Source organism: Calditrichia bacterium (assembly GCA_020634975.1).
Taxonomy (GTDB): Bacteria; Calditrichota; Calditrichia; order RBG-13-44-9; family J075; genus JACKAQ01.
The window spans coordinates 1,175,686-1,233,356 of the sequence record JACKAQ010000001.1 but is presented as its reverse complement, the minus strand read 5'-3'; the positions used below and the strand labels follow the sequence as shown (position 1 = coordinate 1,233,356).

47 protein-coding genes (2 of these 47 only partly in view) are annotated in these 57,671 nt (G+C 47.8%); 31 read left to right on the top strand and 16 right to left on the bottom strand.

Going from position 1 to position 57,671, the window contains the following annotated elements; all coding sequences use genetic code 11:
• Nucleotides 1–1,067: the 5' portion of a replication-associated recombination protein A gene (locus tag H6629_04920; GenBank protein ID MCB9067133.1), read on the bottom strand. 292 nt of this gene lie to the left of the window's left edge; 1,067 of the gene's 1,359 nt are visible here — the first part of the coding sequence; the start codon lies at nt 1,065–1,067; the stop codon falls past the left edge of the window.
• A gap of 1,937 nt (nt 1,068–3,004) precedes the next feature.
• Between H6629_04920 and H6629_04915 the strand changes: the two genes are divergently transcribed.
• Together H6629_04915 and H6629_04910 are read left to right on the top strand one after the other, a co-directional pair.
• Entirely contained in the window at nt 3,005–3,457 is a 453-nt protein-coding gene (locus tag H6629_04915) for a T9SS type A sorting domain-containing protein (GenBank protein ID MCB9067132.1), read from the top strand.
• A gap of 259 nt (nt 3,458–3,716) precedes the next feature.
• Nucleotides 3,717–5,450, top strand: coding sequence for an NAD+ synthase (locus H6629_04910; protein ID MCB9067131.1), 1,734 nt, complete (start codon nt 3,717–3,719; stop codon nt 5,448–5,450).
• A 144-nt stretch (nt 5,451–5,594) separates the two neighbouring features.
• Here the strand turns inward: H6629_04910 and H6629_04905 are convergent, their stop codons facing one another.
• Nucleotides 5,595–6,146: a hypothetical protein gene (locus H6629_04905; GenBank protein MCB9067130.1), complete on the bottom strand. Its 552-nt coding sequence runs from the start codon at nt 6,144–6,146 to the stop codon at nt 5,595–5,597.
• 194 nt (nt 6,147–6,340) lie between these two features.
• On the opposite strand from H6629_04905, the gene H6629_04900 reads away from it, so the two are divergent.
• From H6629_04900 to H6629_04885, 4 genes are all read left to right on the top strand, one after another.
• Nucleotides 6,341–7,171, top strand: a complete 831-nt coding sequence (locus H6629_04900; GenBank protein ID MCB9067129.1) for a dienelactone hydrolase family protein — start codon at nt 6,341–6,343, stop codon at nt 7,169–7,171.
• Between the two features lie 224 nt (nt 7,172–7,395).
• The gene (locus H6629_04895) at nt 7,396–9,639 is read left to right on the top strand and encodes a hypothetical protein (protein MCB9067128.1); all 2,244 of its coding nucleotides are present in this window, start codon (nt 7,396–7,398) and stop codon (nt 9,637–9,639) included.
• A 54-nt stretch (nt 9,640–9,693) separates the two neighbouring features.
• Nucleotides 9,694–10,260, top strand: a complete 567-nt coding sequence (locus H6629_04890) for a hypothetical protein (GenBank protein MCB9067127.1) — start codon at nt 9,694–9,696, stop codon at nt 10,258–10,260.
• Between the two features lie 24 nt (nt 10,261–10,284).
• Nucleotides 10,285–11,430: a choice-of-anchor J domain-containing protein gene (locus H6629_04885; GenBank protein MCB9067126.1), complete on the top strand. Its 1,146-nt coding sequence runs from the start codon at nt 10,285–10,287 to the stop codon at nt 11,428–11,430.
• A gap of 74 nt (nt 11,431–11,504) precedes the next feature.
• Here the strand turns inward: H6629_04885 and H6629_04880 are convergent, their stop codons facing one another.
• The 8 genes from H6629_04880 to yaeI all read right to left on the bottom strand — a co-directional run bounded on the left by H6629_04880 (nt 11,505) and on the right by yaeI (nt 18,224).
• Nucleotides 11,505–11,774 (bottom strand): PqqD family protein, encoded by a 270-nt coding sequence (locus H6629_04880; protein MCB9067125.1) that lies wholly within the window; start codon nt 11,772–11,774, stop codon nt 11,505–11,507.
• A 21-nt stretch (nt 11,775–11,795) separates the two neighbouring features.
• Entirely contained in the window at nt 11,796–12,809 is a 1,014-nt protein-coding gene (locus tag H6629_04875; protein MCB9067124.1) for a T9SS type A sorting domain-containing protein, read from the bottom strand.
• The gene (locus tag H6629_04870; protein MCB9067123.1) at nt 12,806–12,970 is read right to left on the bottom strand and encodes a hypothetical protein; all 165 of its coding nucleotides are present in this window, start codon (nt 12,968–12,970) and stop codon (nt 12,806–12,808) included. The genes H6629_04875 and H6629_04870 overlap by 4 nt, the downstream gene beginning before the upstream one ends.
• A gap of 283 nt (nt 12,971–13,253) precedes the next feature.
• A complete protein-coding gene (locus tag H6629_04865) occupies nt 13,254–14,303 on the bottom strand; it encodes a radical SAM protein (protein ID MCB9067122.1) in 1,050 nt (349 codons plus the stop codon).
• Nucleotides 14,300–15,316 (bottom strand): hypothetical protein, encoded by a 1,017-nt coding sequence (locus H6629_04860; GenBank protein ID MCB9067121.1) that lies wholly within the window; start codon nt 15,314–15,316, stop codon nt 14,300–14,302. Before H6629_04860 ends, H6629_04865 begins: the two co-directional genes overlap by 4 nt.
• Nucleotides 15,317–15,468: 152 nt before the next feature.
• Entirely contained in the window at nt 15,469–16,635 is a 1,167-nt protein-coding gene (locus tag H6629_04855) for an aminopeptidase (protein ID MCB9067120.1), read from the bottom strand.
• Between the two features lie 151 nt (nt 16,636–16,786).
• The gene (locus H6629_04850; protein ID MCB9067119.1) at nt 16,787–17,179 is read right to left on the bottom strand and encodes a high-potential iron-sulfur protein; all 393 of its coding nucleotides are present in this window, start codon (nt 17,177–17,179) and stop codon (nt 16,787–16,789) included.
• A gap of 187 nt (nt 17,180–17,366) precedes the next feature.
• Nucleotides 17,367–18,224 carry a phosphodiesterase YaeI gene (gene yaeI / locus H6629_04845; protein ID MCB9067118.1) on the bottom strand — a complete coding sequence of 286 codons (858 nt, stop codon included), beginning with the start codon at nt 18,222–18,224 and terminating at the stop codon, nt 17,367–17,369.
• A 429-nt stretch (nt 18,225–18,653) separates the two neighbouring features.
• Between yaeI and H6629_04840 the strand changes: the two genes are divergently transcribed.
• Both H6629_04840 and H6629_04835 read left to right on the top strand, forming a co-directional pair.
• Nucleotides 18,654–19,556, top strand: coding sequence for a cytochrome c (locus tag H6629_04840; GenBank protein ID MCB9067117.1), 903 nt, complete (start codon nt 18,654–18,656; stop codon nt 19,554–19,556).
• A gap of 40 nt (nt 19,557–19,596) precedes the next feature.
• Nucleotides 19,597–21,144: a PD40 domain-containing protein gene (locus H6629_04835; protein ID MCB9067116.1), complete on the top strand. Its 1,548-nt coding sequence runs from the start codon at nt 19,597–19,599 to the stop codon at nt 21,142–21,144.
• Nucleotides 21,145–21,204: 60 nt separating this feature from the next.
• Here the strand turns inward: H6629_04835 and H6629_04830 are convergent, their stop codons facing one another.
• Both H6629_04830 and H6629_04825 read right to left on the bottom strand, forming a co-directional pair.
• A complete protein-coding gene (locus H6629_04830; protein ID MCB9067115.1) occupies nt 21,205–22,074 on the bottom strand; it encodes a hypothetical protein in 870 nt (289 codons plus the stop codon).
• Between the two features lie 12 nt (nt 22,075–22,086).
• Complete coding sequence (locus tag H6629_04825) at nt 22,087–24,183, bottom strand: M1 family metallopeptidase (protein ID MCB9067114.1); 2,097 nt, start codon at nt 24,181–24,183, stop codon at nt 22,087–22,089.
• A gap of 173 nt (nt 24,184–24,356) precedes the next feature.
• Between H6629_04825 and H6629_04820 the strand changes: the two genes are divergently transcribed.
• The 3 genes from H6629_04820 (at nt 24,357) to H6629_04810 (ending at nt 27,645) form a co-directional block, all read left to right on the top strand.
• Nucleotides 24,357–26,465 carry a S9 family peptidase gene (locus H6629_04820; GenBank protein ID MCB9067113.1) on the top strand — a complete coding sequence of 703 codons (2,109 nt, stop codon included), beginning with the start codon at nt 24,357–24,359 and terminating at the stop codon, nt 26,463–26,465.
• A gap of 51 nt (nt 26,466–26,516) precedes the next feature.
• The gene (locus H6629_04815; protein MCB9067112.1) at nt 26,517–27,260 is read left to right on the top strand and encodes a hypothetical protein; all 744 of its coding nucleotides are present in this window, start codon (nt 26,517–26,519) and stop codon (nt 27,258–27,260) included.
• A gap of 106 nt (nt 27,261–27,366) precedes the next feature.
• A complete protein-coding gene (locus H6629_04810; GenBank protein MCB9067111.1) occupies nt 27,367–27,645 on the top strand; it encodes a hypothetical protein in 279 nt (92 codons plus the stop codon).
• On the opposite strand, the gene H6629_04805 is transcribed toward H6629_04810, so the two are convergent.
• Nucleotides 27,642–30,260: an LPS-assembly protein LptD gene (locus H6629_04805; GenBank protein ID MCB9067110.1), complete on the bottom strand. Its 2,619-nt coding sequence runs from the start codon at nt 30,258–30,260 to the stop codon at nt 27,642–27,644. The genes H6629_04810 and H6629_04805 overlap by 4 nt on opposite strands.
• A gap of 227 nt (nt 30,261–30,487) precedes the next feature.
• Here H6629_04805 and rlmB point away from each other — a divergent pair, with 227 nt between their 5' ends.
• The 8 genes from rlmB to H6629_04765 all read left to right on the top strand — a co-directional run bounded on the left by rlmB (nt 30,488) and on the right by H6629_04765 (nt 40,786).
• Entirely contained in the window at nt 30,488–31,219 is a 732-nt protein-coding gene (gene rlmB / locus H6629_04800) for a 23S rRNA (guanosine(2251)-2'-O)-methyltransferase RlmB (protein ID MCB9067109.1), read from the top strand.
• A gap of 48 nt (nt 31,220–31,267) precedes the next feature.
• A complete protein-coding gene (locus H6629_04795; protein MCB9067108.1) occupies nt 31,268–31,504 on the top strand; it encodes a hypothetical protein in 237 nt (78 codons plus the stop codon).
• Between the two features lie 649 nt (nt 31,505–32,153).
• On the top strand, nt 32,154–32,429 hold the full coding sequence (locus tag H6629_04790; protein MCB9067107.1) for a hypothetical protein: 276 nt from the start codon (nt 32,154–32,156) through the stop codon (nt 32,427–32,429).
• 89 nt (nt 32,430–32,518) lie between these two features.
• Nucleotides 32,519–33,274, top strand: a complete 756-nt coding sequence (gene mazG, locus H6629_04785; protein MCB9067106.1) for a nucleoside triphosphate pyrophosphohydrolase — start codon at nt 32,519–32,521, stop codon at nt 33,272–33,274.
• A gap of 21 nt (nt 33,275–33,295) precedes the next feature.
• A complete protein-coding gene (locus H6629_04780; GenBank protein ID MCB9067105.1) occupies nt 33,296–35,392 on the top strand; it encodes a hypothetical protein in 2,097 nt (698 codons plus the stop codon).
• Between the two features lie 769 nt (nt 35,393–36,161).
• Nucleotides 36,162–39,203, top strand: a complete 3,042-nt coding sequence (locus tag H6629_04775) for a T9SS type A sorting domain-containing protein (GenBank protein MCB9067104.1) — start codon at nt 36,162–36,164, stop codon at nt 39,201–39,203.
• Nucleotides 39,204–39,220: 17 nt separating this feature from the next.
• On the top strand, nt 39,221–39,838 hold the full coding sequence (locus tag H6629_04770) for a tetratricopeptide repeat protein (GenBank protein MCB9067103.1): 618 nt from the start codon (nt 39,221–39,223) through the stop codon (nt 39,836–39,838).
• A 21-nt stretch (nt 39,839–39,859) separates the two neighbouring features.
• The gene (locus H6629_04765; protein MCB9067102.1) at nt 39,860–40,786 is read left to right on the top strand and encodes a P1 family peptidase; all 927 of its coding nucleotides are present in this window, start codon (nt 39,860–39,862) and stop codon (nt 40,784–40,786) included.
• Nucleotides 40,787–40,821: 35 nt separating this feature from the next.
• Here the strand turns inward: H6629_04765 and H6629_04760 are convergent, their stop codons facing one another.
• Nucleotides 40,822–41,238: a MerC domain-containing protein gene (locus H6629_04760; GenBank protein MCB9067101.1), complete on the bottom strand. Its 417-nt coding sequence runs from the start codon at nt 41,236–41,238 to the stop codon at nt 40,822–40,824.
• Between the two features lie 223 nt (nt 41,239–41,461).
• Between H6629_04760 and H6629_04755 the strand changes: the two genes are divergently transcribed.
• A complete protein-coding gene (locus H6629_04755) occupies nt 41,462–41,896 on the top strand; it encodes a transcriptional repressor (protein MCB9067100.1) in 435 nt (144 codons plus the stop codon).
• A gap of 3 nt (nt 41,897–41,899) precedes the next feature.
• On the opposite strand, the gene glgX is transcribed toward H6629_04755, so the two are convergent.
• Complete coding sequence (gene glgX, locus H6629_04750) at nt 41,900–44,029, bottom strand: glycogen debranching protein GlgX (GenBank protein ID MCB9067099.1); 2,130 nt, start codon at nt 44,027–44,029, stop codon at nt 41,900–41,902.
• An 81-nt stretch (nt 44,030–44,110) separates the two neighbouring features.
• Nucleotides 44,111–45,130, bottom strand: coding sequence for a glycosyltransferase (locus H6629_04745; GenBank protein ID MCB9067098.1), 1,020 nt, complete (start codon nt 45,128–45,130; stop codon nt 44,111–44,113).
• 200 nt (nt 45,131–45,330) lie between these two features.
• On the opposite strand from H6629_04745, the gene H6629_04740 reads away from it, so the two are divergent.
• From H6629_04740 to H6629_04690, 11 genes are all read left to right on the top strand, one after another.
• Nucleotides 45,331–46,392 (top strand): NAD-dependent epimerase/dehydratase family protein, encoded by a 1,062-nt coding sequence (locus tag H6629_04740; GenBank protein MCB9067097.1) that lies wholly within the window; start codon nt 45,331–45,333, stop codon nt 46,390–46,392.
• An 85-nt stretch (nt 46,393–46,477) separates the two neighbouring features.
• Nucleotides 46,478–46,762: a DUF2442 domain-containing protein gene (locus tag H6629_04735; protein MCB9067096.1), complete on the top strand. Its 285-nt coding sequence runs from the start codon at nt 46,478–46,480 to the stop codon at nt 46,760–46,762.
• Nucleotides 46,755–47,015, top strand: a complete 261-nt coding sequence (locus H6629_04730) for a DUF4160 domain-containing protein (protein ID MCB9067095.1) — start codon at nt 46,755–46,757, stop codon at nt 47,013–47,015. The genes H6629_04735 and H6629_04730 overlap by 8 nt, the downstream gene beginning before the upstream one ends.
• Complete coding sequence (locus tag H6629_04725) at nt 46,925–47,821, top strand: glycosyltransferase family 2 protein (protein MCB9067094.1); 897 nt, start codon at nt 46,925–46,927, stop codon at nt 47,819–47,821. Before H6629_04730 ends, H6629_04725 begins: the two co-directional genes overlap by 91 nt.
• A gap of 109 nt (nt 47,822–47,930) precedes the next feature.
• A complete protein-coding gene (gene accC / locus H6629_04720) occupies nt 47,931–49,439 on the top strand; it encodes an acetyl-CoA carboxylase biotin carboxylase subunit (GenBank protein ID MCB9067093.1) in 1,509 nt (502 codons plus the stop codon).
• A gap of 201 nt (nt 49,440–49,640) precedes the next feature.
• Nucleotides 49,641–50,159: a biotin/lipoyl-binding protein gene (locus tag H6629_04715; protein MCB9067092.1), complete on the top strand. Its 519-nt coding sequence runs from the start codon at nt 49,641–49,643 to the stop codon at nt 50,157–50,159.
• A gap of 36 nt (nt 50,160–50,195) precedes the next feature.
• On the top strand, nt 50,196–51,353 hold the full coding sequence (locus tag H6629_04710; GenBank protein MCB9067091.1) for a hypothetical protein: 1,158 nt from the start codon (nt 50,196–50,198) through the stop codon (nt 51,351–51,353).
• 65 nt (nt 51,354–51,418) lie between these two features.
• Entirely contained in the window at nt 51,419–52,123 is a 705-nt protein-coding gene (locus H6629_04705) for a FecR domain-containing protein (GenBank protein MCB9067090.1), read from the top strand.
• 1 nt (nt 52,124) lies between these two features.
• Nucleotides 52,125–54,518, top strand: coding sequence for a hypothetical protein (locus tag H6629_04700; protein MCB9067089.1), 2,394 nt, complete (start codon nt 52,125–52,127; stop codon nt 54,516–54,518).
• Between the two features lie 77 nt (nt 54,519–54,595).
• Complete coding sequence (locus H6629_04695) at nt 54,596–56,695, top strand: adenylate/guanylate cyclase domain-containing protein (GenBank protein ID MCB9067088.1); 2,100 nt, start codon at nt 54,596–54,598, stop codon at nt 56,693–56,695.
• A gap of 80 nt (nt 56,696–56,775) precedes the next feature.
• Nucleotides 56,776–57,671, top strand: the 5' portion of a protein-coding gene (locus tag H6629_04690; GenBank protein ID MCB9067087.1) for a peptidoglycan DD-metalloendopeptidase family protein. The gene runs 292 nt beyond the window's last position; the window shows 896 of its 1,188 coding nt (coding positions 1–896); the start codon lies at nt 56,776–56,778; its stop codon lies off the right edge, out of view.

Sequence of the window (57,671 nt, the reverse complement as noted above, 5' to 3'; positions counted from 1 at the left end):
TTGCGGATTGCCATATAGCTGGCGTTGCTTTTCGGTGCTGCCGCCAGATATGTTGCCGCCTGACTCATGATAATCTGGCATTCCGGCATGCCAATGTAAGTGACGGCGGTAAAACAACTTGTGGCGATTGTCAACGCTGCCGGATCGGCATTTCCCACATCTTCCGATGCCAGAATAATCATTCGCCGGGCGATAAATTTGGGATCTTCGCCGGCTTCCAGCATTCGTGCCATCCAGTATACTGCCGCATCCGGATCGCTGCCGCGCACACTTTTGATGAACGCAGAAATCAGGTCGTAATGATACTCGCCGCCTTTGTCGTACTTCAGCACTTTCTGCTGTGCCGCTTTTTCGAAAATGGCTTTGGTGAGCACCAGCGGCGGCTGGCTGTCGCCGAGCAAATCCACGGCGTGTTCGATGGTGTTCAGCGCGCGCCGTGCATCGCCATCCGCCAAAATATACACCGTTTCCCAATCATCAATTTTGACCTGCTTCTCACGAAGCACAGAATCTTTTTCGAGCGCCAGCTCAACAATTTTTCGAATATGATCGTTATTCAGCGATTTTAGCACCAGCACCTGGCACCGGGAAAGCAGGGGCGAGATTACTTCAAACGACGGATTTTCGGTAGTTGCGCCGATGAGCGTGATGGTGCCGTCCTCCACCACATGCAGCAGCGCATCCTGCTGGGCTTTGTTGAACCGGTGAATTTCATCGATAAACAGAATGGTGGATTTGCCGAAATAATCGCGGTTGCTGCGGGCTTTTTCGATGGTTTTGCGAATGTCCGCAACGCCAGCGGTAACCGCGCTCATGCTGATAAATTCGCTGTTAACTGTGTTGGCAATCGCCCGCGCCAATGTGGTTTTGCCAACGCCGGGCGGTCCCCAAAATATCAGCGATTTCAATCGGTTGTGTTTCAGCGATTCGCGCAGCGCCGTGCCTTCGCCGATAATGGCTTCGTGACCCACAAAACCATCCAGCCCGGCGGGACGGGAGCGTTCCGCCAGTGGAATTGCCGCGGCATCTTGCGGCTGCTGTTGCTGTTGTTGCGAAAATAAATCCATAGTGATTTAATTTAATATCTCGTTACTGAAATCAAAATAGCAAATTCAATCCATGAAATTTGGGTTTTTCAATTTCAAAAGTGTGCAATTTTTTCCCGCAGATTCCGGCAAAAGCAGTTCAGCCGGGTTTCCGGAAAAATTTCTGGTTAAAATTGAGAAAATTTATCCCGGATGTGCTCTAAAATGATTAACAAAAGCGGATTTTTCGACGAAAATAACGAGGATATGTCAATAGAAATCAACATCCGTTTTAGTTCGGTCATTTTTGTCGAACAAAAGCAACATGTTTTTTGGAGAAATCTTATTTACCATGTGAATTTAAAGTGTTTAAAAATAGATATTTATGGTGGCTCGAAAAACCATTCTGCAAATGGCATCCTTTTTGTTTTGAATCGTAGCAATTCGCAAAACTGGCGATGCTGTTATCGTGACCAAATTGACCCAGGTCAATGTTAAGGCAACAGAATTATCTATATAATCAGGGATTCTTTTTTAATAATCGGTGAATGCGTTAATGGAATAGACGCGTTTAGCACAATCACGAAGGAGGCATTTTGATGAAAAAAATGTTGACCGTTTTAAGTATAGCTGTATTTTTGGGGAATATGCTTTGGGCACAGGAACGGGATGTTCGGCGCGACCAGCATGTTCAGGCAACAAAATGGGAAATTTCCAATTTAGATTACAATATTTTGGACGGATGCGAACTGCAATTGCTCGACCAAAGCAGCGATTTACGCATTGCCGCACCCGAACAATTCCAAATGGGCGTGCAAACCGCCACATTTATTGTTGATTACGATGGTTTTACGCCGCAAGCCCAAGCCGCATTTCAATATGCGGTGGATATATGGTCATCTATTTTAGTGTCTGATGTCCCGATCCGGGTGAGCGCCAAATGGGCGCCGTTGGCTTCGGGCGTGCTCGGCTCTGCCGGCCCGGGCGATTTTGCAAATAACGGCACCAACTGGTATCCGGTGGCTCTGGCAGAAGCCTCGAACGGGTCTGCTTTAAACCATCCGGACAGTGCAGATATTGTTGCAACGTTCAGTAGTGTTTTCAGCAATTGGTATTTGGGAACAGACGGCAATCCGCCGTCCAATAATTTTGATTTTGTGTCTGTTGTGCTGCACGAACTGGGGCACGGTTTGGGATTCCTCGGTTCGATGGGATATGACAACGGCACCGGCAGCTGGGGATTGGGAACGGCGTTTCCGTTTATTTACGATCAATATTCCCAAAATGGCAACGGACAGCAATTAATTGACATTAATAATTTCCCCAATTCCTCAACGGCGTTGGGTGCACAATTAGTGAGCAATAATTTGTTTTACGCGGGAACTAAAACCGTTCAGGCGAACGGTGGAACGCCCGCACCGATTTATGCACCGAATCCCTGGGAGCAGGGTTCGAGCTATTCGCATTTCGATGAATCATCCTACAACGGCACGCCGCATGCGCTGATGACACCGGCAATTGCGCCCGGCGAAGCCATCCATTCACCCGGCGCGTTGATGCTGGCATTGTTTGAAGATAACGGCTGGCAAGTTAGCGGTGGTGGTGGCGGTATCGTTACCAAACTGGAGCAAACCTTCAGTGGTGCAACTTTACCGGCAGGCTGGCAAATTGTGGATGTGGACGGCAGCGGCACAACCTGGGAATTGCGCACGCAGGTAAATTTTGATGGTACGCTGGTTAATCCGCAAATCGGAACGCATTTTCTCTTCAGCAGCTTCAATAGTGCAAACGGCACATTCATCAGCGATTGGTTGATTACCCCGCAAATGCAAAATGTTCAAAACGGGGATAAGATCAGCTTTTACGCCGGAGCGATCGGCGGTGCCTTCAACGACTCGTTGCGGGTTGTCGTTTCCACAACCAATGCCAATCCGGCAAGTTTTACGAATCAGGTTGCATATTTCAAAGTTGCCGGACCGATTAGCAGTTGGAACCCGTACGAGTTTGATATTTCGGCATTCGCCGGGCAAAATATCTATGTTGCACTTGTCTATTTGCACCAGAATGGCGGACCAAACGGGGAACATTCCGACAACCTGTGGCTCGACCATTTTTCGTGGACAGGCACAGGCATTGTTGCCATCGACGACGATCAACCAGCGGTTGCGAAAGCATTTAGCCTGGAGCAAAACTACCCGAATCCGTTCAACCCGGAAACCCGCATACGCTACAGCGTTCCCAAATCTGCGAATGTAACGTTGTCGGTTTACAATCTGGTTGGTCAAAAAGTAGCTGTTCTGGTCAACGAAACGCAGGCATCCGGCACTTACGAAATTTCGTTTGATGCCAGCCATCTCAGCAGCGGCGTGTATTTTTATCAATTGCAGGCCGGCGAATTTTCAAACGTTCGCAAAATGCTGTTAACCCGATAAAACTCCTCGATAGACCCCTCGCTAAAACTTCGGATTAACGGATTTTGGCACCGAAGCGTCAATATAAAAGAAGCCCGGAATAATTGCCGGGCTTCTTTTTTTCAATAAAACATTCAGCTGATTTTTATTCCCCCCGCCGCAGTCTCTCTATGAGATATTGCGAATCCAGTTTTGATTCGTTATAATTCATTCAAAATAAAAATGGATTCAAAAGCAATCTGCCGGTTTTGCATTTTCAACCGGGAAAGGAAGTAAATACATGAGAACACTGCGTTTAGCAATGGCGCAAATGAACGCTACCGTTGGCGATTTAAAAGGAAATTTTGCAAAAATCGTAAATTTTGTGGAACAGGCCAAAGCGCAACATGCGCACATCGTTGCGTTTCCGGAGCTGACACTGACGGGGTATCCGGCGGAAGATTTGCTGCTTCGCCCGGAGTTTATCGAGGATAATCTGGAGTATCTCCAGAAGCTGATTCCGTACAGCAAAGATATTTCTATCGTTGTCGGTTTTGTGGATCGCCGGGACGATATTTTTAACGCGGCGGCGTTTTTGCATCGCGGCGAAATGGTGGATATTTATCACAAACAGTTTTTGCCAAACTACGGCGTTTTCGATGAAAACCGCTATTTTCAGGAAGGCAAACGGCTGCCGGTTTACAAATTTAATGATATCAACATCGGCGTAAATATTTGCGAAGATATTTGGTATCCCGGCGGACCGTTGCACGATCAGGCGTTATATGGCAACGCGGAAGTGATTATCAACATTTCGGCATCGCCGTACGCAATGGAAAAAGTGCAGGATCGCACCAACATGCTGAAAGTCCGGGCGCAGGATAGCGAGGTAATCTTGGCGTATGTCAACCTCGTTGGTGGGCAGGATGATATCATTTTTGACGGCACCAGCGTGCTCATTTCCGAAGACGGCGATTTGATCGCCCGGGCGCCCAGTTTTGAAGAAGCGCTGATTGTCGCGGATGTACATCCGGATAATGTGTTTGCCAAACGGCTGCACGATCCGCGACGCCGGAAAGAAAAATTGTTTGTTCCGCCCAACAAAAATATTCAAATGATTACGCTGGAACCGTCGGTGGCGTTGCCGCTTAACGATATTCCGGCACCGGAAATTTTGCCGGATTTATCGACGGACGCAGAGGTGTATCACGCCCTAACCCTCGGGTTGCGCGATTATGTGCACAAAAACGGGTTCAGCAAAGTGCTGATGGGGCTTTCCGGCGGGATCGATTCCGCGTTGGTTTGCGCCATTGCGGTAGATGCGCTCGGGAAAGAAAATGTGACCGGTGTTTCCATGCCCAGCAAATTTACCAGTACGCTCAGCAAAACAGACGCGCAGCAGCTTGCGGAAAATTTCGGGATCGACTATCACGAGGTACCGATCGGACGGTTGCACGATTTGTATCTGGACGAACTGAAACCGTTGTTCAAAGAAACCGAATCCGGCATTGCGGAAGAAAATATCCAGGCGCGGATTCGCGGAAATATATTGATGGCGCTGTCCAATAAATTTGGTGCGCTGGTGCTCACCACCGGTAACAAAAGCGAGTACGGAACGGGCTATTGCACGTTATACGGCGATATGTGTGGCGCGTTTGCCGTAATAAAAGATGTGCCGAAAATGCTGGCTTACGCCCTCAGCCGCTATCGCAACGCAGTTGCGAAATTTGATATTATTCCCGAATCGATCATCACAAAAGCGCCGAGTGCCGAGCTTCGTCCCGATCAAAAAGACAGCGATTCGCTTCCGCCATACGAGGTGCTCGATCCAATTCTGAAAGCGTATGTCGAAGATGATCTGGCGTTTGAGGAAATTGTCCGGCTCGGTTTTGATGAGGATTTGGTGAAAAATATTCTGCGACTGGTGGATCTGAACGAATATAAACGTCGCCAAAGTGCGCCGGGCATCAAAATTACGCCGCGAGCCTACGGCAAAGATCGCAGATTTCCGATTACCAATGGCTATCGGCGCTGACGCGCAAAGATCAAAAGTAAGGATAAAGGATAAAAGATAAAGGATAAAAGATAAAGGATAAAAGATAAAGGATAAAAGTAAATAGGTATATGTGGCGCAGAATGGCATTTTGTCTTTATCCTTCTCGGATTTATCCTTTATCACTTATCCTTTATCCTTTCCCAATTTATCCTTCAATTGGGATTGCAGCGTGGCGAGAATTTCCGACAATTGCTCCGGGTTCATTTCAGTGACGGCAAAATGGCGCATTAATTGTTGTTGGCGATTAAAAATCAGGATGTTGCTTTTCCCTTTAACGAAATGATAGTCCTCCGCGAATCGACCTTTCCAATCCAGCAGAATCCACAGCTTCCGGTTTTCTTTCGGGAAAAAACCTTTTACCAATCCTTTCAGAAAAAAGGGAACACCGCGTAAATCTGCCACCGCAACGTATCGAACCTTGTCAAATCCCGGCTCATTTTTCAACGAATCCTGAATGGCTTCGCCCCAAATGCGGTTGAATTCGCTGCCATCGCGGTCGCTGCCAAACACAACTATGATGCTGTCTCCCCAGCTTTCGTGGGTGTATTCGCGGTTGAATTGGTCTTTCATCTCAAATTCGATCAACGCTGTTGCGGATGAATCGGAATTCGATTGGGAAAACAATGGAAGAAAACCTAATAAAATGGTAAAAATCAAAGTAAATTGGCGCGTCATTGTTATTTTTTCGTAAATTATGGAATATTTGACAATAGAACCGAATTCATGATAAAAATACTTATGTTTATTTTACAGGATGAAAATTACAGATACCCGTTTTCCACCGCAAGAAATTTGGACAAAACTTAACCACTATTCAACGCCGTGTTGGCACGGCATAATCATATAAACATTGATGGAGGCTATTGAAGATGAGAAAATTATTATTTTTGGCGCTGATGAGCATGTTGCTTTGGCAATGTGGCGGCAATCCTCAGCCGGAAGCAAAACAGGAAATGCCCGCCGAAACCGGGTTGCAGGGCAAGCCGGTCGATTACACAGTGGATGGCATGACCATGAAAGGTTACCTCGCCTACGACGCGGACAAAACCGGCAAACGTCCCGGAATTTTGGTTGTGCATGAGTGGTGGGGCGCAACGGAATACGTTCGCGAACGTGCGGATATGCTCGCGAAACTCGGATACACCGCATTGGCAGTGGATATGTATGGCGAAGGCAAAATTGCCGATCACCCGGATGACGCCATGAAATTTGCCACCGAAGTAATGCAAAATATTCCCGCCGGGGAACAGCGTTTTCGCGAAGCAATGAAATTGCTCAAATCGCAAGCGACGGTGGATACCAGCAAAATTGGTGCAATCGGCTACTGTTTTGGCGGCGGCGTTGTGTTGCACATGGCCCGGGCAGGTATGCCGCTGGATGCCGTTGTAAGTTTTCACGGGAGCATCGCAACCCAAAATCCGGCTAAAGAAGGTGATGTAAAAGCCGCAATTCTGGTGTGCAACGGCGCGGATGATCCGTTCGTAACCGACGAACAAATTGATGCGTTCAAAGCGGAAATGGAAGCCGCCGGTGCAGATTTCAAATTTGTGAATTATCCCGGTGCGGTGCACAGTTTCACCAATCCGGATGCAGATGCAAACGGTCAAAAATTTGAGATGCCGCTGGCATATAACAAAGCGGCGGATGAGCAATCCTGGCAGGATATGCAAGATTTGTTCAATCGCGTTTTTGCGGAATAAATGAGAGATCATATTCAAAAAATCCGGTGTCGGCACTTGCCTGCACCGGATTTTTTTTGCGCAGACATCAGAATTGATTTGCCCGAAACAGCCGCTATGGTTATCTTTGTTTTCTACAAAATATCTTCGAAATGTGCTCTTTAACATCAGATTTTCCACGAAATAACATATCTTTCAGGATATTAATCATATTTCTCGTAACCGCCGAAATACGGAGTTTTCGCATGGCGCATAAAATCAAATTGTTCAAAATATTTGCTGTATTTTTGTTGTTGCAATCCACAATCATAGCGCAGGATTTTCTCCTGCAGGGTTGGTATTGGGATTATCCCAAAACCACGGATAACAATCTGTGGGCGGACACACTGCGGCTGAAAGCGCAGGAACTGGCTGACGCCGGATTCACTCACGTTTGGCTGCCGCCGCTTTCCCGCGCAAGTTTCGGTAACAGCAGCAACGGATACGATCCGAAAGATTTGTTTGATTTGGGATTGCCGGCAGGTGGCGGCGCAACCGGTTTCGGTTCGGTGACGGATTTGCAAAACCTGATCGCGGAATTTAACGCTGTCGGCATCAAAGCGGTGGCGGATGTGGTTTACAACCACCGCGACGGCGGGAAACCGGAGAATAATCCTGCGGTCGAAGGCTGGATCGAAGGCATGACGGACACAAAAATCAATTCAGGTGACCAGCCGTTTCCATCAGATCGCTTTCGGATTGTGTTGCCGATTGGCGGTGCAACCGGTTATGGCAGCGGAACGTACTATTTTAAAATTCGCTCAAAATCGTTGCATTCAAATTTTCACAACTTTGGGTACAAACTGTATATTCAAACAAATAGAGTCGGTTACCGAAACTTGTCTGAGCTGAGTGAGGATGAATTTAACAATGGCGCATTCAATGGTGGTGGTGATTGCGGGCAAGGTAACAATGCTACAGAGTTAGGACGAGATATGCTAGCAACCATCGACAACGCCGGTTGCGGTATCGACGAATTCGCCCTCACCGTAACCACAGATGATTTTTTTGCGGCAGGTGATACACTCTTTATTTTCCTGAACAACACCGGCGGCAGCTATTCTGACCACACCGTGCATGGTCTCTGGTATGACAACGGTTCCTTCGGGCAGGATATTGTAAATTCACTGATTTATCAAACATATACCAATTTTTTCGGATTACCCAGTCAAATGGGCGGAATGAATTACCTGAATTTCAAACCGAATGGCAATTCTACCCAGCTTTCCGGCGATTTTGATTTTATGTGGTTTTTTTACGATTACGACCAAAATGTGCAGAATACCAAAGATGTGTTGTTCGACTGGAGCAAATGGCTGTGGACGGATAATGGCATCCGGGGATACCGGATGGATGCGGTGAAACATTTCGATTACGCTTTTGCCGGCGATTTGCTGGATTATTTGTATGACCAGGGCATCGCGCCGGATCTCGTTGTCGGCGAATTTTTTGATGGCAATCCCGGCACGTTAAAAAACTGGGTGGACGTCGTCTCGGCGAATATGGATGCAGACACCAAAACGGCTATCACGCCGCGAATTTTTGATTTTTCCCTCCGCAGCAAACTTGAAGCCGCAGACGTTCCGGCAATTGATGTGCGGGAAGTTTTCACCAGCAGCATGGTGGATGCCGTTGGCGCCAGCGGATTTAATGTGGTTACGTTTGTCAACAATCACGATTTCCGGCACGGTGGCGAACCGGTGGAAAACGATCCGATTTTGAGTTATGCTTATATTCTCACGAACAACCAGATCGGTTTACCGACGGTATTTTACACGGATTACTACCATCGCGGCATCAAAGATGAAATTGACGAATTGATCAGCATTCACAAAGCGCATATTGCCGGCGCAACCCAGCGGGATTATTTGAGCAATAATGGCGGCTATTATCGCTATTATGACTCCGGATACGAAACCAATACACTTTTATATCAACTCTATGGAACACCTTCCGGTAAAGATGTAATGGTAGCCATCAATTTTGCCAACATTGCACTGCGCGTCACGCACGGCGTGAACACGTTTGAACTGCCCGTCGGTTCAAAACTGTTCGATTTAACCGGCAACGCCACCAGCAATTTTATGGAGGTGGACGGTAACTCTCGGGTTAGTTTCGAAATTCCCGCGAGGAGCTATACGGTTTGGCTGGAAACCGATGGCATCGAATCGACCCCGCCCACTGCCACAATCAGCGAATTTAGCGGCACAACCGCAAGCGGCACCATTTCTGATGGCGGCTCCGGCATCGTTTCCATCGAGGTGAAAACGCTGGAAGGCGCGACCATCACTATCGGCGGCAACGATTTTGCGCAAGGTCAGCGATTCAATACTTCGCCGGTGAGTTCCGTAAGCATTACTGCGACAAAAACCGGTACATCGCCAAAAGCACGATTGCTGATTACCGACGCTGCCGGGAACCAGCGTGTCTGGTTTGTGGATTTTCTGTGATCGATTAAACGAATATTTTCAATAGCTTATAAACAATACCAGGGTGGAGATTGAATGATGATACTCAACCGAAAACACATGCTGCAGACGCTCATTTTGGCCGGTTTACTGCTCTCAGGTTTTTTAAGTTGCGATAAAATCCCGTTGGATGTGATCCGCGATCAGGTTCGGGATCAGCGCGAACCTGTCAAAATTCTCAAAAAATTCGGTGTAAAAGTGAACGAGCAAACCGGCGAAATTGAAGTTTTTTACGGCGGTCGGCAAATTCCCATCCAAAAAGCCGGGATGAATTATGTTTCCAACACCATCATCAACAATCAGGTAACGCTGGCACAAATCCGTTACACGCCGCTCGGCTGCAACGATTTTGATACTGCGAACGGTAAAAATCTGCGTACGTTTGCGGTCGATTTCAGGAACACCAGTGGCAACACCTTTCAATATGTGGTGCCGACCAACGTTACCGGCAGCAATGTTTTTGGCATCAGCGGCAGCGTTAGTACAAATATCGCTCCGTCAACCGGTCCGTTGGATGTGTTCACAATTGCGTTTGTTCCGGCGCTGAAAACCTGCAATACGTTCAGTTTCTATTTCGATTTGTCCGACGGATTTACCGATTAAACGCGACGGCACGGAGTGAATCGTATGTTCAAATCGATCGGTAAATTGGTGATAGTTTTGGGTGTCTTTTCGATCATTTCAACTGTCGGGGTTTCGCAAAATCGCGAAATTCCACACCAAAATAACCAATTGGACCGGCAAATGTTGCCGCCGGATCGTCACATTTCCAACACCGCAATTATTAAATACGAAACGACTTTTGCCAACGAATCAGCACTCGCTGAGTGGACGATCATCAACCAGGATGGCAGTGCCAATGGCAGTGGAGCAACCGTTGGCAAATTTGTGACCGGACTGGTTTTCCCCGGTGGGGGATCGGTTGCACCGAAGGTGGCGGGCACATATTTTTGGGCGAGTAATTTTGATAATGCTAACGGCACCCTGATGGACGAATGGCTGATTTCCCCGCAATTGCCGGTGGTTTTACCGGGTGACACGCTGTCATTTTATGGCGGTGCGCCGGAAGTGCTGTTCAAAGATTCCATCGAAGTGCGGCTGGCAACCAGCGATCCGCAGGGCGGCACGGCAGCTTTCACACACAAGTTGGCGCGATACAAAATGGACGGTCCGCGCGGCAGTTGGACGGAATATCGCGTCCCGCTGGATTCGAGCATTTTTATTGGATCGAACATCTGGATTGCGTTGCGATACTGGCACACGAACGGCGGCGTATTTGGTAACAGCACGGACAATGTTTGGCTGGATCATGTGACGATCACCGGGAACAATCTGGTGTTCAGCCAAAATATTTCCGCCGGTTGGCGATTGGTCGGGCTTCCGGTAGCTGCCAGCGATTCATCGGTAAACACACTGTTTCCGAATCACACCAGCGGAACGCTATTCGGTTTCGACGGCGGCTATTTCAGCGAAACACACCTCACTCGTTTTGCGGGATACTGGCTTAATTTTCCCGGAGCGGAAACGGTTGAAATTACCGGCGCACCGTTTTCCGAATGCATCATTAACCTCGTTAACGGCTGGAATCTAATTTCCGGACCAACCTGCACAGTGCCGGTCAGCGCGATAGATGATCCGGATGGCATCATCATCTCCGGCACAATTTACGGCTATGAAAACGGCTATTTCAGCGCGGATTCGCTAAAAGCCGGGCAAGGCTATTGGGTGCGCACGCGCGGCGCCGGGCAGATCAGCATTAGTTGTGATTTTTAAAATGGAAATTTTGGGTTGGCATCAATGAAAATAAAAAACAGAAGGCGACCGTATCAGATCGCCTTTTGTTGTCCTCATCCGTGTGTCAGCAATCCTTCCCTGCGCAATATCTCAAGAAATTCTGCAACATAGTTTTTGGCATCTGCAATTTCATATTCCGATTCCAGCGCGTCACTGATGGTTTCCGGAGGGATTCCGGCTTGCAGATGCTGCCAGATTTTGCTCCCCGTTTCGTTGAGGGAGTAGTAGCGTTTGGTGTTCAGATGAAGCAAAACGCTTTCGTTTTCGTCCAACGTTGTGTGTATAATATTTGGATCAATCCGGTATTTTTGTGCGACAGCCATTGAACCTCCGTGTTATGTTTTTTATTTCAGCAAAATCATTTTGCGGGTTTGGTCGGCATTTTCAACTGAAAGTTGGTAGAAATACACGCCGTTAGCCACCGTCCGGCGTTGATCGTTCTGCCCGTTCCAGCGCACAGAATGTTCTCCGGCGGGCAAGGTTTTGTTCACTAAAGTCGCCACAATTTTTCCGTCGATATCGAATACCGTCAATTTAACACTTGCGGATTTCTCCAGCCGGAACGGAATGGTTGTGGACGGATTGAACGGGTTTGGATAATTTTGGTGCAGCTCAAACGTTTCCGCCACATTTTTTTCCGGTTGAATACCGGTGGAAGGGTTGTTCACCAAAATGATGTGATCGAGCCACACATTATCCGAATGTGCACCGGTTGCACCGCCGTTGCTATGCCAATACCGCAACGCAATCCAAACCGGCTGACCCCGCCACAGCGCGGAATCCAGCGGCACAGCGTATCGCGTCCAGTTGCCGAGTGGACCTGCCATTTTGTAACGACCTAATGAATGGACAAACGCAGAAATATTCCCCTGCGGATTTTCGGTTGCGAGGCGAACTTGCACAGAATCGTCGTATCCGCCGCCGATGGCACCGCCCCAAAAATAGAGCGTGTCGCCCGTTTCCAATGCCGGTAGTTGCGGCGAAACCAGCCATTCGTCGAGTAAATTGCCGTTGGCATTCGAAAAATTGCTCGCCCAAAAATAGGTGCCCGGCACTTGCGGTTTGATGCTGTCGCCGTTGCTGTAAATCAGATATGTGGTAAAGCCGCCAACGGAATTGTTGAAACTGCCGTCCGCGTTGATGATCGTCCATTGCTGCATTGCGGTGGAATCTGCAAAGCTTTCTTCAAATTTTATCTGTCCGGAAATGGCTTCCGGCGATGCGGGTATTTGGTATTCAGTCGGCGATAATTGACGCGATTGCAGGATTTCCCGTTCAGGCATGTGTTGTGCAAATCCGGGTGCACCGAAAATAGCACAAACCCAACAAATCACCAAATAGCGCAAAAAAACGATCACGGTTGAAATGTTCCTACAAAAGCGGTGGTCACATCCGGCAGCGATTCGTGCCGGCGAATTTCGGGTTTTACAAATGCCTTTTTTGCGGGCGATGGGTTGTTTTTGGTTCCATCCTGATTGAAAATTTGAGCCGCATTTTCCGCAGTAGTGTGAGCTTTCATCGATTGTCCTTATGTTCAGCAGTTACAGGATTTTAAATAAATGTATTCGAACAAGACTCCGGATTCCGGAAATCAGAAAAAAAATGGGACATTTTGAATTGAATTTGAAAAAAAGAAAAATGGAGTCCGTCGGATGTCAAAGGTCTTTGGTCGTTCAATTAACCTACAAAAATGTATTGGCAGTGTGAAATAGATCACGCGATTGCTATTTCAAAAAATTGACGACGGTCACATGCAAATATGTTATTTCACCGATTTGAGATCCTGAAATCCACTCCAAAAATTAACGATATTGTTTTTGCGAAACCTCCGGCAATAAAACGGATTTCAAATCCGGCACTTTTTGGTAATGGAGCAGGCAATGCGTGCAGATAAATTTATCTGCGGCATCCATTTTTCCGGCAGCGATGTGATGTATCTTTTCGGCGTTCACTTCGTTGATTTTCGTCATCAGTCGCAGGTGCGCTTCGTAAAAACTGACTTCGTTTAAATCAGCAACGATGTCGCTGTCTGTCAGTCCGCCGCGATAATTGGAAAGCACACAGCACGCGGACAAATAACCACGATGATCGATGTTGAATTCGCGCATCTGCAATTGTGCGCACTGGAAAAACGGCGATTCGTTGTGATGATCACCCGCGAGATACACCGGAAGCTGATACATCTGCTGCAACCGGGCGATTTCTGATTCCACCTGCCGGCGTTCGGCGATGTTCATTACCATATTTGCGGCGACGGCATCGGGTGTTGGCTGGCAATGGGCAAAACCCACAGCGGCACAACCCAATTGTGTCGCCAGCCGAACCATCGCTTCCATTTCGTCAACATTCGTTTTTGTGATAACCATGTTGATGTGAACCGGAATTCCGTTGATTTTATACAGCGAAATCGCTTCCATCAATTTGCGGAACGAGCCGCTCCGTTTGCGGATGGAATCGTGCGTTTCAGCAGTTGCGCCATCAATACTGAAATTGACAAAACCGATCGCCGATTTCACAGGACGCAACTGCTCAAACGTCTTTTGATATTGCCATGCATTGGTCACAAAAGAGAACGAATAGCCGAAATCCGCCACCAGTCGGGCGATTTCGCCAAATTTCGGGTGGATGGTCGGCTCGCCGCCGGTAAAAGAAACCAGGCTTACGCTGTGATACGCTTGCGATTCCCGCAGCACTTTTTCGATGATTTCCGGTGATAAATAATGCGTTAGCCCGCCTTCATGGCGAATGCAATGGATGCAGCTGAAATTACATAAATTGGTCAGTTCGAAAATAATTTTGATGGGCTGATATCGGGAAGAATCACCGCGTTGCGAAGTGTTGCCGTTGTTCATGAACCTACCTGCTGTTGCTCATTTAAGGCCATTTCAGACAGTAGTTTACGCGAGACATCCGCTGGCGAAAGCAGCACATCTTTTCCGGCGATAAACCGGTAGCAACGCGATTGCTGCACCAGATTTTTGAGCAAATCCATGTGCGCAGGCGTTTGAACCGTGTCGTATGCATTGAGCGAGCTTTGCCGCAATAAGTGATACAGCGCATCCGATTTATTGATTGGTACCAACTGGCTTTCCGGCTGATCGACAATTTTGGGGAACAGCAGCAATTGCGGGGTCGATTCCTCTGAGACAGGAAATCCGTTAATCCGTTGCGGATCGACCGATGTTTTGGCATCGTTCAGGTGAAGTTTGGTTTTGGCGAAATGCGCCAGCACGTCCGGAAAAACCAGCAATTTCCGCCGGAGCGGATGCGCCACAATCTGCTGCAACGGGTTGTATCGCAGCAAAATGGAATCGTCTGAAACCGATTGCCAACCCTGCGAAAGCAGCGCCAACACCAGCGTCGATTTACCGCAACCGCTTTCGCCAATTACCATGCATGCCCGGTTTCCGGTGGTGACACAGCCGGCATGCAGCGCAAAAACATTGTGATGGCGCAGCAGCGACATCAGCGCCAGCAGCAGCAAATCCTGATAAACGATGGTTTCCGTTTGTGCGCCGTTTGCAAGCACATTTCCTTCGATGGTGTTTTCCTGCAAATTGACAAAGAATAGCGCATCCGGGTGATAAATGAAAATCTGATTGGCAAATCGCCAGATATCGATATCGTCAAAACGGGCATCCGGAAACGTTTCGGACGGAGGTTTTATGGGTGTAAGTTGTGAATTTATAAGAATTTGCAACGGCACACTGCAACCTGTCGGAAGTACAATTGGGAGCCCCAATGCATCGATAATCGACCGGAACTTTCCGAGAATTTCGGATGAATCAGCCGAGATACGAATTGAAAAATTTAGCAGTTGGAAATATTTTTCGGAATTCAGCTCAACACTCCAATGTTGTTTCATATGCGAAAAATCCGTTTTCCCGCGAAAAAGTCGGAGAAGAAAATACGTTAGCTGAAAAATTTTAGTGTGAATCGCGTCACGAAATGGCAGGTTAAAAAAAACGCGCGCTCAAAAAAGAACGCGCGTTGAAAAAATACTATCGGTAAAGGGGATCAGCGCATCGCCAGCTTTTTGCCGATTGATTTTGGCAGCGCATCGTGATGCATCAGTATCGAAATGGTTTTGGCGCGAACATACGATTCTGACATATACACATAACCCTCGTGCCCGCGGTCTTTGGTTCCCCAGGAATTTTTGGTGATGTAATATTTGGTCCCGTTCTGATCTTTTGTGATACCGGTGATATGCATCAAATGGTCGTCGGTGGTTGCGTAATTTTCGAAATATTCCTGCCGCAAAGCCTGGGTCACATCTTTTTCCGGCGATGGCGCGTCGAACAACGATTTTTGCTCTTTTTCGGTCATATCGCTCCAGTCGATCAGCGGCAAAATGGCAATGCCTTTTTTATTGTTGAATGTTTTTTCGCTGACATCGCCATCCCATCCGACGGTGTAACCGTTTTCCAGCGCGTTGTCCATCGCTTCCATCAGCTCATCCAGCGGCACGTTGAAATAGAGATTGTTTGCCCAGTTGTCGGGAATTTCTACGGCAAATTTGCTGTAAAACGGGTGATGTGAAAAAGAGGTAAGCTCAATATAATCAGTAGTTTTAAAGCCCAGTTCAGCCGCGAAGGATTTGGGTGTGTAGGTTTTTCCGCGATAGTCGAATGTTTCCGGAATTTCACCGAGATATGCATCCAGCACCGCTGCAACCGCTTTTTTCCATACCTTGCTCAGCTGTTTGCCTTTGTTCGCCACAATCGCGTCCAGCATGCTGTTCAACACCGCATCCATTTCCTGATGATTGTGTTCGGAGTAGCCCGCCAGTTTGCCGTTATACACCGCTTCCGGCACAACGCCGTATTCTGCGGCGATACGCATCATATCGCCGGAAAGGCTGCCTGCCCCAAGCTGTGCGCTACCGTGGCGCTGGACATAATTCAGTGCTTTCTGCGGATAAATATTGCGAACAACAAACATTTCGGACAAATCGTGTTCGCCTTTGCCCATGCGCAACAGCTCCGATTCCAGAAAAGAGCTGGTTGCAAAACTCCAGCAGGTGCCGGTTTTGGATTGGTTTTTGATGGGCGTCGCATCCAGATGGGTTGCGGTGGTGAAAACGAATCCGGCAGAATCAGCCTGTGCAGCCAATTGTGACAACGGAATGCCGAGCAGCGCAATTATCACCGCAATGAATGTACGAAAATTTTTGACGGACATATGTTGACTCCTTTTTAGTTCAGTGAAATATCAGGAAATCAATTTAAGCCAATCTGTTAAAATGGAAAATCAAAAATTTGGATTTTTGGGCATAAAAAAACGCCTTCCGGTTGCGAAAGGCGTTCTGAAAACCACATCTGTTCAAATGTAATTACGACGGTTGTTTGGCAACCCACTGCATGCACCAGCCATCCGGATTGATGGGGCCTTTGATAATCTGGCAACCACCACAGGTTGCGCCATCTTTGGGTTCCACATACAATGCGCAATTGTGACACCATTTTTCAGCTTCTTTGGATTGGGAAGTATACTGGAACGTTCCGCGCATATTTACTTCTGCCTCGGTTAATCCCGACAAATCGCCACAGGGGTCTTCTGCCGGAGCGGCCTGCGCTGCGGGTGCCGGTTCTGGTTTTGCTGCCGGTTTGGATGCAGTTTCATTTCCACCACCACCGCACGAATTTAACAGGCTTCCTGCGCCTAAAACACCAATACCAAATAATCCCAGACGCTGTAAAAATTCTTTACGAGTCAACTTGTCCATAGCGTCTATACTCCTTTTGTTGATGGGTCTGATTTAGAATTAAAAAGCACGATTGCTTTATTATTTCGATGTAAATGACTATCTGAAAAAATCAATAATCATTCTTAAATAAGAATTATTACTGCAAATATAGGCGATCGGGCAATTAATGTCAACGGCAAGTTGCGGATTTCACAAAAAAGAACGGTTAGGAATTAGGGGTTGGAATCAGTGATAAATGGCTGATTTCCGGGCGGCAGTTGATGCGAATACCCCGCACATTTCCGATGCCCCGGGTGATGTGCAGCCAGCGATTTTCCCAGCGATGCAACCCTTCGACAAACCGTTTGTCCCGCACCGGCGCAAACGGTGCACCGATCAGCGGAAAGCGGATTTGCCCACCGTGAGTATGTCCGCAGAGCAGCAAATCCCATTCAAACGGCTGGATGTGCGTTTTGGTATCCGGATTATGCGAGAGCACAATTTTGGGTGCGGAATGGCTTTCCGGCGACAACTGTGCAAAAGCTTTTGGCGGATCAATTTCACCTGCCCACCAGTCAGATAATCCGATAAAAAACAATTGGTTATCGTTGAGGATTTTGGAGTTGTGCGCGTTTTCCAACACCGTAATTCCGGCGTTGTTGAGCACATTCCTCACCGGTTCCGGTGTTGCATATCCGCCCCGCCGGATTGCCCACTTGCCGCCATCGTGATTGCCGAAGCAGGCAAAAACCGGTGCAGCATCGCTCAGTTTTCGCAGAATCCGGCTGTATTCCCGTTCATTGGAAATATAGGTGGAAGTGAAATCGCCGGTGATGCAAACAACGTCCGGTTGTTGTGCCAGCACCATCTCAATCGCGCTTTCCAGATAAGACAGCAAAACAACCAGCGAATAGTGCAAATCGGAAATATGCAACAATTGAACCGGACGGCTGATGTGCGGTAACGGCACTTCGCGCCGGGTGATCTCGATCCAGCGCGGCTCAACCAGCGTACTGTATCCGGTTGCGCTAACGCCTGTGGCGAAAATGCTCGTCAAAAATTGTCTACGGGAAATGGATTTCATTGGGCGGCGGTTTCCGGTGTTAATACTGCGGTTATAAGTTCAGTCCATTCAATGATATATCGCGTTTTTCTTTTGCGGTTTATCTTCAAAGAATATACAGCTATCCCTAAAAAATGTTCGAAAAACAGCGTATTTTTTTCAAAAATTTATTGCGGCACGCTCGACGAAAACGTCGCAATTTGGCACAGCTTTCCGAAAGTTAACAATTTTAACGTAGCTAAGTTCAATAAAAACAATGCTTGCATTTTCACACCCCATTTGGTCGAGCCTTCGCCGCGCAGTTTGCCATTTTTTTACACCCATCGAAAAAACACTCAAGCTCATGTAAAACAATAGTTTAATGGCTTTTTTACGTGGCTTCGACAAATTTGGCATCCGTTTTGATTCATTGACCAGCAACGGAAAAACGATCAAAAAAGGAGATCAACAATGAAAAAGATATTGAAATGGACCGGGATTGGATTGGGTAGTTTGCTGGCGCTGGTGCTCATTGCTGCGGCGGTTTTGTACGCAATTGGCTCATCAAAATTTAATAAATCGCACCAAATAAATGTTGAAACCATCGCTATTCCCACGGACTCGGCTGCCGTTGCCAGAGGCGAGCATCTGGTGATGACAATGGGTTGTGTGGAATGCCACGGCAACAACCTCGCCGGTAATTTATTTATCGATGAAGCGCCGATGGGTAAAATTTCTGCATCGAACCTCACGAGTGGCGCTGGCGGCATTGGCAACAGTTATTCGGACGCGGATTGGGTGCGCGCCATTCGCCACGGCGTAAAGCGCAACGGTCAGGCGATTGTGATTATGCCCTCCAATTTTTATCTGGAAATGAACGCGAAAGAACTGGGCGATTTGATCGCATACCTGAAACAGACGCCGCCGGTGGATAATGTTTTGCCCGAACGGGAAATGGGTCCCATCGCGCGGCTCATCAGCGGGCTGTCCGATGAATTGCTGCCGGCAAATACCATCGATCATTCTGTTGCCATTCCCAAAGAAATTCAGCCGGAAGTAACGGCGGTATACGGTGAATATAAAGCTATCATTTGCCGCGCCTGTCACGGTGAAAATCTCGCAGGCGGATTGGTTCACGGCCCGCCCGGAACGCCGGCGTCCAAAAATATCACGCCGGATGCGGAAAGCGGCATCGGTAAATGGAGCGAGGCAGATTTTTTCAGTGCGGTTCGCGATGGCGTGCGTCCCAACGGAGAAGAAATCAATCCGGCAATGCCGCGTTGGGTGGGTAATATGACGGATGATGAATTGCGGGCGATTTGGCTGTATTTGCAAAGCGTGCCGCCGGTGTACACGGATTTGGCGAAACAATAAATTTGGCAATCGCAAATTTAATTAAAACAAAGGATTAGTGATGAAACTGTTTGTTATCGATTGTAAAGCGAAAATACTATTTTTCTGTTCCGGAATGGTCTTTTTGATAACAGCCGCATTTGCACAGGTACCTGGAATTCCCGGAAATATAGCCTATTTCAAATATCAAACCGAGCTGCATATCACGGAAGCGGATGGCAGCGACGATCACGTGATCTGGACAAACCCGGTGCCATTCTCGCCCTTTTTGTCCGGGATTATCGATTGGCGACCGGACGGACAGGAGCTGGCATTCAACAGCGGTCACGAGTTGATGAGCTCGGTGTATTTCAATGATATCTGGGCGATCAAACCGGACGGCAGCGACTTGCGACGAGTGACCAACGCACCGAAACAATCAGATTTATTCAATATGCCCAAAGGCAGTGTGATGGTAACGGTTTCAAATTCCGTACTCAATACCAGCAACATCTTTTTTCTTTACATTGACGGTGCGGATTCTGCCTATCAATTTGTCCTGAATCCCGGATTTCAGGTGGATATCACTCTGGCAAATGTTTCCGATTTTGGCAATGTTCAACAGCGGATTGTGGTGTTTAATGCATCCAAAGCCTGGCTGCACGCATCCGGTGTGGATGTGCAGGCCGGGCAAAATGTTGCAGCTTCGGCGTCCGTAAACATAACGGCAACCGGTGGTGTCTATTTTTCCGGTGAAAATCCGCAATGGCGCCACGATGGCTCCCAAATTGCCTACATTTTGGGTGGCAGCATTCCGCAGGTGATCGATGCGAACCCGCCGCTGTTGAGCGTCGGCGGCGATCTTTTCCCGCCGAATTATGTTTATGTCAGCCAATGGGACTGGTCGCCGGTTTCCGACGATTTTTTGGCAAAAGATTTTTTTGGCTCCGGCATCTGGAAAATAGATGGAGGATCCTATGCCACAACCCAACTGGTTCCGGCGGATACCGGTGATATTTACCGTCTGGAATGGATGCGCGACGGCTCCGGGTTTGTGTTCAGCATGTCCAATTCGCTGAATACGTATTCGAATATTTTTCACTATCGTTTTAGCGATGGACAGGTTACACAACTCACTGATTTTACAGATGTTTACGCCACAGATCCGACCGTTTCGCCGGATGGTCAATGGATTGCATTCACCAAAGAAATTCCCGGGGATACCGTTAAATTGGAAATTTGGGTGCAAAAAATGGACGGCAGCGAAGCCTGGCGACTGGCTACGGACGCGGCTTTCCCTGCGTGGGGTCCGGCGATTACTACAGGCATGGGCGAAACGGCGCCCGTAGGGCTGCCGGAAAAATTTGCGTTGGAACAAAACTATCCGAACCCCTTTAACCCGTCCACAACGATTGCGTTTTCACTGGTGGAGAATGCGATGGTTATTTTGAAAATTTACAATAGTTTAGGTGAGACTGTTCGCACATTGGCAGCCGGGAATTTTTCTGCGGGCACACATACTGTTAACTGGGACACTCGTGACGATGGCGGGAAACGGTCAGCGCAGGCGTTTACATTTACACCCTGCAAAGCGGCGAGCAGCGCATCAGCCGGAAAATGTTGTTGGTGAAGTGAGCGAGGTCTGTCGGTTATTCGGAAACGCCGGGAGTTTTTTATATTTCCGGCGTTTTTACTTACTAAAAAACAACGCGTTAAACAAGCTGACTTCCCCGGCGAAAAGGGTCAGTTTCAGCGCCATTCGGGTGAGCATAAATAGCTGTTGCATCAAAAATAAAATGGTAATGGTAATTGTACCAGGATCGCTCAGCCAGTTGGAAAAGGGGTTGTAAAACAGCAGCAAAATGATGCCGATCAGCCACACCGCAAACGTCAGTGTGATGGTGCGCCGCAAATTGCCAAAAACAAACCCAAAGCTGCGCGAAAGCGCCACCCGTGTGCTGCGTTCGCCGGTTTGCACAATGTAAATCCGGGCGTAATCGAACAGCAGATAGCACAACACAATTCCCAAAAATCGCAGCAACAGCCGCAGCCAGGAGCCCCAATACAGCACCGATTCGTAAGCGTCATCCCCAAAAATGAGATCCTGCAACCCGCTGAGTCCCGCGGTAGGCGCAACCACCAGCAGCAAAAATACCGGAATCATCCATAAAAATAACCGCAGAAATCGCCCGAAATTATTGGCGGCGCTGCCCCAAAAATTGATCGGTGCATATTGGGTGTGGTGCACAAAAATGTGAAACGCACCGCCGGAGAGAAACAAGCTGCCCACCCAATAAATAATCCCGGCGACGACAAATGTGCTCATCAAAATATCGCTGAGTGCGGAATTGTTGCTAAAAAATTCGATCAGAAAATGCGGGTCCAGCTTACCCGCCAGCGATCCGCCCATCAGGCTGCTGCCGATAAAATCTTTCAGCGTGCCGCGCCACGGAATGGTCAGCAGCACACCTGCCAGCAGGTTGAATAAATAATAAATGAGCAGCACCCGCCGGTGTCGCCACATTTGCCGTAAGCCTGTCCGTAAAAACGCGAATACCATTAATGTTCTCTGTTATTGTGCAAAAATTGTCATCAGGTTGAGCAATTCCGGCTGATCCAGCAAAAACTGCATCCAGAACAGCCAGCGTGCAGAAAGCTTGTTCGCACCGCTGTTGTGCGGTTCGATTGCCCGGCTGTTGTTTGTAAAATTGACGTCCATTACCAAATGGTGATCGGGATCGACCGTTGCGGAAACAATTTCGGCAGATTTGATATAGCTGAATTTCTGCCAATCTGCTTCCCCGTCCCAATTTTCCCGGATGGTTTCGCCGTCGGAAAAAACCACTTCGATGGTTACCGGAAAAATAAAATCGCCGAGCCGGCGCACGGTAAAACCGCTCTCAAACAGTTCGGCGACGGTGGTATCTGCATCGCCGGAATCTGCGACAGCCACGTTTGCGGTATCCACCGGTGCGGTTGCCGTCGGAAAATCGTAATCAAAACCCATGTTGCTGCGGTGTCGCCGGGTGAATATCCGCTCGATGCTGTAATCCATTATCCGGGTGGTGTACAGCGCCTGATCAAAAAACGGCTGCAGGTTTTTGCCGCTGATTTCGTTGACGATATCCACAAAATCCTGCGATTTCGGATGCCGGAATTTCCAGCGCTCAAAATAGGTTCGCAGAATGTTCCGCATAACGTCTTCGCCGAGCATGTTATGTAATGACTGAAGATAAAGCCCGGGTTTCTGATACGAATTGATTGTGTAGCTGCCGCCGGAAGCATACTGCCAACTGTTTTTTACAATGGGATCGTTGTCCGGAACGAGCAGAAACTGTAATCGTGAAAAATGTTCATCGCTGATTTGCACATCGAGATAATCCACAAAATTGCTGCGCGGACCATACAAATGATTCATTATTTGCAGCTCGGTGTAGGTGTTGATGCCTTCATCCAGCCAACTTTCCTCAAACTCGTTGCTGGCAACCATTCCCTGCCAGTAATTATGTCCGAATTCGTGGATGATCACCAACTCGGGCAACCGGATGCCCTCGGGCATGCCGTAATGCGTGCCCACTGTGAACAGCGTCGGATATTCCATGCCGTCCACCGCGCTCGCGCCGCGTCGCGGATCCACCACGGTGATGTTGGGATACGGGTAATCGCCATACCAGTTCTGGAATGTTTCCACAGCGGATTTTGCGGCTTCGATGTGCCGCGCGCCCTGCGAAACGTGATCTTTCTGGATGAGCGCCCGAATTTCCACATCTTGCGCCGTGCCTTTGAATTCCACAAATTCCGGGCTGGCGGTCCATGCGAAATCGTGAACGTCCTCCGCGTGATAAAAATAGGTGATCGTCCCATTTTCATTTTCAGCCGGAGTGCCGACTTGCACGCCGGTTGCGCCGAGCAAATAGCCGGAGGGCACCGTCATCCAGACATTGTATTCGCCGAAATCAGCAAAAAATTCGCTATGATAATGAAATTGATGACAGTTCCAGCCGTTTTCCGTCCAAACACCGATTTTCGGAAACCACTGTGCAACGAAATAAAATTCATCGAGCGCACCGGTTCTGTCAGCCGGCGGATCGGGCAATTTCACCAGAAAATCGAAAAACAGCGATATCGTTTCGCCGGGCAAAACCGGACGCGGCAGGGTTACGCTGAGCACGGTTTTATCTTCGGTGTGTTCGGGAATATCGGGCTGGATAAATTGCATCGTTGCGGTGACATCCAATCCCGGCAGCGCGTTCAGCGGGCGCTCGGCCAGCCGTTGCAGCAGTTGCCGGTCAGTGGCGGATTTGGGGGAGGGGAGCATCGCAATTTTATTGATATCGATATAGCCCCAGCCAGACTCGTTTTCCGTGTCGGGTAACCGCCGCCCTTTTTCGATCATAAACGTCGATTCGCTGTTGCGAAATGCGTTCATATATAAATGAAAGCGCAGTTCCTGCACGGTTGTCCTGCCGGGGTTTGTCCACGTAAGTATTTGTTTTCCCGTAAGTTGATCGGTTTCGGTATCCAGATCGGCAATGATATCGTAATTGGCAATGCGCTGGCTCAACGGCGGGTTGAACAATACCGGCGGGTTTGCCGGCTGCCCGAATAATTGAAAAATGCTCCCCGAAAACAACCAAAAAAGGGAAGCAAAAAAGGTGCGGTTTCGCAAAATGATTCTCCGTTATCCCCAAATGTTGGCCAAAAAATACGCAATTCGGGCAATCTTTGCAAGTGCCGTTGAATTAGAGTTGAGGGATCGTGCCAATATCCTAAGTCTGTTGCAGAATTGGTGGAAACGTGTTAATTTTCAAATTCAACATCGCAACAACGGAGGAGAAAAACATGCGACTGTATTGGAGACAGAGACATTTTCAACCGGCTTGGGCTGCAAAATGGATGACGATTGCAGCTACGATGCTATTTTTATTGGGATGGAATGCAGTAATGGCAGAAGAAATGTTCAAACCCGAAGATTTATTGCGCATGAAAAGCGTGCGCACCGCGGAAATCAGCCCTGACGGGCAATGGATTGCCTACACCGTCAGCGTGCCGCGCGAACCCGGTGACGCGCCCGGCGGTGCATATGACGAACTGTATGTGGCGTCCACCGCAACCGGCGAAAGCCGCCCGTTTATCGTTGGCAAAGTGGATGTGCTGAAACCGCAATGGCACCCGTCCGGAAAAGGCATTTCCTTTTTGATGCGCCGCGATGGCAAAACCACCCAGGTCTGGCAAATTCCGCTGAACGGTGGCGAAGCGCAGCAAATCACCGATTCGCCGACCAGCGTGGAAGAGTATCGCTGGCAGGAAAACGGCAAAGTGCTCGGCTATATTGCCGAAACTTCCGCAACCGCGCGGGAAAAAGCCCTCAAATCCGCGGGCTATGATTTTGTTTTTTATGAAGAAGAGTGGAAATTCCAGAACATTTATCTGGTGGATGTGGATGAAAACGGCACCGCCGGCGAACCGCGCCAGATCACCAAAAACATCAACGTGTGGGACTTTGAATTCGCGCCGGACGGCAAAACCATCGCAGCGTCGATGTCGCCGAAAAATTTGATCGACCATCGCTACGCTTTCCGCAAAATTTATCTCACCGATGTTAACGGCAGCGCCCCGAAATTGTTTGTGGATAATCCCGGCAAACTGGGCAATTATGTGTTCAGCCCGGACAGTAAACATCTGGCGTATGCCGCGGCAGTCAGCCAGAAAGACCACGCCGTAAGCCAGGCGTTTGTAAAACCGCTCGCCGGCGGCGACAGCAAAAACCTGACGCCGACAAACTTCCGCGGACACGCCGAATGGGTGGGCTGGAAAGATAACAGCACACTCTATTTCCGGTCGAATGAAGGTGTGGAAACCACCCTTAGCGAAATCAAAATCAGCGCGGCAAACGGCGATTCGCGCACGGTTGTGCTCAATTCCGCAACCACCGGCGTGATTTTCAACGATCCCTCGATGAGCAGCAAAGGCATGGCGTTTGTCGGTGAATCGCCGGAATTTCCCGGTGAAGTTTTTTACGTTGCTGCCAAACAATCGAAAATGAAGCGGCTGACCACCCAAAATCCCTGGCTGGCGGAACGCACCCTCGGCAAACAGGTTGCCATCCGCTTTAACGCCCGCGACGGGTTGGAAGTGGAAGGCTTGCTGATGTATCCGGTCGGTTACGAAGCCGGGAAATCGTATCCGTTGTCCGTTCAGGTGCACGGCGGACCGGAATCCAACTACTCCAACGGCTGGATCAGCCGATACGCCAATCCCGGTCAGGTGATGACAAATATGGGTTATGTGGTGTATTATCCCAACTATCGCGCAAGCACCGGCTACGGCGTCGAGTTTGCCGCTTACGGCTACGGCGATGCGGCAGGCAAGGAATTTGATGATATCGCCGATGCGATCGATCATCTTGTAAATATTGGACTTGCAGACAAAAATCGTGTCGGGCTGGGCGGCGGATCGTATGGCGGATTCGCCTCCGCGTGGTTCGCAACCTATTACACCGAAAAAGTGCGTGCGGTGTGCATGTTCGTAGGCATCAGTGACCTGATCAGCAAACGCGGCACCACCGATATTCCCTACGAAGAGTTGTTCGTGCACTCCGGCAAAAAACTGGAAGACATGTGGCAGCAAAGTCTGGAACGCAGCCCGATTTATCATGCGCACAAAAGCAAAACTGCCACGCTCATTTTTGGCGGAACTGACGATACCCGCGTTCACCCGTCGCAAAGCCAAGAGCTGTATCGCCGCATGAAAATGAACGATCACCCGGCGGTTCGGCTGGTGCAATATCCCGGCGAACGCCACGGCAACGCCAAACAAACCGGGCAGATCGATGTGCTTTATCGCATTCTGGATTGGTATAATTGGTATGTCCGCGACCTGAAACCGCTGGGCGGTGCGATGCCGCCGCTGGATATCAGCGATAAATATGGCATTAAATTGCCGGAATAAAATTGATCGGGGCGAGCTGCGGTTCGCCCCGTTTTTTATTGGAATGAATCGATGAAAAAATCCTTAAAATTTTTATTTCCGGTAATCATTTTATTGTTGGCCGGCTGCGCAAAAACGGAACCGGATGCCCGGCAAATTGTCGATGCAGCGATTGCAGCACACGGCGGTGACGGCTATGCCAACGCCACAATCGATTTCGATTTTCGTGGAAGACATTACCAATCTGTGCGCAACGGCGGCGAATTTCGCTATTCACGCGCGTTTGCGGATTCCACCGGCGAAGTGCTGGATGTGCTTGATAATTCAGGATTTACACGGTCTGTAAATGGTGAAATAATCGCGCTCAGCGCGACAGATTCCAGCCGTTTTGCCAACGCGCTGAACTCGGTGATTTATTTCGCGCTGCTGCCGTTTCCGCTGCAGGATGCTGCGGTTCAGCCGAAAAAACTGGCGGACGAAACCATCAACGGACAACCGTATCACACAATTGAGGTGACATTTCAACAATCGGGCGGCGGCAAGGATTTTGAAGATGTGTTTATCTACTGGTTTCATCGCGAGCGCAACACGATGGATTATCTGGCATACAAATTTTACACGGACGGCGGCGGCATCCGCTTTCGCGAGGCATTCAATTCGCGGGTGGTTGGCGGCATTCGTATCGCAGATTTTCACAATTTCAAACCGCAAAATTCCGATTTGCCGGTGCAGGAAACCGCAGCCGCATTTCAAAAAAATGAGCTGACCAAATTATCCGAAATCGTGCTGGAAAATTTGTCCGTTTCAAAAAATTAATCCAATTATGATTTTAAGGCGCTTCGTGAAGCGCCTCTACGTTTTCCTTAATCCTTTAACCTATATCCTAAAAATTATGAACTGTCCAAACTGCCAAAAACCACCAATGACATTCCGCCAATTTGCCATGCGGCTGGTGCCGGTAAAAGCGATTTGCCAACACTGCGAAACAAAGTTGCAAGGTGATTTTTTCATCAAAACCGCATATTACGGCGCGCTGATTTTTGCCGTTTTGTTCGGTTTGCGCATCATGAATTTAAAGGAAATGTTGGGATGGGATTACAGCACGGTTGTGCTGGCGGTTGTCGGATTTGTGGTGGGCACCGTGCTGATCATCGGCGGATTCGCCTGGAAATTTGGCAACTACCAAAAAGATGACGGCTAAAATACCGGGCGTCCACCGGCGGTTTTGGTCAATTTCAAATCCCGCAACATGCTTTCTTTCACCCGGATTTCCAATCGATAATAGCTGAAATTTTTGCCCGGTGACCACGTGAAATCGAGTTGCCAGCAGTGTAAATCCCTGGAAATATTGAAGTTCTGGGTGATGATTTCCCGCTCTTTTATGTTGATCCGATTGCTGTAGCGTATTTGCCAGCCTTTGGTAATTTGCAATTGCCCGTTCATACTTGTATCAAATCTGCGGGTGATGCTCCTGTCATTTTCCGCATACGAAAAACTGAAATTCATACCGATACGCCAGGGAATATCCAGCGGTTCAAAATCCTGATAGCGCGGATCGCCGGGCAATCGCTGGTTGCCGTAAATGTCGGGGGTATTGATTGCCGCCAGCGAATCTGCATCTGCATCTGCATCTGCATCGGCTGACTTGTCCCCTTTTTGCGGCGGCGTGATGTTGAGCTGGTATGTCACCGATGTGCGCCAGTCCAGCAAATGCGGCAGCGAAAAACCGTCTGCCCACACAAAATCATTCCGGCGACCCAAACCGTCGAAATCTTCTTTGTAAAAACTGTGGTTGGCGTTTGCGGTTATGTTCAAATTTTTCAACGGTTTGGATTGAAAAGATGTGGTGATGTTACTCCATTTTAGGCTGTCGCGGGCAAAATTATAGGATGTCCCAAAATTTACCCTGAACAAATCAATTTTCTTCTCTTCGCCATCGCGGATAATTTTCCCCTGAAAAAAGTTGTTGACGCTGATGTTCAAATTGCGCTGTTCGCCGCCACCCGGTGTGCCGCCGAATGCGTTGTTGGCAAATTTATCGCGTTTCGCGACCAGATTACCATTGCCGTCGCGCACTTCCTGAAAATAGCCAAATGCTTCGTCTGTGTAATCCGGCGCATAGCTGAACCCGATGCTCGGGTCCATTTTGTGGCGAACCACTTTCATCGGCGAAAACGGGATTTCGAACAGCCCGTACATCGTGGTGCTTACATTCGCGCCGATGCCCGTCATCAAATGCCGCGCCTGAAATCCGCTGACTGTATCGATTTTTGTGGTTTTGGTGGAATCGTCGTACGTGTATTTGAGATAGTCTGGCACCCACAATTCCTCAAACCCGATGCTGGGCGCAAAGTTGAAATATTTCAATACTTTAGTGGAAAAAGACGGGCGAATTAAATGTTGCCAGCCGGATCGATTGGTGCGGTTAAAACCGGTGCGATTGTCCAAAGTATCGCGGATTGCCGTTCGGCTGACCGAGTTGCGCAAATTGCTCGAATAGGTGTAGCGAATGTTGTGATACCAGCTTTTTTCGCTGCCACTACTGTTGAACAGGTATTTGGACGGCTGGCTGTACGACAGATCCGGAAAGGTGTAATCGAGCTGCTCGGTTTGCAGATTTTCGGTTCTCCGGAAATTCATTGACAACGATCGCGAACCCGGCAAAATCTTGCGAACGCTGACGTTAGTGGTCAGGGTTTGGTTGGTGCGCTGCTCAAAATCGGAGTAATTCTGCAAAAAACTTTTGCTGCTGACAAACCGCCCGTTGCCATTGATGGTAAGGGTTTGCCCGATTTTTTGATTGTGGTTAAACGCCACCTGCCATGCTTTGGTGCTGGCACCGGTTGACAAATCCTTCGGTTGATAGGTGCCGTTAATTTTGCCCGTCATATCGTAACGTCTTTTGTAATTCAGCTCGCCGGAAAACAGGAACCCACGGCGTTCGTAATACGAATTGAGATAGGTAAAATCCCAATATTGGCTGGGCGCCCAATAATATCCGAATCGCTCCAGCGCCCGTCCGCCGGCGCTGGTTTCTGCGTAAGTCGGCAAAATGATGCCGGAACGCCGCCCGCGCTGGAGCGCGAAAATGGCAAATGGCACGCCGATAATCGGCACATCGGCGATATACAGCGTCACCGGTTTGGCGACCGCCACTTTTTTCAGCCGGACGCGCATTTGTTTGCTGCGGAAATAAAAATGGGGATGTTCCTCGTTATCGCAGGTGGTGAAATAACCGTCTTCGATGAGCAGCGTTTCCTGTCCGATTTTGCGAATATCCTCACCTTTGTAATATCCCGGCGACATTTCTGTGCGCCCTTCCAACACTTTTCCGCGATTGTTTTTGAAATCATATTCCAGTTGAACACCGCGAATCGGGTCTTCGCCTTTTTCGGTGAGCACCGGAAAATCGGTGAACACCGCGTTGCCCAGCGAATCCGTAGAATCCGCCACACCTTTGGCGAGCATCCGGTTGTGCTTCCAGTCGATATCGACCGATCCGGCGGTGAGCGTCGTATTTTGATATTCGATGCGCACTTTTCCGCGCAAATAAGTGGTCTGTTCGGGGATCGAAAAAGAGATGTCATCCGCCCAATATTTGACCGGACCTTCCACATTGCCGCGCCGTGCATCCGGTTTTGCTTTCAGCGAATCTGCGGGTTGGGTTTGGCGAGCCGTTGTGGAATCAACCGGTGCAATCGGCACCAGATCCTGGGCAATCGACGATGTCGAAATCACCAGCAACGCGAGCAGCCCTAACACCCATTTATGCACCAAACCTGATTGGGAAACCGGATTCAAACGAAAATCACCCATTTTTTAGCTTGCAATTTCACGATATTTGCAACATTTTTCTGCCTGTAAAAAGCCAAAATTAAACTGAGTAACTTAAGATACCAACCAAAATTAAAGGAAGTTTCCGGGAATCGGGATATTGTGAAAATAGGTGTAATTTGCGAAAATAAATCCGGTAGCAAATCCGGATGTTTATCCTTTACCCTTCACCTTTTTTGTCCTTTCCGATCCCCAAAAAACTTGAGCACATGTCCTATATTTACGGCAGAAATCCGGTGCTGGAAGCGCTCAGCCAACCCGGCACCATTCAAAAAATTTATATTCAGCACGGCAGCCAGCCCGGCAAAGTGAGCCAGATTTACAGCATCGCCCGGAAAAATTCGATTGCTATTGTGAATGCCGATCCCGGCAAACTGCGCCAGATGGTTGGCGATGTGAATCATCAGGGAATTGTTGCGCTGATCGCTCCGGTGCAAGTGTTTGATTTATTGGAACTTGACTTGCCCGTAACCGCTGTTGCGCCGATGTGCCTGGTCATCGCCGATCGCATTCAGGACCCGCACAATATGGGCGCAATTATCCGCAGCGCGGAAATTTTTGGCGCGAACGGCGTCATTTTTTCCACCCGCGAAAACGTGCCGATCACCGAAGTAGTGGTGAAAGCATCCGCCGGCGCTGCGCTGCATTGCCCGCTGTATCGCGCGGATAACCTCGTGAAAGCGGCGCAATGGCTCAAAGAAAATAACGTGTGGATTTACGGCACCGCCGTCGACGCCGGCGATACGCTTTGGGATGTCGATTTCCGGCGGCATTGCGCCATCGTCGTTGGCAGCGAGGAAAAAGGGATTCGTACGCTGCTGGAAAAACAGTGCGATCAAACCTTCCGCATTCCGCAAATCGGCAAAACGCAATCGCTGAACGCATCGGTTGCAGCCGGCGTTGTGCTCGCGGAAATGGTCCGGCAAAGGTCACAATCATAAATTCAATAAGTTCTTAATTTATTATTCTATTGAAGGTGCTACTAGATAATGAAAGACTATTATGATATACATACATGGACTGAGAAACCAAACAAGTTCTTTAAATACATTTCAAATAAAGATAAATCAAAAATCAAATTAGAATGGCAATCTCCTTTAAATATTGATACAGTTAAAATTTTTGCTCTTTTGAAAGATACTATTTCTCAAAAACCAAACGGCTTTTACTCTTTTGTTCAGCAAGGTTTACCTCTTGACAATATAATATGGTGGGATTATATCTAGAGTCAGATAAAGGTTTTATTCATATTTGGCGCACAGCATCCGTTTTAGAAGCAATGTACCATTTTGAGGATGGCAATTTTGATTTAAATAAGTTTTTACATTCCAACATTAATAAATACAGTAAAAATATAAACGATACAATCTCAAAATTTGAAAACATACAGTTTATATTAATCACTATCGTAGTTATAAAGATTGTGTTGAGTTTCTGTGGAAAGAGATTGAAACTCTAAATCTCACTCCTCCACTCAGCCCTGAAAGACATGTAATCGATGAAGCTATTTACAATCCTTATAAAGATAATATTAAGCGTTTCATTGACAACAGTGTTAAATTCCACACCCTTGGCAAATCTCTTGTTCTCAATGCTGCGTTTCAGATAGAATCATTTTGAACTTAGTTATTCGCTTAGGGGCATCTCCGAGACTTAAAGAATACCCGACGTACTAAAAACATCTGAACTCATCCTTCAACGATAGGCTGAAAAACCTCAAATTCTACTCGGAAATTCTAAATAATGATATCGATCTGGAAAACAATGCAATTAAGCAAACCAAAGAGCTTATGACACTACGAAATAAATATAGCATTTTGACGAAAGTTCTGTTTATAATAAAATAGGAGAAGTATTTTTGACGGTGACTATCCATTGCATCCAATAGCTGAAGAAACACCTGCAGTTGACTTAATAATAAAAATTTTTCATCGACCTGATTTTAATACAGTCAAAAAATTGTACGAAACATCCAAAGAATTCAACGATTATATTCAAAATTTATTTGTTCCTGAGTTTAAGGAATCAATTATTTATTTGGTTGGGAACAATCCAATTGGTTACAATGAAACTAGAAAAGTTTACTCAGCAATATATAATCAACTTGCTGTTGATTTTTATATACCCTTTAGTGAAGAACAAAAACAATAAAGTGAAGTAGGGAAATAAGAAGAATGGTTTCAACAAGATGATGCATATTTAAAAATATGTTTTGTCAACTAACTAAGGAATTGAAATTAATGTATTTAAAGGAATTTGAACGACTGGTAAACATCATGACGCGATTGCGCAAGGAGTGCCCGTGGGATCGCGCCCAAACGCCGGAAACGCTCCGGCAATATATTCTCGAAGAGGCGTACGAAACCATCGAAGCGATTGATGCGCAAAACTGGGACGAGCTGCGAAAAGAGCTGGGCGATTTGTTGCTGCAAATCGTTTTTCAGGCTGAAATAGCGCAGGAAAACGGTCGGTTCGAGCTGTCGCAAGTGATTGAAAATATTAACAATAAGTTGGTCGAACGCCATCCGCATGTTTTCGGCGATGTAAAAGTGCGCAACGCCGCAGATGTCGCCACAAATTGGGAACAAATTAAGGTAAAAAGCGAGAATCGCACATCCATTTTGCAGGGTGTGCCCAAACAGCTTTCCGCATTATTGCGGGCGCAGCGGCTGCAGGATAAAGCTTCGCAAGTCGGTTTCGATTGGGATAATTCCGCCGATGTGCTGGCAAAAATCCGCGAAGAAATTGACGAAATTGAAGCCACCGAAACGCCGGAAGAATTGGAAGATGAACTGGGCGATCTGCTGTTTGCGCTGGTAAATTACTGCCGTTTTCGAAAAGTGAGCGCGGAAGATGCGCTGCGCAGCACCACCAATAAATTTGTGACCCGCTTTCAATATATCGAATCGCAGTTGGCGGCAAAAGGCGTTAAGCCCGCCGATGCCACGCTGGATGAAATGGAAGCGCTTTGGCAAGCCGCCAAGTCGCTGAAATAACTGAACTTAGTGAAATTAATTATGTTGGAAAACCTGGTCAATTTTTCGCTGATTTTTTCGATCAGCTGCAATGTGATGTTGCTCTGGCTGCTGTTCCGGCAAAAAGAGCGACTGCCCATTTTGCAACTGACATCGCTGTTTGCGGTGCTGCTGATGATCGATCAGTTGCTGGTTTTGCTGCTGCTGAACCGCGTTTTCCCGGAATTCCAGACGGTGCTCAGCCGGGGACATCTCGCGTTGACATTTGCCATTTTGGGCGGCGCGCACGATTTGTCATCGCGATTTACAACCGCCAAATCGCTGCCAGCCTGGCGTCGCCGGGAATTTTTACTCGGGGTTATTGCTGCTGTTTTTGCGTTGCTGAGCCTCAGCGGTGTGTTGCCGGAACAATCCGGTTCGGCTATTTTGCCGGTTTCGGAAGTAATTGTTGCGTTGCTAACTATTTATTTTATAACGGTTTCCGGATTTGTTTTTTGGGAAATTCGCCGACGGTTCCAACGGGCGCGCGATCCGGTTACCCGTGTCCAGATCGAACGGATTTTATTCGGCTTGCTGCCGTTGGGCATTTTTATGATGGCCGGTTTTTTTGTGATTCCGTTGCTCAGCTTCGGACACATTTTTTTCTTTTCTACCGCAATGCCAATTATGCTGTTGCTGCTCATCAGTCTGGTGCGGTTTCAGTTGCTGGAAGTTGAGCAAAAACAGGAGCTTGTCATCCCTGTTTTTCTGTTTTCTTCGTTGCTGGTCGGGTTGTTTTTTCTGCAACAGCATCCCATTCGATCCATATTGATTATCGCCTCGGCAATTCCCTTTATTTTGACCGCAACAGCTGTCGGGCATTTGATGATTGAATATTTGCAACGGCTGTTCCAAACCGCGCCGGTGGGACATGAGGAAGTGTTCGATCAAAATGTCGAAAATTTTTCCGACGATTTGGGAAAACTGGTTACCCAACAGCAGTTGTGGGCGTTTCTGGCTGAATTTTACAAAGAAAACCTGCATACGGATAACGTGGCGGTTTTGGTTGCAAAGGATGATATTACGCCATTTGAAATATCACACATCGAAGGTTTTTCCCCGGAATCCATTGAACAATTGATTCAGCCCGGCAGGTCGCTGGTGATTGACCGGTTGGAGCACGAACGTCAAATTATCGTTCGTTCCGAGCTGCCGCTGGATACTGCGCTGAATAAAGTGCTCGGCGATGCGGGTGTGCTGCTGACGATCCCGATGTTGGCAAAAGCGGAGCTGATCGGATTCATTTTTGTGGGCGGATTTTCGGACAACGCGCTGCCGCCGGTATCCCGGCGAAATTTGCGGGTTTTCCGGATGATCAGCGCGCAGGCTGCGGTTGCGCTGGAAAAAATTCGCACACTGGAAAGCATGTTTCAGGCCCAAAAAATGGCCGGATTGGGCATGTTTGCATCGCAACTTGCGCACGATTTCCGCTCGTTCATCACGCTAACGCGTATGCAAATGAAGAAAAATCCCAATCCACGATTGGAAAAACACGCCATTTACATGGAAAAAATGGTCAACGATTTGTTGAATTACGCCCGACCGCAGGAGCTTTCCCAAAAACATGTGGATATCAATCAGGTCATCGAAATGAGCCTGGATATGGTTGATATTCCCGAACATATCACCGTTGAAAAAAATTTCGATCGGAATTTGCCAAAGTTGATGCTGGACGTTGGGCAGTTGCGGCGCGTGTTCACCAATTTGTTCGAGAACAGCGTTCGCGCCATGCGCGTGAATACGGCGGGACGGATTAAAATTACCACCAAACCGTTGCGCTCCATTTCCCGGCGACACCCGAATCCCTGGGTGCATGTGGAAATTCTCGATGACGGCGTGGGCATCGAAAATGAATATCTCGAGCGCATTTTCGACCCGTTTTTTACCACGCGGAAAGACGAGGGCGGCAGCGGTTTCGGGCTGGCGATCGTGAAGCAGATCATCAACCGGCACAACGGACACATCGATGCCACCAGCCGTTTGGGACGTGGCACTGTGTTCAATATCCGGCTGCCGTTTCAGCCGGAATCCGGCAACGGGCAGGTGACCGCGGATGAATCCCCGATTAATAAACCCTCCGAAATTTCCGGTGACGGATAAAATATCCGTTAATTGTTTACAAATATTAATTCCGCATATTTTACTATAATCCACGAATACATTACTTAAGCTTGCTTCGACGATTATTTCCCCCCAAAAAGTATTGTTAGAAAAAGACTTTTTACTCCTGATTAATCTTTGGAGTTTTTGGTATTGTTTTTTTTAATTCCATTCGATAATATTTTCATGAGAAAAATAGTGCAACACCTTAAAGAGCACCCGGAAATTTTTTTTATCTAGAATTGTGGAGAATCTAAAATGAAGCGCGAGTTAATTGCCGATCTGCTACTTTGTTTTATTCTTTTAATTTTTAGCGGACAGCTTGTTCGGACAAACAGCCGAGTTGCAATGGGAACACGTGTACGGCTCCGGGCAATTTGGGAATACTCCGCTAACGCCAATTGATTATCAGGCAGATTCAAACGGAAATATTTATATACTTTCGCGAGCAGAAAACCCGAATGGGGTTTTGGTTATTCTCGTTTCTAAATTCAATTCGGGGGGTGCTCAAATATGGCAAAAATTTATTGAAGTTGAACCAAACACAGTTCATACTTTAAAAGGAATGGCGTTCGATGCAGATCAAAATGTGTTGATTTTCGGCTCTGTCCAGCTCTATCCAACACAATCAGAATCGGACATACCTTTTCTAATCAGGTTAAATCCGGCAGGCGAAATAACCGACCGAAAATTATTTGCGGATATTATCCAGTCATTAGCGCTGAGCACATTGAAATTTGTTGTTGATTCACAGAACAATATTTTTTTGATGAAACTTGCTCAAAGCGGCACTGCTTTCGAAAGTGAAATTATCATCAAAAAGCTATCGGCTGATTTTACGGAGATCGATTCCATTGTGATTAACGATAGCCAGGCTTTTCTGGATTGTTCACTTCAGCTGGATTCTGATGAAAATATCATTTTAAATTATTTTCTACCCGGCTATTCCCAACCTGATCCGGATCATCTTAAAACCACCAAAATCAGCAATAATCTTGAAATTCTATGGTCGAATCTTGATGAAATTGCCTTGTCAGGTTTTGATAGTGTTATTGATTCGGAGAATTCAATTTACACGATTACAACAGACTTAAATCCGGATAGCAGCATGACCGGCGGTGGAATCTCAATCGGCAAACTTACGGCTGATGGGGTGTATTCGAACGTCGGATTTTACCCGGAAATTGTTGTCCGACAGAAGCCGCAAATAGAACTGGGCAACGAAGGTGGATTATTTATTGGTGCGTTAGCCAGCAATCTCGCAACATCCGAAATTATTGGTTTCCTTAAAAAAATTGCGCCAAATGGCGATGTTGAATGGAATTATCAATTCGTGATCGAAGATGCAGCAGGTTTGCTCCATTTCATCGTTGATGCAAACAATAACACTTATCTTGGTGTAACTCATGATTCTTCCAATATAATTTCCCGGGAATTGCATAAAATTGATGCAAACGGATCGCGCGAATGGAAATTGTCTGTCGATCGCCCGGATGGCATCGGTCTTGTAAATGTCTCAAAAAAATTGATTTTAACACCGGATGGGTTAATACACGAATGTTCAATTTTCCCGGCAATAAATGTCACTGACGCGAATAATTACATCAAAACATTCGACAGCAGCGGGAATGTCATTTGGGAAGCATTCGAAGATGTGCGAGTATCCAGCGATTTCGGGGAAAAACTGTTGCGATTATCCAACGGGCAGTTTGTTGCCGGTGGCATTTCGAAACGGGAAAAAGGGCTGTATGAAGACATATTGATAAATAAAGTCGATACCAACGGACAATTGCTGTGGCAATATATAGAGCAGGCGGATAGTTCCGAAAAATTAAACCTGATCGATTTCGAAACAGACGATGACGGAAATATTTATATTGCAGTCATCGAAGACTACTTCAATAATCTGTTTTCGATAACAAAGCTAAACAATAGCGGACAAGTGATTTGGCATCAAAAATATCCGGGATTCTCCGGCACCGCCACAATTTTTACCGATATGGTAATTGCACCCAATGGTTCAATATATTTATGCGGCTACACAGAAACGAGTTCAGATGTTGATTTTATTACAGTTAGCATTGCCGCCAATGGAACTGAAAACTGGGTGCGCTATTTCGACAGTAACAGCGGAACTTTAAAAAATGACTATGCTCAAAAAATACTGTTTCTGGAAACCGGCCGAATTATCGTTACGGGGTTTACAAAATACCAAAATCTTGATCATTTAATTTCAACAATCGCGTATGACACAAACGGGACTTTACAATGGGATGAGCTTTATAATTTTCCGGGCGACACCAGATTCGACAACATCCGGTTATCAAACGATTTGGAAAATAATATCTACGTCAGTGCTTATCCAGATGGTAATTATAATGATCGGAAAGACGCATTTGTGTTAAAATATGCGGCCGGTTTTCAGCCCGGCGATTCGATAAGCTGGGTGTTTCCGGAGGTTGATTATGGCGCTTCACCGGAATTCACGATAAGAGATTTGAAAATTTTTGATAACAAAATATTTATAACCGGAAAGGTTGGACGGGAATGTTATCTGGAAGCCATTGATAGTTTGGGCAACAGAATCTGGAAAACAACCGTACCGGAAGTTCGTGAAGGGCTGAATATTGGATTTGATAATTTGGGAAATATGGTGGTACTCGGCGATGCGCCTTCAACCAGGCTTTTGGTTTTTGCCCAAAATGGCACATTGCTTGAGGTGATAGATCCTGAATTTTATGAGGAATTTAACGTTTTTAGTTTTCCACCAGTTGGATTGGTTGTTCAGGATTCGCTGATAACAGCGTTGTCAAACCGGGGATTTGGTGCTTCCCCGCAATCGTATATGAATGTGTATCGATATCGGCTGAATGGATTGGCGGACCCGCCAAATCTGAACCTGTCGATATTTGCCAATCCGGCAAATAACAGATTTGTGGATCTGGTATTAACCACCGACAGGGAATTATCCGAGCAGCCATTCGGAAATGTGGCATTTGCCGGTGATACCAATCAGGTTACGCTGCAAGCATTGGATGAGCCGGAACGGGTATTCAGCGGCGCTTTTGAATTTGCGATGAAGGGCGTGCATGTAATATCCGTCGGTGGGACGGCAATAAATGGCGTCGAAAATATGGTGACACGAACAGTGAATATCCAATACGCGATCCCCGAATTGCCAATGGTGTTACCGACCCCGGACAATGCGGTAGTGTTCGAAATCCCCGGAAAAACCATCGAAGCTGAACAATTATTTTTTGCCGAAAGCCGGTTGGAAAACGATGGTTATATCGCCAGAACTTCGCTAACACCGACTATCGCAACAAATGCGACGCTGAAAATTTATCCAAAAAAGCTAACTTTTTCGGATGCAAAAACATTTGAAATTATGCGTAATGAATCCGGTGAATGGGTTTCGACCGGCGTTCGTTTCGAAAGTGATGATGCATTGGTTCAGCTTTCAGAATTTGCCGGCAATGAAATAAAAATCGTTGCCAAAAAGAATTTGAATGACCTCGAAGCCAGTGTCAGCAACGGATTTGAGCTTTTCCAGAATTATCCCAATCCGTTTAATCCAACAACGAATATCAGTTTTTCTCTGCCGCAAGCAACCGATGTTTCCATTCGTATTTTTGACCTGCAGGGGCGGCTCATCCGCGAATATAACGTTGCCGGAAATTCCGCCGGGATGTATAAAATTCAGTGGGACGGCAAAAACAACCACGCCCGGAATGTGGGCAGTGGTTTCTATTTTTACCAGCTTTCTTCGGAAAACACAACGCTGGTTCGAAAAATGCTTTTGATCAAATAGCAACGGGAATATGAATCATGAAAAAATTTGTTTTATTATTCAGTATGTTGATCATTTTTTGGGGAATTGTGGGATGTTCCGGTAAAAATCCGGTAAAGCCGCCCGAAGAAAAAAGTTATGCAGAATTTGTCGAAGACGGTTGGAACGCTTTCCAGGCAAAGGATTATGATGCCGCAATTGCGCATTTTCTGGATGCACGGGATAAAGCAAACCAGATTGAGGCAATCGCAGGCTTGGGGTGGTGTTATCTGGTAAAAGGGAATCTTGCAAATGCCAATTCTGTTTTGAACGAAGGCTTGAGCATGTCCGGCAACCGCGAGGAAATCTTCTCCGGGTTGGCGTTCACGCGAAACGGGATGAAAAATTTTACGGTATCCAACCAATTTGCGGATTCGTTGTTGAGCGCCAAGCCTAATTGGTCATTTTCCAATGGTTTACCGCTGACAGTTTTATCTGTTTACACCCTGAAATCGATCAATTATTTTTTGCTTGGGAATTTCACGGATAGTTTGATTTGGATCCAAAAAGTTGACGGATCGTTCAATCCGGATATCAGCACCACCGAAGGGATGACTACCTTGGCTCAAAAAATTGAATCGGAATCATTTGTGTTAACCGGAATTTTTGCACAATAAACAATTGAAAATAATAAAATTATGAAAATAACCGACATCCCCGGCATCGAAGTCGGGCACAGCACGCACGACACGGAAGCAACCGGCTGCACCATGATTTTGTGCCGCGAAGGCGCAATCGCCGGTGTGGATGTGCGCGGTTCCGCACCCGGCACCCGCGAAACGGAATTGCTTCGCCCCACATTTATGGTGCGTAAAATTCATGGCATTATGCTCAGCGGCGGCAGCGCATTCGGATTGCGAACGGCAGATGGCGCCATGCAGTGGTGTGCGGAAAACGCGATCGGATACGACGCTCGCGGAATTATCGTACCGATTATTCCCGCAGCGATTATTTTCGATTTAACGAATGAACGCAACACTGATTTTCCCAGCGTTCAAATGGGCTACGATGCATGTGCCAATGCCGGGAAAAATTTTGCAGAAGGGCAGACCGGCGTTGGGCGTGGCGCGATGGTCGGGAAAATTATGGGACGAGAATTTGCGATGAACGGCGGCGTCGCCAGTGCTGCGACGGAGTTACCCGGCGGTATTCGTGTCGGTGCGATTGCCGTGGCGAACGCACTCGGCGATGTGATCGATCCGGCAAACGGGCAAATTGTCGCCGGTGTGCGAAATCCCGATGGCAGCGGTTTTGCCAACACGCTGCACACAGTGATTCGCGGCGGTTTCCCGACGGAAGCGGACGGTACAAACACTACGCTTGCGGTTGTGGCAACCAACGCGAAATTCACAAAAGAAGAAATCAACAAAATAGCCCAGATGGCCCAAAACGGCATCGCCCGTTCTACGCGTCCGGCGCACACGATGCACGATGGCGACGTGGTTTTTGCCCTCAGCACCGGCGAATTAGCAGCGGATGTGAGCATCGTTGGCGAAGTTGCCGCGCAAATGGTTGCGGCGGCAATTGTGCGTGCTGTTCAGTTGGGGAATAAAATCGGTGAGTGAATAAAACGGTTTGTAAATATCTGTAATTTATAGATTTAGTGATCGTGTGAGTGGTCCGCAGCGGGGCAGTGGGTATGCAATTTCCAGTTTCGCCAGTGGGCGGTGACAATAAAAATCGCGCCGATTGGCAGGATGATGAACTCGTATTCATGGTGAAAAATTAATTTGCTCAGGAAAATAATGCCGATACCAATCGTAAACAGCACAAACGGCAACAGCTTGCGGTGTGCGTGACGATAGCCGTGGCTCAACGCCCAAATTCCCACAACAAATGCCAGTGCGATCATAAAAAATTCAAATTCATGTGACCACAAAAAACCGAGCCCGACAGCGCTCATCAACGGCAAAATTACCGGCACCAGCGCACAATGAATAGCGCACAGCAGGGATGCCGAAATTCCCAATTTATCCAAATTATAACGATCCGCAATTTTCAAAACGAATGTTCCCACAGGTTAATGCCCTCGATTAAATGTAAACGATCTTACGTCTGTTTTTGCAACAGGGTTGCAAATATAGTTTTTCTAAAGTGAAATTGCAACAAAGTTGCAAAAAAAGTTGGATATTCGTTTTTCGCTTGCCTAATCACAAAACAGTGGATAAAATTTACTGTTAAATAAAATTCAATCGTTTCCGGTTGAAGCTGATTTCTGGATCAAACATGTGGCTGATAAAATGAATGCACTGACCGTAAAAACCTTGCGAACCCATCAGATTCGCCCGACCGAAAAACGACTGGCGATTTTAAGCGCATTTCAACAGAATAATTATGCGATGAGCCACGCGGATTTGGAGCGGGAATTGGGGGTGAATTGTGACAGGGTTACGATTTACAGAACGTTGGAAACATTTGAAACTAATGGACTTATCCACAAAATCGTTGATGATTCTCCGGTGACAAAATATGCACTCTGCCATCCGGAGGATTGCTCTGCACATCAGCACAACGATCAGCATTTGCATTTCCAGTGCCGCCGTTGCGGACACACATTTTGCCTCCCGCTGATCAAAATTCCGGAAGTGGATTTACCGGAAGGCTATCAGCTGGATTCGCTGTCGATGGTTGCGGAAGGGTTGTGCAAACCCTGCGCAGCGCTCGCCAACAGCTGATGTTTATTTCGAAATCAACAGCACTACCGACCGTTCACCAACCGTATAAATTTTTTGATTTTGCAAAATTTCTTCTTTCCCGATGGGTAAAATATCCTCCGGGGATACCAAACTGGTGTCCATCGCGCGGTGCCATTCGCGCCCGCTTCGGGTGCCGGGCAGCTCAAAGCTGAGCGAATCCCAATAGGAATTGGCGATGAGATACATATCAAAATCCGCGGGATTGCTGTGCAAATGCATGCCCAGCGAACGTGATCCGGCGGACCAATCCGGCTGGTTCAATCGCGTACCGTGCCAAGTGATCAAGGGCGAAGCGGCACCGTGGGCGCGATCGTAACTGGCGCGGCGCAGGTTCGGGTGCTCTTTTCGGATGTGAATCAGCTGTTGAAAAAAACGCAATAAATCGCCGGAATCGCGGTTGCGTTGCCAATCCATCCAACCGATTTCGTTGTCCTGGCAATAGGCGTTGTTGTTCCCGTGCTGGGTTCGCCCGAGTTCGTCGCCAGCGAGCATCATTGGCACGCCGTGGGAAAGCATCAGCAGCGCGGCCATATTTTTCATCTGCCTCAGGCGCAAATTGCTGATGGCGTCATCATCCGTTGGTCCTTCTGTGCCGCAATTCCAACTGTAATTGTCGTTCGTTCCGTCGCGATTGTTTTCGCCGTTGGCGAGATTGTGTTTGTCGTTGTAAGTCACCAAATCGCGCAAGGTAAATCCGTCGTGACTGGTGATAAAATTGATGCTGTGAAACGGTTCGCGCCCGTCATCTTCATATAAATCTTCGCTGCCGGCCAGCCGTGCGGCCAGCGCGGGAACCATCCCGGCGTCACTTTTCACAAAACGGCGGATGTCATCGCGATATTTGCCGTTCCACTCCGCCCATCGTCCCCATGCGGGAAATTCGCCAACCTGATACAATCCGGCGGCATCCCACGCTTCGGCGATGAGTTTGGTATTTGCCAAAATCGGATCGCCCGCGATGCGCTCGATCAGCGGCGGGTTTGCCAGCACGCTTCCATCCTGCCCGCGTCCCAAAATGGATGCAAGATCGAACCGGAAACCATCAACATGCATTTCGGTCACCCAATAGTGCAGGCAATCGATAATCAGATCGCGCACCACCGGATGGTTGCAGTTCATCGTATTTCCGCAGCCGGAATAGTTGTGATATTCTCCGGTAACCGGATCGATGATGTAATAAATCCCGTTGTCCAATCCCCGGAAATTGTAGGTTGGCCCATCTGCCTGACCTTCGGCGGTGTGGTTGAAAACAATATCGAGAATAACTTCGATGCCCGCTTCGTGCAGCGCTTTTACCATTTCTTTAAATTCGCGAACCGGTCCGTCATTTTGGTTGTCGTGCGCGTACGAGGCTTTCGGCGCGAAAAACCCGATCGAATTATATCCCCAAAAATTGAGCAGCCGCTGCCCGGTTTGGGGATTGTAGCGATCGCCTTCGCCCTCTTCAAATTCGTTGATGGGCAACAGTTCCACTGCGGTAATGCCCAATTTTTTCAGATACGGGATTTTCTCGATTACCCCGCGAAAAGTGCCGGGATGTTGCGCTCCGGCGCTGTGGTGCTGGGTGAATCCGCGAACGTGCATTTCGTAAATCACCGAATCCGCCAACGGCGTGTTCAGCGGTTGATCAAATCCCCAATCGAAGCCGTCGTCATCTACCACCAGGCAGCGCCGGGTGTTTTTTTGCGAAACCACTTTTTGTCCGCGCCGGTTGTGCAACTGCCCCCATTGCGGCGATCCGGAAAACGCTTTCGCGTACGGGTCCAGCAACACAATCGCCGGGTTAAAATAATGGATGTGCGGCGCCGTATTCGGCTGGCGATCCATCCGGTAGGCATAGCGGATGCCCGGATCGATACCGCGAATAAAAATATGCCAGACATCGCCGGTTTTGTTGTATCGCGGGTCCAGCCGCAGCTCGATGAGCGGATCGTGTTCACCCTGCGTATACAGCACCAATTGAACGGACGTGGCATGTTTGGAGAAAACGGAAAAATTAATTCCGTCGCGTTTGATGGACACACCCAACGGCAGCGGCGCACCGCGGGAAACGTCAAAATTATCGTTGATTACCTTAAATAAACGGCTCTGGATATCGTGAGTCGTCGGCATTTCTTCCCCTGTTGTTGTCGATTGCTGAAGTGGGGAATATACGGTTTTTTGATCAAATAAATCCATTTTAGATAAACTTTGCTATGTATGTGAATAGGTTGCGCTGCCCAATTTTTGCTGGCAGAATTGGATGATTTGCTGAATTTGGGGCAGCTCCGCCGGATTGGCGTTCGGATGTCCGGAAATTGCCTGAAAACCGTCCAGCGCGTCCGCGAAGTTGCCGGTGTAAATGAGCGCCAGCGAACCGCTGTACAGCCCGATCAAATTGTCCGGGCTGATTGCCAAACATTCGCCGGCGAATGCCGCAGCGTTGCGATAATCATTTTTTGCCAGCGCAATTTGGGACAATTTGGCGAACAGTTTTTCCCGGATTTCCGACGGTAGCGCATTGCCGTTTTCCAGAGCGATTTGCAGATGTTTTTCGGCAGATTGAAAATCGCCCGTATCTTTGTAGCTCGATCCTAAGTGATAGTTTAAATACGCATTTAGCGGATCAGATTTTACGGCACTTTCCAACAATTGAATGTTTCGTTGCAGCCGGTTTTGCCCACCCTGAACATCCGTTTGGGCGTAGCCGTGATGTAAAATAGTCACGTCAGCGGTTTCGATGTTGCCGCCGTTTCGCTCGATCGCCGGACGAATTTGTTCGTGAATGCGCCCTTCGTAGCGAAATTCCGGGCGATTGCGGAACAGCCGCGTCAGATAAAATTCCTGAATTTGCATCAAATCGCCGGCCGGCATCCGGTTGCGCACCGGTAACCGGAACGCATCTGCGTTGGTTTCGCTTAATTGCTGCCGCAATGGTTGGGCAATTTCGTTCGGATTCAGCAATTCTTCATCAGCATCCAGCACCAAAATCCATTGCCCGTTTGCGCGGGAAATGGCCGCATTTTTGGCTGCGGAAAAATCATCCTGCCACGGTTCGGTGAATAATTTTGCACCCGCATTTTTGGCGATATCCTGCGTTCCGTCGCTCGATCCGGTGTCCACAACAATCATTTCATCCACCAGATTTTTGACGCTGCCGAGGCAACGCGGTAAATTTGCAGCTTCATTTTTAACAATCATGCAGAGCGAGATTAAAATATTATTTTTGCTCATTTTAAAGTCCTTTTTCTAAACACTTATTTTTCCGGAAACGTAGAATTCCGGAAAAATCTTCAATCAAAATATGGTTGCGTTCAAAAAGATCATCGGCATCGCACCGGAATAGTTGACACATTCCCTTTTGCATTTGGGGGCAAAATTTGTTATGATTCAGGCTATCTTTTCACTTGAAATTGCAAAAGGGGACATTGCAAATGAGCGTGGTTTTGGTAACAGGTTCCGGCGGTTTGATCGGGTCGGAATCGGTGAAGTTTTTCCACGAGTTAGGTTTTTCGGTTGTCGGGATTGACAACGATATGCGAAAATTCTTTTTTGGCGACGAAGCCTCCACCCGTTGGAATGTTGAGCGACTCAAATCGAATCTCAAAAATTACACCCATTTTGATGCGGATATCCGCGATGAAACAGCGATTGGCGACATTTTCAACAAATATCGCAGCGATCTTAAATTGATCATTCACACCGCCGCGCAGCCGTCGCACGATTGGGCAGCGCAGGACCCGTTCACGGATTTCACGGTGAACGCCAACGGCACGTTGAATTTGCTGGAACACACCCGCCAAATCGTGCCGGATGCCGTTTTCATTTTCTGTTCCACCAACAAAGTTTATGGCGATACACCCAATCGCCTGCCGTTGGTGGAGCTGGAAAAACGTTGGGAAATCGCTGAGAATCACCCGTATTTTTCCGGCATTACAGAAGATATGAGCATTGACCAGACCAAACACTCGCTGTTTGGCGCATCGAAAGTGGCGGCGGATGTGCTGGTGCAGGAATACGGTCGCTATTTCGATATGAAAACCGCTATTTTCCGGGGCGGTTGCCTCACCGGACCGAGCCATTCCGGCACGCAGTTGCACGGTTTTTTGGCATATTTAATGAAATGCACGATGACCGGACAGCCATACACGGTGTTCGGTTACAAAGGCAAACAGGTGCGCGATAACATTCACAGCTACGATTTGGTGAATGCGTTTTATCATTTTTACCAGTCGCCGCGTGTGGCGGAAGTTTACAACGTTGGCGGCAGTCGCCACAGCAATTGCTCCATGCTGGAAGCTATCGATTTGTGCCAGAAAATTACCGGTCGCGAACTGAACTGGACATATAGCGAAACCAACCGCATCGGCGATCACATTTGGTGGGTCGGCAGCGTGCAAAAATTCCGCAGCCACTTTCCAGATTGGGATTTCAAATATAATGTTGACGGCATTTTGCAGGAAATGTATGCGGAAAACCGCGGTCGCTGGCAGTAAGTTGATTCGCTATTGACAGCAAAAAGTCTGACTTTCAGTAAAAATACACCTATATTCAAAGTGTTATTAAATATGAGGTTGTGTTATGAAAAAAATTGTAGATGTGAAAGTAAAAAAACATTTTGTCATTTGGTTGAAATATGCGGACGGTGTGTCCGGCGAAATTGACTTGAGCAGCTACGCCAAAAAAGGCGTATTCAACATTTGGGATGATACCGCCGTTTTTGAAAATGTCTCTATCGGTGAATTTGGTGAATTACGCTGGACAGATGAAGTAGAGCTTTGTGCGGATGCGCTTTACCTGAAATTAACCGGCCAGAAACCGGAAGATTTGTTTAAACAGTTATCAAAAGAGTCGGTAAATGCCTGAAATCAGCCGCTTTTATGGCATTATTATTCGGATGTATTTTGACGATCATGCACCACCACATTTTCACGCATATTATGGTGAACATGAAGCCTTAATTGATCTGAATACACTTGCTGTTTTATACGGCAAATTGCCTGCCCGTGCGTTGGGGCTGACCGTTGAATGGGCGAATCTGAACCAGGCAGCTTTGCTGAATGCCTGGGAGAAAGCCAAAAATCTGGAAGATCCTGGCAAGATCGATCCGCTGGTTTAATTTATATCATTAGTATTAAGTTGAACAATAACAATAGTTTGAAGTTGAAAATATCACTCGTAATCCCGGCATATAACGAAGAAGGCTCCATCCGTGCGACGGTGAAAGACATCGTTTCGCGATTGAACGCGGAGCAAATTCCGCATGAAGTTTTGGTGGTGAACGATAACAGCAAAGATGACACCGAATCCGTGTTGCAACTGCTTTCGCGGGAATTTCCGACCTGCCGATACATAAACAACTCGCCGCCCAACGGCATCGGTCTGGCGATCAAAAGAGGGCTGGAAAATTACAGCGGCGACGCCGTTGCCATCGTGATGGCAGATGGCTCCGACGCGCCGGAAGATATCGTGCAATACTACCGCGAATTGCAAAAAGGTGTTGACTGTGTGTTTGGCTCGCGGTTTATCAAAGGCGGAAAAGTGATCGATTACCCGCGTCACAAAATGGTGCTGAATCGCCTGGCGAATTGGTTTATCGAAGTGCTGTTCGGCATCCGGTTTAATGATACCACTAACGCTTTCAAAGCCTATCGCCGGGAAACGATTGACGGCATTCGCCCGATTTTGTCCTATCATTTTAACATCACCGTGGAGTTGCCGCTGAAAGCAATCGTGCGCGGTTACAATTACAGCGTCGTGCCGATCAGTTGGAAAAATCGCGCTCACGGCGTTTCCAAATTGAAAATAAAGGAAATGGGCAGCCGTTACCTGTTCATGATTTTGTATATTTGGCTGGAAAAATCGCTCGCTCGCGGCGATTACAAAAAGCGTCCGGAAACCACCTCGCTCGAAGTCGGTAAGTAGAATATTCGTTGTTAAATAAATATAATTTGTCGAAACGGAAGCGTTTGGTTTTAAGCACAAAACTAACAGCCGCACCCTAATTTTTTAATATCAGGCTTGGGATAATTGCATGAAAACGAAATCCATCAATAAAGTTTTGGTCGCTAATCGCGGCGAAATAGCCGTTCGGGTGATGAACGCCTGCCGGGAAATGGGCATCACCTCGGTTGCCGTTTATTCGGAAGCGGATGCCAAAGCCAAGCACGTGATTATTGCGGACGAATCCGTGCTGATCGGTCCGCCGCCGGCGCTGGAAAGCTATCTGAACATCGAAAAAATTGTTGAAACTGCCAAATCTACCGGCTGCGATGCGGTGCATCCGGGATATGGATTTCTTTCGGAAAATGCCACTTTTGCCCGCGCCTGCCGCGATGCCGGATTGATATTTATCGGCCCTTCCGCAGAAGCGATGGAAGCCGTCGGCGACAAACTGACCGCCCGCCAAACCATGATTGCCGCAAAAATTCCGGTAACGCCGGGTGTGGAAATCGAGGGGGAATCCATCGACTGGATTCGTGAAAAAGCAGCCGATATCGGTTTCCCGGTGATGATCAAAGCATCCGCCGGTGGCGGCGGAAAAGGCATGCGGGTTGTGCACGATGCGGATTCGCTGCCGGATGCTATCGAATCGAGCCGCCGTGAGGCAAAATCCGCCTTCGGCAACGATACGGTTTATATGGAAAAATTCATCGAAAAACCGCGTCACGTGGAATTTCAGGTGTTGGCGGATACGCACGGAAATGTGGTGCATCTGTTCGAACGGGAATGCTCCATCCAGCGGCGGCACCAAAAAATTATCGAAGAAACGCCATCGCCCGCGCTGGACGAAAAGCTTCGCCAAAAAATGGGCGAAACCGCCTGCCGCGTGATGACGGCTGTGAATTACACCAACGCCGGGACAGTCGAGTTTTTACTCGACGAAAACCTCAATTTTTATTTTTTGGAAGTAAATGCGCGTATTCAGGTGGAGCATCCGGTCACGGAAATGGTGACCGGCATCGATCTCGTAAAACAGCAAATTAGGGTTGCCGCCGGCGAAAAATTGCCGTTTTCGCAAACGGATTTGCGCCAAACCGGGCATGCCATCGAGTGCCGGATTTACGCCGAAGATCCGGAGAATAATTTTTTCCCGTCCATCGGCAAACTGCTGTTTCTGAAAGAACCCGCGGGCCCGGGCATTCGGGTCGATTCCGGCGTTTACAGCGGCGTGGACGTTTCTCACTTTTACGATCCCATCCTCTCCAAGCTCATTGTTCATGCGGAAAACCGCACGCTCGCCATCGAAAAAATGCAAACCGCGTTGTCCGATTACGTTGTTTTGGGCGTGAAAACCGGCATCCCGTTTATGAAAGCGGTTTTGGCTCATCCCGCTTTTGTGTCCGGCGATGTAGATACCGGCTTCATCGCGAAGCATTTGCCCCAATGGAAAAACGCTGTTGATGACGATACCGTTCTGCTCGCCGCGACGGTTGCTGCATTGGCGGATCAGCCCAAAAAACAGGATGTTATGAATGGATTTGGCGCATCCCGACCGGCTTCTCCGTGGCAATTGCTGGGCGATTGGTCGTTGTTCCGCTAATGAATAATTTTTCTCCAAAATGAATTAAATTTTAATAAAAATATCCGATAGTGTATAAATTAAGAAAAAACACGATTTGGGATAGGCTTTTTTGCACCCTTTAAAAAACAGGATTGCAAAATCGCTATGTAGATCACACGCGAAAAGTGACACAAATCATAGCTTATCCCTCGCATCGTGCTTTTCCAGACAGGTGGTTCTATGCAACAAAAACAGTTTCGTTTTAACGGCGAAAATTTTCCCGTAAAAATTATTGAGCAAACGAACGGGCAAGTTTCAGCAGTAGTGAAAGATGCAACGCTGGATTTGCAATTTGAGAAAATCGATGCGAATACCTTCTCTATCATCCGGAACGGGCGACGCCAAACGGCGCATTTCGCCAGCGACAAAGACAGCGTGTTTATCGCAATCGACGGCAAAACCTATATTTTTGAACGCGGCGAAGCAAACCGCCCCGGATTTGCCGCCGGAGACAGCGGAGATGGTGCAACAGCAAACGAAATTTCCGCACCGATGCCCGGTAAAATTCTCAAAATGCTGGTGAAAACCGGCGATGATGTGCGGCAAAATCAGACACTGTTTATCGTGGAAGCAATGAAAATGGAAAATGATGTTAAATCGCCGAGAGACGGAAAAATCAGCGAGATTTTGCATCAGGAAAACGACCTGGTTTCTGTGGGGGATGTGATTGTGGCGCTCCAACCCGTGGAAGCCAATTAAGGCATTCGAAATCCGACATTTTTTAAAGGAAACAAAATGAAGCGATTGTATTCACTTTTAGTGATTTTTTGCATGCTATTCGGCATATCCGGCAGCTTGCAGGCACAGTTACCGGATGTAACGGTCGATCTTAGCCTGATCAATCCGGAAGCCATTATTTTTACCGCCGGTGATCTGGATTTGACAAATTCCGGTGATATCCCCCCGTTTTTTAACCTAACCGTAACATCCAATACCGAAAGCACTTTACGCATAAAATTGGAATTGCGGGTGCTGGCAAATGGGGTTCAAATTGTTCGCGGTGAATCGAATGAAATTGACTTACCGCCGGGCATTGTTATTGTCACAAATAGCCAATTATTAAGTATGGGTGTTCCGCTGGTGAATGGCCAAACCCTGGAATTGGATATTGATGATAACGATATCGATTATAATGCGGTTGATAATCTGGAAGAAGCCATTTTGAATACCGGCTTTTTACCTGCCGGACAATATGATTTTTTGATGAGTGCAATTCTCGTCAGCGACGGTAGCGTCATTGGTGATGATAACCCGGATCATACCTTGTTCATCAGCAACCCGACATCCATCGAGCAACAGTTTCCGGGACGTTCTGTTTCCGAAAGCATTATTGAAGAAATCAACACGATTTTTCCGTATTTTCAATGGTATGCAGATGCGGTTCCCGGTAGTGTTACCTTCAACTTTTATGTGTACGAAAAGCAGCCGGAAGATTTTAATATTCAGGATGTGCTCAGCCACCAACCGATTTTACATATTCAAAATTATCAAAACAGTTTCATCCAATATCCCACAGACACAAACCCGGTGTTGAGCTCCGGGCAGGTTGTAGGTCCCGTGCGCTTGCTGGAAAACGGCAAAACCTATTACTGGCAAGTGGAATCGGTGATTCCAACCGCGACGAACAACATTGTTCTGCAAAGCGATATTTTCCGGTTCAAAGTAGCGGATGATGTGCAGGGCATCAATTATTCCCCGCAGATTGTCACGTTTTTGCGGCAGATTTTGGGACCGGATTACGAAGGCGCGTTGCAATCGCTGTTGGAAAATGGATTTGAGCCAAATGGCACCATTACAATGGATGGCAGCACCGTCGAAATCAACCAATTGTTGCTGCTGATTTCCCAATTTCAATCGGGCAAATTGAAATTGAAAAAAGTAGAAGTTTACTAAAAATTATTGAAAATCAACGTCTTCGCAGTATGCGGATAACATTACGGATTGAGTGAGACAAACAAATGAGAGAACAATCAATTTATCAACGTGCGTTGGGTTTGCTGGGCATTTGGCTGCTCATTGGGCTGTTTCCGCTGTTCGCGGCGGAAAAAATCGCTGTCATCGTGAAAATGAAGGGCGATGTCCGGGTGACTCCGAAAAGCAGTTTCAAAAGTGCTGCTGCCAAAAAAGGGCAAATTTTGCAGGACGGCGACAAGCTGGAAACCAGCGCAGATGCATTCTGCGCCATCAAATTTCTGGATGATAAAAGCCTGATGCGCATTCGCGAAAACTCGGTGTGCACCATCGAAGGGAAGCGCGACGGTGGCTCAATCACGAAAAACATTTTCTCTGAAGTCGGGTCGTTTTTCTTCAGCTTATTCCAGCAGCCCAAAAATTTCACGGTGACGACACCGACATCTGTAGCATCGGTGAAGGGCACGCAATTTTGGGTTTTGCAGCGCCTCCAATCCGGCGAAACTCGCTACATCACCACAGACGGAACGGTTGAAGTGAGCAATCAGGCCGGAAAAGTATTGGTTCGGAAAGGGCAAACCGCCGTGGTTTTATCGCGATCCAGCATGCCGGAAGTACGTTTGACGCGAACCGGCGATATCCCGCCGGACCTCAGCGGCGGCGCCGGCGCGATCCGTCAGCTGGAATTTGAATTTACCGATGAAAGTGGGCAAAAAAGAGTGATGAGAATGCAAATAGAAGGTCAGGAATGATATGAAGCGACTATCCTGGAAATGGCTTTTGATTATGGGTTGCCTGCTATCGCTGCAAGTGTTGGCACGCGGGCGGGTGCAAATTGATTTTACCGGACAGCCATATCTCGATGAAAAATTACGGCTGCAGGTCGAAATTGAGGTTGGCAGAACCGGCTACCTGCCGCTGCGCGAAGTGCGCATCCACTACCGGAATTATGGCGAAAATAACTTTCGCTCACAGGTGATGCTGCCGGAAGGCTTGCGCTATCTTGCCAGCGTCGATTTATCCGACCAAACCGGGCAAATGGTAGAATATTTCCTTTCAGTGGAATATGCGGACGGCGCTTTCCAGTTTTATCCGGAAGACGGCCCGGAAAGCGAATTGATGCAAATCGCCGTGAATCAGGATTTCGATTCGGGTGACGGCATTGTGGTAATCACGCCGGAACCGGGCGAAATTATTTACGCGGATGAATTTTTGCTCACCGCATCTTTTTTTGGACTGAGCAGCCAGATCGATCATGAACGCACCAAAGTTTTTCTCGATAGTTACGATGTGTCGCGATCGGAATTTTTGCAAAAATTTGATGATTTTATCTCGTTTGCGCCGCGCCGGATTCCACCCGGTTCCCACACCTTGCGGGTGGAATTATACAGCTTTTCCGGTCGATTGCTGACCCAAAAAGAATGGCAATTTTCCGCAACACCGCGCAAAGGTCCCGCGCCAAAAACCAGCAATTTTGATGTTACCGGTAATTTTTTCGCGGAAACCCGAAACGAAAATCTGGTGGATGGCACCCAAAAACGCGAATACAACAAAACCGGATTGCGCATCGAAGCCGGCACCGAGCAATACACCTTCGGCGGACGGATTTATCTCTCCAATCAGGAAGATAGCCGTTTGCAGCCGGTAAATCGCTACAGCGGATTTGCCCAAACCAACTTTTGGAACGAACGCTTTTTGCGGTTGAACGCCGGTGACACCTATCCGCAGCTCAACCAGTTTTTGCTGAATAATATTTTTATTCGCGGATTTCACGGGCAGCTATATTTGAAATTTATCAATTTTGATTTTACAACCGGGCAAACCGTTCGCGGTATCGAAGGCGATTCCGTTGCTGTAACGACAATTGTTCCCGGCACTTTTGAGCGCGAAGTTACGGGGATGCGCCTGAGTTTCGGCACCCGGAAAAGCTTCCAGTTTGGGATCACTACCACCAAAGGAAAAGACGATCCCAACTCCATCAAATATGGTAACAAACCGGAAGAAACCGCTGCCGGTGGGTTGGATGTATTTCTGGCAACGCCCAACCGCAAATTTATTGTGGAAGGCAGTTTCAACGCCAGTTCTTACAACCCGAACATACTCGATGGCGAAAGTATTTCATATGATACGCTGCAGGCGCTCGGTACCGATATCGACAGAAAATTGTATGATTTCGTAACCGGATTTATCACGGTTAACGAAAATCTGGTGGTTTTGCCCTCGTTCGCCTATCACGGAACGGTGCGGCTGAACGTAGCGAACAACAATCTCGCCGTAACCTACAAACGGGTGGATAGCCAGTTTCGTAGCCTCGGCCAGCCGTTTTTGCTGCGCGATACTAAAGGCATCAGCATTACAGATAATATTCGCATGTTCCAGAATCAGCTGTTCCTGAACTTGCGGTATCAGGATTACGAAAACAATCTCGGCAATGTGAAACCGGCGACAACCGATAATCGCACGATGTCTTTCAACGTGTCGTATTTCCCGTTGCAGAATTTTCCGTCACTGACATTTGGCTACAGTAACTACAAACGAAACAATGGTTTAGATGCAAGCAGCTCGCTGGCTTTGGCGGAAGATAATTCCACAAATACCATCCAGTTTTCAACTAGCTACGGCTTTTTGTTTACTGGTTTGCGCCACAATTTTACCCTGAATGTGCTCAATTACAACCGCACCGACGAAACAGCTTCCGGGTTGGATAACCTTTCCAATACATTTTCATTTTTGCTGCAAACCCGTTACGCCATCCCGCTGAAAAGCCGGTTGGAATTCAATTTCCAACAGAACGAAAATACAGCGGCAAATGTGAACAGCAGCGAGCTTTCGCTGAATTCGTTTGGCGGCGGGCTGGAATATACGTTTAACGGCGTGTTCGATCCGCAGGGTGATTTGGTGTTGGCGCTCAACGGGCGTTACGGTTTGGTAAATACGGATATCTCAACACTGGACCCCACAGATCCGACAGGAGCCAGCTTTATCAACAATAATTTTGATTACAACCGTTCGTTCGTGAACGCACGGATTATCTTTTCGCTGCCCGATTTTGGTCGGCTCTCACTCAATGGCGATTGGATCAGCTATTCCGGTGATCGCGATTTCCGCGATTATCTGCTGACCGCACGTTACGATATCAATCTGTAATTGAAAAACGGCGGCTAAGCATTTGCTAATATTTGCTTTAGCCGCTTTCTGTCAACTGTTATTTGGCACTTTGGTCTATGAAGAAAAGCACCGTCGTTATCCTGATTGCCGTTGCCGCATTTGTGCTGTCGCTTTTTTTTAGCAAAGCCACACCTGCGCTCGAATCGTTGGAATTTACCACGTTAGACTGGCGATTTTTGCTTCGCGGCAAACAGCCGGTAACGGATTCCCCGGTTGTGCTGGTTACGATCGATGATGAATCGTTTGAAGCATTGCCGGATCGCTGGCCCTGGCCGCGTTGGTATTACGCACGCGCCATCGAAAACCTCACCAAAGCCGGTGCCCGTGTGATCGGCATCGACGTCATTCTGGATCGTCCGGATACCCAAAATGCCAAAAGTGATTCGCTGCTCGCGGAACAGTTGCAGCTTTCCGGTCGCGTTGTATTAGCCCACAAATTGGAGCGACACAGCCGCCAAAATACCTATGCATATCTTGTTGATCCCATCGACATTCTCAAAAATGCCGCAAATGACCGGCTTGGACTTGTTTCTGTAGAAACAGATCCCGACGGTATTTATCGCCGGTATCCGGTTGTTCAGCGGTATCAGGACAATTGGCTGACCTCTTTTTCACTGGAATTGATCCGCAAATACCGCGATTACAGCCAGGATTTGACCCCGGAAATCAGCGCCAAAGGTCTTGATTTCGGTGATTTTATGGTTCCATTTTACGATGCCGCAACCATTTTGATCAACTTTGCCGGACCGCGCGCGTCTTTTCCGCAATACTCATTTGCATCGGTAATTGATGATGAGCGGTTGGATTTGGGTGAGGAATACGACCTCAATTATTTTAACGAAACGTTATTGCCGGAAGGCGTATTCAACAACAAAATTGTGATCATCGGTTCCACGGTTGCGGAACTGCACGATAATTTTCCCACCCCGTTTTTGAACGCGGACGGACAATCCGCGGAAACGCCCGGTGCCGAAATTTTGGCAAATGCGGTAAACACCATTTTGTCCCAACAATATTATCAAAAAGTTTCGCCACTGCTGACATTGCTGTTGGTGCTATTGCTGATTGCCGTAATTACTGCACTCAGTTTGCGCTTTTCGGCGATCAAATCTGCAATTGCCGCCGGTGCGATAGTTGTCGTTTACATTACCGCCGTTTTTCTGCTGTTTGTGAAAATGCAGGTGGTGATGGAGATGGTTTTTCCGGTATTTGCACTTGCGCTAACTTTTGGCAGTGTAACGGTTTACAGCTATTATGTGGAACAGCGGGAGCGCCGGCGGGTGACTGATGCATTCGGTCACTACGTTTCGCCAAAATTGGTGAAGGAACTGGAGCGAAACCCTGAAAAACTGGTGCTCGGCGGCGAAGAACGGGTGATCACCGTGATGTTTACGGACATCGCCAATTTTACGACCATCGCCGAAACGCTCGGACACCGCGAACTGGTGCGGCTGCTCAATGATTACCTCACCGAAATGTCCGAGATTGTGCTAAAATTGGACGGCACAATTGACAAATATATTGGCGATGCGATTATGGCGGAATTTGGCGCGCCGCTTCACTACCCGGATCATGCCACAAAAGGCTGCCTTGCCGCGCTGGAAATGCAAAAACGATTGAAAGAATTATCCCACGAGTGGTTGCGCACCGGACGCCCGACAGTCGCCACGCGCATCGGCATCAGCACCGGAACGATGATTGTGGGGAATATGGGATCGCCCAAAAAATTCAACTACACGGTCATCGGCGATGAAGTGAACCTCGCTGCGCGGTTGGAAAGCGCGAACAAAACATTCGGCACCGGCATTATGATCAGCGAGGCAACCTACCATTTTGTGAAAGATATGATGATCACGCGCCCGCTCGACCGGTTGATTGTGAAAGGCAAAAGCAAACCCGTCAACGTTTACGAATTGATTGCCAAAAAAGGCGACAAACTACCAAATTTGCTGGAAAGCATTTTGCCGCTGTATCACCACGGCATTCGATATTACGAGGAGCGCGAGTGGGAAAACGCCGAATCCGCGTTTCGCAAATGCCTGCGCCTCATGCCCGATGACGGCCCATCCAGCCTGTATCTCAAACGCGTGCAGGAATTTGCCAAAAATCCCCCGCCGCCAAACTGGAACCGCGTGTACCAGATGACCACCAAATAGCCGATTGCGCTGGCATTTCGGCTACTTCCGTTGTATCTTACCTTCCAAAAAACAATGTGTTAGCAATAAAAAAACTGAATATGAAAACCGTCGTTTTGTCGAAGATTTTCCCGATTTTGTGTTGCCTGATGTTGTCCGGCATTTTATCCGCACAGGATGCAACTTCCGCTCGATCAGAGTTGCAACAGCTGCGGTCAGAAATTTCCGATCTGGAAAGCAAGCTGAAATCGGCATCCAGCAAGCTGCAAAATGAGATGGAAAATCTCAAAAATTTTGATCAGCAAGTGAGTTTGACGACCAAAGCCTTACGCCTGCTGCGCAATGAAATTCGCCAGAGTGAACGGGAACTGGTCGTGCTAAACACCCAAATTGATTCGCTGAACGGACAAATCCGACGGCTGCAAGGGTTGCTCCGCGAGCAGGTGGTTTTCGCCTACAAATACCAGCGTGATCGCGAATGGGACTGGTTGCTCGGATCGGAAAATTTTAATCAGGCGGTGGTGCGCTATCGCTATTTTCAGTCGGTTTCGGATAACGGACAACGCATGTTCGAACGGTTGAAAACGAAACAGGCGGAGCTGGAAACCCTGCAATCCGCACGGGTAACCGCGTTGGAATCCCAAAAACAAATGGCCAACGAAAAAGCGGCAGAGCAAAAAGCGTTGGAAAAAAAGCGGGTTTCCCGGCAGGCGTTGGTGGATAAAATTTCCCGGAACACAAAATTATATGAGCAGGCGATTGTCACCAAAAAAGAAAGCGCCTCGCGGTTGCAAAATTTGATTGCATCATTGCAGCGCGAACGCGACGGCAGCAGCGCGCCAACGGAAATTCGCCCGGAAATTGACTGGAGCCGCGTAAAAGGTAATTTTGCCGGTCAGCGCAAAAAATTGAATTGGCCGGTTGAAGGGAAAATCGTGCACCCGTTTGGCAATTATAAAAATCCCCGGTTGAAAACCGTTTTGGTGAACAACGGCAT

Coding starts and splice junctions, on each gene's coding strand:
- H6629_04910 (MCB9067131.1), top strand. CDS start 3,717: ATGAGAACACTGCGTTTAGCAATGGCGCAAATGAACGCTACCGTTGGC.
- H6629_04905 (MCB9067130.1), bottom strand. CDS start 6,146: ATGACGCGCCAATTTACTTTGATTTTTACCATTTTATTAGGTTTTCTT.
- H6629_04900 (MCB9067129.1), top strand. CDS start 6,341: ATGAGAAAATTATTATTTTTGGCGCTGATGAGCATGTTGCTTTGGCAA.
- H6629_04895 (MCB9067128.1), top strand. CDS start 7,396: ATGGCGCATAAAATCAAATTGTTCAAAATATTTGCTGTATTTTTGTTG.
- H6629_04890 (MCB9067127.1), top strand. CDS start 9,694: ATGATGATACTCAACCGAAAACACATGCTGCAGACGCTCATTTTGGCC.
- H6629_04885 (MCB9067126.1), top strand. CDS start 10,285: ATGTTCAAATCGATCGGTAAATTGGTGATAGTTTTGGGTGTCTTTTCG.
- H6629_04880 (MCB9067125.1), bottom strand. CDS start 11,774: ATGGCTGTCGCACAAAAATACCGGATTGATCCAAATATTATACACACA.
- H6629_04870 (MCB9067123.1), bottom strand. CDS start 12,970: ATGAAAGCTCACACTACTGCGGAAAATGCGGCTCAAATTTTCAATCAG.
- H6629_04865 (MCB9067122.1), bottom strand. CDS start 14,303: ATGAACAACGGCAACACTTCGCAACGCGGTGATTCTTCCCGATATCAG.
- H6629_04860 (MCB9067121.1), bottom strand. CDS start 15,316: ATGAAACAACATTGGAGTGTTGAGCTGAATTCCGAAAAATATTTCCAA.
- H6629_04855 (MCB9067120.1), bottom strand. CDS start 16,635: ATGTCCGTCAAAAATTTTCGTACATTCATTGCGGTGATAATTGCGCTG.
- H6629_04850 (MCB9067119.1), bottom strand. CDS start 17,179: ATGGACAAGTTGACTCGTAAAGAATTTTTACAGCGTCTGGGATTATTT.
- yaeI (MCB9067118.1), bottom strand. CDS start 18,224: ATGAAATCCATTTCCCGTAGACAATTTTTGACGAGCATTTTCGCCACA.
- H6629_04840 (MCB9067117.1), top strand. CDS start 18,654: ATGAAAAAGATATTGAAATGGACCGGGATTGGATTGGGTAGTTTGCTG.
- H6629_04835 (MCB9067116.1), top strand. CDS start 19,597: ATGAAACTGTTTGTTATCGATTGTAAAGCGAAAATACTATTTTTCTGT.
- H6629_04830 (MCB9067115.1), bottom strand. CDS start 22,074: ATGGTATTCGCGTTTTTACGGACAGGCTTACGGCAAATGTGGCGACAC.
- H6629_04820 (MCB9067113.1), top strand. CDS start 24,357: ATGCGACTGTATTGGAGACAGAGACATTTTCAACCGGCTTGGGCTGCA.
- H6629_04815 (MCB9067112.1), top strand. CDS start 26,517: ATGAAAAAATCCTTAAAATTTTTATTTCCGGTAATCATTTTATTGTTG.
- H6629_04810 (MCB9067111.1), top strand. CDS start 27,367: ATGACATTCCGCCAATTTGCCATGCGGCTGGTGCCGGTAAAAGCGATT.
- H6629_04805 (MCB9067110.1), bottom strand. CDS start 30,260: ATGGGTGATTTTCGTTTGAATCCGGTTTCCCAATCAGGTTTGGTGCAT.
- rlmB (MCB9067109.1), top strand. CDS start 30,488: ATGTCCTATATTTACGGCAGAAATCCGGTGCTGGAAGCGCTCAGCCAA.
- H6629_04795 (MCB9067108.1), top strand. CDS start 31,268: ATGAAAGACTATTATGATATACATACATGGACTGAGAAACCAAACAAG.
- mazG (MCB9067106.1), top strand. CDS start 32,519: ATGTATTTAAAGGAATTTGAACGACTGGTAAACATCATGACGCGATTG.
- H6629_04780 (MCB9067105.1), top strand. CDS start 33,296: ATGTTGGAAAACCTGGTCAATTTTTCGCTGATTTTTTCGATCAGCTGC.
- H6629_04775 (MCB9067104.1), top strand. CDS start 36,162: ATGAAACTTGCTCAAAGCGGCACTGCTTTCGAAAGTGAAATTATCATC.
- H6629_04770 (MCB9067103.1), top strand. CDS start 39,221: ATGAAAAAATTTGTTTTATTATTCAGTATGTTGATCATTTTTTGGGGA.
- H6629_04765 (MCB9067102.1), top strand. CDS start 39,860: ATGAAAATAACCGACATCCCCGGCATCGAAGTCGGGCACAGCACGCAC.
- H6629_04755 (MCB9067100.1), top strand. CDS start 41,462: ATGAATGCACTGACCGTAAAAACCTTGCGAACCCATCAGATTCGCCCG.
- glgX (MCB9067099.1), bottom strand. CDS start 44,029: ATGCCGACGACTCACGATATCCAGAGCCGTTTATTTAAGGTAATCAAC.
- H6629_04745 (MCB9067098.1), bottom strand. CDS start 45,130: ATGAGCAAAAATAATATTTTAATCTCGCTCTGCATGATTGTTAAAAAT.
- H6629_04740 (MCB9067097.1), top strand. CDS start 45,331: ATGAGCGTGGTTTTGGTAACAGGTTCCGGCGGTTTGATCGGGTCGGAA.
- H6629_04735 (MCB9067096.1), top strand. CDS start 46,478: ATGAAAAAAATTGTAGATGTGAAAGTAAAAAAACATTTTGTCATTTGG.
- H6629_04730 (MCB9067095.1), top strand. CDS start 46,755: ATGCCTGAAATCAGCCGCTTTTATGGCATTATTATTCGGATGTATTTT.
- H6629_04725 (MCB9067094.1), top strand. CDS start 46,925: ATGGGCGAATCTGAACCAGGCAGCTTTGCTGAATGCCTGGGAGAAAGC.
- accC (MCB9067093.1), top strand. CDS start 47,931: ATGAAAACGAAATCCATCAATAAAGTTTTGGTCGCTAATCGCGGCGAA.
- H6629_04715 (MCB9067092.1), top strand. CDS start 49,641: ATGCAACAAAAACAGTTTCGTTTTAACGGCGAAAATTTTCCCGTAAAA.
- H6629_04710 (MCB9067091.1), top strand. CDS start 50,196: ATGAAGCGATTGTATTCACTTTTAGTGATTTTTTGCATGCTATTCGGC.
- H6629_04705 (MCB9067090.1), top strand. CDS start 51,419: ATGAGAGAACAATCAATTTATCAACGTGCGTTGGGTTTGCTGGGCATT.
- H6629_04700 (MCB9067089.1), top strand. CDS start 52,125: ATGAAGCGACTATCCTGGAAATGGCTTTTGATTATGGGTTGCCTGCTA.
- H6629_04695 (MCB9067088.1), top strand. CDS start 54,596: ATGAAGAAAAGCACCGTCGTTATCCTGATTGCCGTTGCCGCATTTGTG.